Source organism: Ruminococcus sp. (assembly GCF_016287535.1).
Lineage (GTDB): Bacteria > Bacillota > Clostridia > Oscillospirales > Ruminococcaceae > Ruminococcus.
Genome location: NZ_JAEFAJ010000010.1, coordinates 1 through 57,671, shown reverse-complemented (window position 1 = coordinate 57,671; position 57,671 = coordinate 1). Strand labels below are relative to the sequence as shown.

The 57,671-nt window shown below is 45.9% G+C and carries 49 protein-coding genes, 2 tRNA genes and 1 riboswitch (1 of these 52 running past the window's edge); of the genes, 13 read left to right on the top strand and 38 right to left on the bottom strand.

Annotated features, from left to right (window positions below; translation table 11 throughout):
* The 13 genes from QZZ36_RS06000 to QZZ36_RS05940 form a co-directional block, all read right to left on the bottom strand.
* A protein-coding gene (locus QZZ36_RS06000; RefSeq protein WP_295078376.1) for a cobalt-precorrin 5A hydrolase crosses the window boundary here: on the bottom strand, positions 1-816 show its 5' portion. The gene continues 225 nt to the left of window position 1, outside the view; only the first 816 of its 1,041 coding nucleotides appear in the window; the start codon lies at positions 814-816; its stop codon lies beyond the left edge, outside the window.
* Complete coding sequence (gene cobM / locus QZZ36_RS05995; protein WP_295078373.1) at positions 813-1,571, bottom strand: precorrin-4 C(11)-methyltransferase; 759 nt, start codon at positions 1,569-1,571, stop codon at positions 813-815. The genes QZZ36_RS06000 and cobM overlap by 4 nt, the downstream gene beginning before the upstream one ends.
* Positions 1,564-2,706: a cobalt-precorrin-5B (C(1))-methyltransferase CbiD gene (gene cbiD, locus QZZ36_RS05990; protein WP_295078370.1), complete on the bottom strand. Its 1,143-nt coding sequence runs from the start codon at positions 2,704-2,706 to the stop codon at positions 1,564-1,566. Before cbiD ends, cobM begins: the two co-directional genes overlap by 8 nt.
* 1 nt (position 2,707) lies before the next feature.
* Positions 2,708-3,397 carry a precorrin-2 C(20)-methyltransferase gene (gene cobI, locus QZZ36_RS05985; protein WP_295078367.1) on the bottom strand — a complete coding sequence of 230 codons (690 nt, stop codon included), beginning with the start codon at positions 3,395-3,397 and terminating at the stop codon, positions 2,708-2,710.
* Complete coding sequence (gene rsmA / locus QZZ36_RS05980; protein ID WP_295078364.1) at positions 3,397-4,251, bottom strand: 16S rRNA (adenine(1518)-N(6)/adenine(1519)-N(6))-dimethyltransferase RsmA; 855 nt, start codon at positions 4,249-4,251, stop codon at positions 3,397-3,399. Before rsmA ends, cobI begins: the two co-directional genes overlap by 1 nt.
* Before the next feature lie 10 nt (positions 4,252-4,261).
* Positions 4,262-4,525 carry a hypothetical protein gene (locus tag QZZ36_RS05975; RefSeq protein ID WP_295078361.1) on the bottom strand — a complete coding sequence of 88 codons (264 nt, stop codon included), beginning with the start codon at positions 4,523-4,525 and terminating at the stop codon, positions 4,262-4,264.
* A 51-nt stretch (positions 4,526-4,576) separates the two neighbouring features.
* Positions 4,577-5,713, bottom strand: a complete 1,137-nt coding sequence (locus QZZ36_RS05970) for a hypothetical protein (RefSeq protein ID WP_295078358.1) — start codon at positions 5,711-5,713, stop codon at positions 4,577-4,579.
* A gap of 7 nt (positions 5,714-5,720) precedes the next feature.
* Positions 5,721-7,313 (bottom strand): FAD-dependent protein, encoded by a 1,593-nt coding sequence (locus QZZ36_RS05965; protein WP_295078355.1) that lies wholly within the window; start codon positions 7,311-7,313, stop codon positions 5,721-5,723.
* Entirely contained in the window at positions 7,310-8,551 is a 1,242-nt protein-coding gene (locus tag QZZ36_RS05960; protein WP_295078352.1) for an aminoacetone oxidase family FAD-binding enzyme, read from the bottom strand. The genes QZZ36_RS05965 and QZZ36_RS05960 overlap by 4 nt, the downstream gene beginning before the upstream one ends.
* Before the next feature lie 5 nt (positions 8,552-8,556).
* On the bottom strand, positions 8,557-9,429 hold the full coding sequence (locus tag QZZ36_RS05955) for a metallophosphoesterase (protein WP_295078349.1): 873 nt from the start codon (positions 9,427-9,429) through the stop codon (positions 8,557-8,559).
* Entirely contained in the window at positions 9,429-10,352 is a 924-nt protein-coding gene (locus QZZ36_RS05950; RefSeq protein WP_295078346.1) for a mechanosensitive ion channel domain-containing protein, read from the bottom strand. The genes QZZ36_RS05955 and QZZ36_RS05950 overlap by 1 nt, the downstream gene beginning before the upstream one ends.
* Before the next feature lie 161 nt (positions 10,353-10,513).
* Complete coding sequence (locus tag QZZ36_RS05945; protein WP_295078343.1) at positions 10,514-12,040, bottom strand: nucleoside-diphosphate sugar epimerase/dehydratase; 1,527 nt, start codon at positions 12,038-12,040, stop codon at positions 10,514-10,516.
* 37 nt (positions 12,041-12,077) lie between these two features.
* Complete coding sequence (locus QZZ36_RS05940) at positions 12,078-12,674, bottom strand: guanylate kinase (protein ID WP_295078340.1); 597 nt, start codon at positions 12,672-12,674, stop codon at positions 12,078-12,080.
* 287 nt (positions 12,675-12,961) lie between these two features.
* Between QZZ36_RS05940 and QZZ36_RS05935 the strand changes: the two genes are divergently transcribed.
* A complete protein-coding gene (locus QZZ36_RS05935; RefSeq protein WP_295078337.1) occupies positions 12,962-15,655 on the top strand; it encodes a glycoside hydrolase family 9 protein in 2,694 nt (897 codons plus the stop codon).
* Positions 15,656-15,795: 140 nt separating this feature from the next.
* The gene (locus QZZ36_RS05930; protein WP_295078334.1) at positions 15,796-16,533 is read left to right on the top strand and encodes a hypothetical protein; all 738 of its coding nucleotides are present in this window, start codon (positions 15,796-15,798) and stop codon (positions 16,531-16,533) included.
* A 43-nt stretch (positions 16,534-16,576) separates the two neighbouring features.
* Here QZZ36_RS05930 and QZZ36_RS05925 read toward each other — a convergent pair whose 3' ends face one another.
* The 4 genes from QZZ36_RS05925 to feoB form a co-directional block, all read right to left on the bottom strand.
* A complete protein-coding gene (locus QZZ36_RS05925; RefSeq protein ID WP_295078331.1) occupies positions 16,577-17,368 on the bottom strand; it encodes an NUDIX domain-containing protein in 792 nt (263 codons plus the stop codon).
* Positions 17,369-17,581: 213 nt separating this feature from the next.
* Positions 17,582-17,658 (bottom strand) — tRNA-Arg (locus tag QZZ36_RS05920).
* Positions 17,659-17,777: 119 nt separating this feature from the next.
* Positions 17,778-17,927 carry a FeoB-associated Cys-rich membrane protein gene (locus QZZ36_RS05915; RefSeq protein WP_295078328.1) on the bottom strand — a complete coding sequence of 50 codons (150 nt, stop codon included), beginning with the start codon at positions 17,925-17,927 and terminating at the stop codon, positions 17,778-17,780.
* Positions 17,928-20,273 (bottom strand): ferrous iron transport protein B, encoded by a 2,346-nt coding sequence (gene feoB / locus QZZ36_RS05910; protein ID WP_295078325.1) that lies wholly within the window; start codon positions 20,271-20,273, stop codon positions 17,928-17,930. It abuts the gene before it with no gap.
* A 188-nt stretch (positions 20,274-20,461) separates the two neighbouring features.
* Positions 20,462-20,571: riboswitch (adenosylcobalamin-variant (AdoCbl-variant) riboswitch) on the top strand.
* 106 nt (positions 20,572-20,677) lie between these two features.
* On the opposite strand from feoB, the gene QZZ36_RS05905 reads away from it, so the two are divergent.
* The 6 genes from QZZ36_RS05905 (at position 20,678) to pta (ending at position 27,682) form a co-directional block, all read left to right on the top strand.
* A complete protein-coding gene (locus QZZ36_RS05905) occupies positions 20,678-21,577 on the top strand; it encodes a hypothetical protein (protein ID WP_295078321.1) in 900 nt (299 codons plus the stop codon).
* Entirely contained in the window at positions 21,567-23,369 is a 1,803-nt protein-coding gene (locus QZZ36_RS05900) for a DUF4430 domain-containing protein (protein WP_295078318.1), read from the top strand. The genes QZZ36_RS05905 and QZZ36_RS05900 overlap by 11 nt, the downstream gene beginning before the upstream one ends.
* Entirely contained in the window at positions 23,366-24,244 is an 879-nt protein-coding gene (locus QZZ36_RS05895) for an energy-coupling factor transporter transmembrane component T (RefSeq protein ID WP_295078315.1), read from the top strand. The genes QZZ36_RS05900 and QZZ36_RS05895 overlap by 4 nt, the downstream gene beginning before the upstream one ends.
* Positions 24,217-25,845 (top strand): ABC transporter ATP-binding protein, encoded by a 1,629-nt coding sequence (locus QZZ36_RS05890; RefSeq protein WP_295078312.1) that lies wholly within the window; start codon positions 24,217-24,219, stop codon positions 25,843-25,845. Before QZZ36_RS05895 ends, QZZ36_RS05890 begins: the two co-directional genes overlap by 28 nt.
* Positions 25,846-25,848: 3 nt before the next feature.
* Positions 25,849-26,535: an ECF transporter S component gene (locus QZZ36_RS05885; RefSeq protein WP_295078309.1), complete on the top strand. Its 687-nt coding sequence runs from the start codon at positions 25,849-25,851 to the stop codon at positions 26,533-26,535.
* 130 nt (positions 26,536-26,665) lie between these two features.
* Positions 26,666-27,682 (top strand): phosphate acetyltransferase, encoded by a 1,017-nt coding sequence (gene pta, locus QZZ36_RS05880; RefSeq protein WP_295078306.1) that lies wholly within the window; start codon positions 26,666-26,668, stop codon positions 27,680-27,682.
* 64 nt (positions 27,683-27,746) lie between these two features.
* Here the strand turns inward: pta and QZZ36_RS05875 are convergent, their stop codons facing one another.
* Positions 27,747-28,214 (bottom strand): ATP-binding protein, encoded by a 468-nt coding sequence (locus tag QZZ36_RS05875; RefSeq protein WP_295078303.1) that lies wholly within the window; start codon positions 28,212-28,214, stop codon positions 27,747-27,749.
* Between the two features lie 656 nt (positions 28,215-28,870).
* On the opposite strand from QZZ36_RS05875, the gene QZZ36_RS05870 reads away from it, so the two are divergent.
* Both QZZ36_RS05870 and QZZ36_RS05865 read left to right on the top strand, forming a co-directional pair.
* The gene (locus tag QZZ36_RS05870) at positions 28,871-30,793 is read left to right on the top strand and encodes a class I adenylate-forming enzyme family protein (RefSeq protein ID WP_295078300.1); all 1,923 of its coding nucleotides are present in this window, start codon (positions 28,871-28,873) and stop codon (positions 30,791-30,793) included.
* A 1-nt stretch (position 30,794) separates the two neighbouring features.
* On the top strand, positions 30,795-32,570 hold the full coding sequence (locus tag QZZ36_RS05865; RefSeq protein WP_295078297.1) for a dockerin type I domain-containing protein: 1,776 nt from the start codon (positions 30,795-30,797) through the stop codon (positions 32,568-32,570).
* 132 nt (positions 32,571-32,702) lie between these two features.
* On the opposite strand, the gene QZZ36_RS05860 is transcribed toward QZZ36_RS05865, so the two are convergent.
* The gene (locus QZZ36_RS05860; RefSeq protein ID WP_295078294.1) at positions 32,703-33,287 is read right to left on the bottom strand and encodes a hypothetical protein; all 585 of its coding nucleotides are present in this window, start codon (positions 33,285-33,287) and stop codon (positions 32,703-32,705) included.
* A gap of 19 nt (positions 33,288-33,306) precedes the next feature.
* Positions 33,307-39,798 (bottom strand): InlB B-repeat-containing protein, encoded by a 6,492-nt coding sequence (locus QZZ36_RS05855; RefSeq protein WP_295078291.1) that lies wholly within the window; start codon positions 39,796-39,798, stop codon positions 33,307-33,309.
* A gap of 322 nt (positions 39,799-40,120) precedes the next feature.
* Between QZZ36_RS05855 and QZZ36_RS05850 the strand changes: the two genes are divergently transcribed.
* On the top strand, positions 40,121-40,666 hold the full coding sequence (locus QZZ36_RS05850; RefSeq protein WP_295078288.1) for a signal peptidase I: 546 nt from the start codon (positions 40,121-40,123) through the stop codon (positions 40,664-40,666).
* Between the two features lie 92 nt (positions 40,667-40,758).
* Here the strand turns inward: QZZ36_RS05850 and QZZ36_RS05845 are convergent, their stop codons facing one another.
* The 5 genes from QZZ36_RS05845 to QZZ36_RS05825 form a co-directional block, all read right to left on the bottom strand.
* A complete protein-coding gene (locus QZZ36_RS05845; RefSeq protein ID WP_295078285.1) occupies positions 40,759-41,520 on the bottom strand; it encodes a class B sortase in 762 nt (253 codons plus the stop codon).
* Positions 41,517-42,266 carry a hypothetical protein gene (locus QZZ36_RS05840; RefSeq protein ID WP_295078282.1) on the bottom strand — a complete coding sequence of 250 codons (750 nt, stop codon included), beginning with the start codon at positions 42,264-42,266 and terminating at the stop codon, positions 41,517-41,519. Before QZZ36_RS05840 ends, QZZ36_RS05845 begins: the two co-directional genes overlap by 4 nt.
* Positions 42,267-42,324: 58 nt before the next feature.
* Positions 42,325-44,382: a BsaA family SipW-dependent biofilm matrix protein gene (locus QZZ36_RS05835; RefSeq protein WP_295078279.1), complete on the bottom strand. Its 2,058-nt coding sequence runs from the start codon at positions 44,380-44,382 to the stop codon at positions 42,325-42,327.
* Between the two features lie 18 nt (positions 44,383-44,400).
* Positions 44,401-45,027, bottom strand: a complete 627-nt coding sequence (locus QZZ36_RS05830) for a signal peptidase I (RefSeq protein WP_295078276.1) — start codon at positions 45,025-45,027, stop codon at positions 44,401-44,403.
* 883 nt (positions 45,028-45,910) lie between these two features.
* Positions 45,911-45,985: transfer RNA gene (locus tag QZZ36_RS05825), tRNA-Arg, on the bottom strand.
* A 93-nt stretch (positions 45,986-46,078) separates the two neighbouring features.
* Here QZZ36_RS05825 and QZZ36_RS05820 point away from each other — a divergent pair.
* Positions 46,079-46,630 carry a hypothetical protein gene (locus tag QZZ36_RS05820; protein ID WP_295078273.1) on the top strand — a complete coding sequence of 184 codons (552 nt, stop codon included), beginning with the start codon at positions 46,079-46,081 and terminating at the stop codon, positions 46,628-46,630.
* Here QZZ36_RS05820 and QZZ36_RS05815 read toward each other — a convergent pair.
* Positions 46,619-46,918, bottom strand: coding sequence for a hypothetical protein (locus tag QZZ36_RS05815; RefSeq protein ID WP_295078270.1), 300 nt, complete (start codon positions 46,916-46,918; stop codon positions 46,619-46,621). The genes QZZ36_RS05820 and QZZ36_RS05815 overlap by 12 nt on opposite strands.
* 5 nt (positions 46,919-46,923) lie before the next feature.
* On the bottom strand, positions 46,924-48,087 hold the full coding sequence (locus QZZ36_RS05810; RefSeq protein ID WP_295078267.1) for a stage II sporulation protein P: 1,164 nt from the start codon (positions 48,085-48,087) through the stop codon (positions 46,924-46,926).
* Positions 48,088-48,199: 112 nt separating this feature from the next.
* Between QZZ36_RS05810 and QZZ36_RS05805 the strand changes: the two genes are divergently transcribed.
* Positions 48,200-49,090 carry a polysaccharide deacetylase family protein gene (locus QZZ36_RS05805; protein WP_295078264.1) on the top strand — a complete coding sequence of 297 codons (891 nt, stop codon included), beginning with the start codon at positions 48,200-48,202 and terminating at the stop codon, positions 49,088-49,090.
* 39 nt (positions 49,091-49,129) lie between these two features.
* Here the strand turns inward: QZZ36_RS05805 and QZZ36_RS05800 are convergent, their stop codons facing one another.
* From QZZ36_RS05800 to QZZ36_RS05750, 11 genes are all read right to left on the bottom strand, one after another.
* Positions 49,130-49,879: a DUF4190 domain-containing protein gene (locus tag QZZ36_RS05800; protein WP_295078261.1), complete on the bottom strand. Its 750-nt coding sequence runs from the start codon at positions 49,877-49,879 to the stop codon at positions 49,130-49,132.
* Between the two features lie 23 nt (positions 49,880-49,902).
* The gene (gene metA, locus QZZ36_RS05795) at positions 49,903-50,850 is read right to left on the bottom strand and encodes a homoserine O-succinyltransferase (protein ID WP_295078256.1); all 948 of its coding nucleotides are present in this window, start codon (positions 50,848-50,850) and stop codon (positions 49,903-49,905) included.
* Between the two features lie 21 nt (positions 50,851-50,871).
* The gene (locus QZZ36_RS05790) at positions 50,872-51,252 is read right to left on the bottom strand and encodes a hypothetical protein (RefSeq protein WP_295078253.1); all 381 of its coding nucleotides are present in this window, start codon (positions 51,250-51,252) and stop codon (positions 50,872-50,874) included.
* 1 nt (position 51,253) lies between these two features.
* Complete coding sequence (locus tag QZZ36_RS05785) at positions 51,254-51,985, bottom strand: pseudouridine synthase (RefSeq protein ID WP_295078250.1); 732 nt, start codon at positions 51,983-51,985, stop codon at positions 51,254-51,256.
* Between the two features lie 13 nt (positions 51,986-51,998).
* Positions 51,999-53,153: a D-alanyl-D-alanine carboxypeptidase family protein gene (locus QZZ36_RS05780; RefSeq protein WP_295078247.1), complete on the bottom strand. Its 1,155-nt coding sequence runs from the start codon at positions 53,151-53,153 to the stop codon at positions 51,999-52,001.
* 59 nt (positions 53,154-53,212) lie between these two features.
* A complete protein-coding gene (locus QZZ36_RS05775; protein WP_295078244.1) occupies positions 53,213-53,647 on the bottom strand; it encodes a spore germination protein GerW family protein in 435 nt (144 codons plus the stop codon).
* A gap of 11 nt (positions 53,648-53,658) precedes the next feature.
* Positions 53,659-54,582, bottom strand: a complete 924-nt coding sequence (locus QZZ36_RS05770) for a hypothetical protein (protein WP_295078241.1) — start codon at positions 54,580-54,582, stop codon at positions 53,659-53,661.
* A 24-nt stretch (positions 54,583-54,606) separates the two neighbouring features.
* Complete coding sequence (scpB, locus tag QZZ36_RS05765) at positions 54,607-55,185, bottom strand: SMC-Scp complex subunit ScpB (protein ID WP_295078237.1); 579 nt, start codon at positions 55,183-55,185, stop codon at positions 54,607-54,609.
* Positions 55,155-55,910 carry a segregation/condensation protein A gene (locus QZZ36_RS05760; protein ID WP_295078234.1) on the bottom strand — a complete coding sequence of 252 codons (756 nt, stop codon included), beginning with the start codon at positions 55,908-55,910 and terminating at the stop codon, positions 55,155-55,157. The genes scpB and QZZ36_RS05760 overlap by 31 nt, the downstream gene beginning before the upstream one ends.
* A 63-nt stretch (positions 55,911-55,973) precedes the next feature.
* Positions 55,974-56,657 carry a site-2 protease family protein gene (locus tag QZZ36_RS05755; protein WP_295078231.1) on the bottom strand — a complete coding sequence of 228 codons (684 nt, stop codon included), beginning with the start codon at positions 56,655-56,657 and terminating at the stop codon, positions 55,974-55,976.
* Between the two features lie 18 nt (positions 56,658-56,675).
* Complete coding sequence (locus QZZ36_RS05750; protein ID WP_295078228.1) at positions 56,676-57,395, bottom strand: site-2 protease family protein; 720 nt, start codon at positions 57,393-57,395, stop codon at positions 56,676-56,678.
* Positions 57,396-57,671: the final 276 nt, after the last annotated feature.

The window sequence follows — 57,671 nt, the reverse complement described above, 5'->3', positions numbered from 1 at the left end:
GAAACCGAACCTTGTACAGAACTCGCAAAGTCCCTCTTCTTCTTTTTTGATATCAATAGTTGATACTTCACATATTCTCTGAATATCAATATTATTCTTTTCCAGCACTTCATTTACAGCAGCGCTTATCGCATCGGCAGAGGTACCCTTTTTGCAGCCGATACCAAGAACTATATTCCTCGGTACAAGATTGAGCGTTACCGGAAATGGCTTCTCGGAGGTATCAGTGCCCACACAGATACCTGTCCTGCATACACCGAATTCAGTGAGCTCGGAGGGAAGTCCTCCATGCTGATACACACTTGAAAAACCTATTTTTTCATCGTCGAGGACTTCTGCCGCTATCTCCTTAGCAGCTTTCATATCTGTGATTATCAGATCGTTTGCAACTGCAAAGCTGTCAGGAGAAAAGCGCCCGCCGGAATCTGTAGCCGTAGTGATAACAGCCGTTGAACAGAGCCCTTCTGCAATTACCTCGGCTAACCGGTTAGCGCCGCCGATATGTCCCGAAAGCACAGGAATAACGAATCTTCCGCTGTCGTCCATAACTATTACCGCCGGATCGTCCGCCTTTGTACCAAGGAACGGAGCAACGGCACGTACGGCTATGCCGCAGGCACATACGAAAATAAACGCATCGGAGCGCTCGAAAAGTCTTCCGACCATGCTCCCCATATTCCAGAATACCGCAGAATCATCATCTGTATGCTTATGAAAACAATATCGGCTCACCCTGTGCTCGGATTCAAGCAGCCCGCCTACTCTGAGAGAGAGCTGCCTGCCGTTCTCGGTGACCGAAAAAACAGCTATATTCATGTATCTTCTGCCTTTCTGAAACCAGTTTCAAATTTTTTATCATAGAGCTTTGAGAGCTCATAATCATCTCCGAGGAATCCGCCCACAGTAATTAGTGCAGTTTTGGTGATACCGTTTTCCCTTGCGGCTTTCGCAAGGGTGCCGACTGTACAGCGGACTACCTTTTCATCGCTCCATGTAGCCTTGTATACGATAGCCGCAGGAGTATCGCTGCGGTAGCCTCCGCTTAGCAGACGAGCGGACAATTCCTCCGTCATGCCGGCGCTGAGAAATATGACCATAGTCGCATTATGTGCCGCAAGGCTCTCGATTCTCTCCTTTTCCGGAACAGGAGTACGTCCTGCCATACGTGTGAGTATCACTGTCTGTGATACGTCAGGAAGAGTGTATTCAGCCCTGAGAGCTGCCGCAGCTCCGCAGAAGGAACTCACTCCGGGAGTGATACTGTATGGGATATGAAGCTCGTCAAGCCTGTCCATCTGTTCGCGTATCGCACCGTATACCGAAGGGTCACCGGTGTGAAGACGGACCGTATCCTTTCCCTCCGCTTCGGCGTTCTTCATGACATCTATCACCTCGTCAAGATGCATGACAGCGCTGTTGTATATCTCGCAGTCAAGCTTGGCATAATCAAGGAGCTCAGGGTTTACCAGAGAGCCCGCATATATTATAACATCGGCTTTTTCAAGAAGCCGCTTTCCTCTCAGTGTAATAAGGTCGGCAGCTCCGCAGCCTGCTCCGACAAAATCAACCATTTTCTTCCTCCGTTATCGCCTTAATAAGTTCATCAGCAAGTGAAGTCTTTACAAGCAGGTCACGCTTATATGAAAACGCGAGAGCGGCTATCCTGACTTCAGACTTTACACGGTTCTGCAAATAGAAGTCCATACGCTTTTCAAGAACTTCCGCAGTCTTTTCAAGATATCCGGCTTCGTCAAGTATATCCATTGCCGCGTCAACTGTAGCACAGTCGGGCAGCCGTTTCAGGGTTTCTGTATCAGCTCCCGCAAGAACACCGCAGGTAACGAGCACGTCCATACGTCCGTCAGCACATGATGAATGGGTATTCATTATACCTGCTCCGAGCTTCACCAGCTTACCTATATGACCAACGATAAGTATTGTCTCAAATCCAAGCTCTATGCCGATATCTATTGCCTCACCGATGAAGTTGCTGCAGGTAACGCTCCTCTCCAGCGAGAAGGGCATTTTCTCCTGAACGAAGCTCTCACTGTAGTTGCCTATAGTCAGCAGCATATTCCTCTGCCCCTCAGCACGTCTCATATTCGACTCCATGCGGATAGTTTCGATAAGTGCTGAATTACTCATAGGCTCAACGATGCCGCTCGTTCCGATTATAGATATTCCGCCTTCTATACCCATGCGAGGATTATAGGTCTTTTTTGCAATCTCTTCTCCGCCAGGCACGGATATCCTTACATTGAAACCGCCGGAATAGCCGTATTTCTCAGCGATCTCCATGACCGCTCCGCTTATCATTTTACGGGGGACTGAATTTATAGCGGCTTCTCCAACCGGCTGATCAAGTCCCGCCTTTGTCACTCTGCCTATGCCCTCGCCGCCTGCTATCACAACTCCCGAAGTGATAAGCGAGACCTCAGCGCATACCCTTATCCCGTCGGTTATATCAGGGTCATCTCCGCTGTCCTTTATAACTGCGCAGGAAGCTCTTTCTTCACATATCACAGGCTCAGTTATATCAAGGCGCAGCTTTACGCCTTTAGGAGTCATAAGCTCCGCAGACAGGACTTCATGTCCTGTAAGCAGCATTTCCGCTGCTGCCATAGCTGCCGCTGCTGCGCATGAACCTGTGGTATAACCGCAGCGCAGCTTCTGTGAACCCTTGTATATATATTCTTCAAGCTTCATTTCAGCTCTCCCTGTCAGTAATTATAAATAAGGTAAAATATCCGGGAGCTTCAGGTATATCCTCAACTGACGCATATGATCTTTCATCGGGGAATCCGCAGTTCACAACGGCTTTGGTATGTTCTGCAAGTCCTTTTCTGCGTAACAATGAGATAAGCTCCTGTGTATGCCTGCCTGTTTTCATTATCACCTTTGTTCCGCTGAGTTCAAGAGAGTTCTCAATACTGCCGGAGCTGTAAGGGATTATATGAAGCTCCTCGCTGCCAAGACAAAGCGGCTCTGCCAGAGCAGCTGCCGCAGCCGAAAAGCTCGTTACACCAGCACATACCTCTACATTGAAGCCTGCACCTCTTATATGTTCTGCAATATAGCAGAATGTGGAGTAAACCGATATATCCCCAAGCGTAAGAAAAGCAACGTCATTGCTTTCAAGCTCGGTGCAAAGCCGTTCTGAAACTGCGGAATAATTCCTTTCAAGTTCGGTCTTAACTGTGGTCATGGGGAAATCAAAAAATAGCCTTCTCTTCCCTGATATATCCACCGCCTGCTCCGCTATGGACAGAGCGGCAGTATTCTCACCGTTTGTCCGCGGAACAGCAATGACACTGCACTTCTCTATGATCCTGACTGCCTTCAGCGTCATAAGTCCGGGATCTCCCGCTCCTACGCTGACACCGTAAAGCTTCCCCATCAGTCATTCATCAGCTCTGCCGATACGGCTATAAGCTGTTCCATATCAAGCTGCTCAATACGTGCCGCTTCCGGCAGTCCAATGGCTTTAAGTGCTGTATATACCTTTTCTTTAGGTATACCCATTACTGATGACAGCGAATTGGCAAGGGTTTTTCTCCTTTGTGAAAAGCCTGCCTTGACTACACTGAAGAAAAACTTCTCGCTCTTCCCGTCAAGACGACGCTCGCTGTTCAGATCTATCCTCATAACCGCAGAATCCACATTCGGTGCCGGCATGAAACTGCCCCGTGATACGTCAAAGAGCTTTTTCACCGTACCGTAGTAATTCACTCCAACGGTTATAGCACCGGAATCCCGCGAACCTACCCTTGCACAAAGCCGCTGTGCGGCTTCCTTCTGCACCATGACAGTTATTGATTCTATCGGCAGTCTGCTCTCAAGGAGCAGCATAATAACGGGGGACGTAATATAATAGGGCAGATTTGCACAAACAGCCACATGAAGCCCCCTGAATTCTTCGTCGATAAGCCTGTGCAGATCGCACTTCATTACGTCCTCGTTAACTATTTTCACATTGTCAAAGTCAGCAAGCGTTTCTTCAAGTATGGGCAGGAGCCTTGTATCTATCTCCACTGCTGTGACCTTGTCAGCACGCTTTGCCAGCTCCGCTGTAAGGACTCCTATCCCGGTTCCGATCTCAAGTATGCCGAAGCCCTTGCGGGCATTGCCGTTTTCTGCTATTTTCGGACATATGTCAGGATTGATAATAAAGTTCTGTCCCAGCCCCTTTGAAAAGCTGAAGCCGTGACGGGACAGTATCTCCCTGACAGTTCCGATATTGGTTAGATTCATCAGTTACTCCTTAAACACTGTGGCGTTCCTTTTCGGAAAACTCGCTGCGCTTTGCGTCATTGAGCTTTTCCATAGTATTTACCAGATAATCCGCAGAACGGTAGGCTCTCTGAAAATCCATGTCCTTGAAGTAGATCTTCAGATCCACGAATTCGCCGTCAATGATGATATCCATCTGCCCGATCTGTCTGCCGGTATACTTTTCCGCCGCGTACTTCATGTACTCGTCGATCTCACGTCTGTCCATTTCTCCGCCGATAACATTGATCTTCATATTAAGCCTCCTGTTCATAAATAAAGATTTTTCCGAAGCGATCTTTCTGCTTCAGGATACATTTTTTTCGTTTATTACACTGAGCTTTTCAGCAAGCTCAGCCTTTGCTATAACTTTTTCACTGCCGTCTTTGCCGATAAGCAGAAGCTCCTTTCCGTTGGAGCATATCACGCCCTCGCCGCAGAGCGTGTAATCCAGAACCCCTTTGCAGAGTATGGTCTCGGTCTCATCTGGACTTATCCTTACGAGAACACGGCTTCTCGGTAATATTCCCGGATTCTTGTCGCCGGCAGCAGCGTTTTCCTTTTCGTTCTTCTCAGCTTCTCGCAATCTGTCCTCTATATACTGCTCACGGGGCGATTTAGTTTTAGATTTGACATCGCCTTTTCTCTGGCTCTTTCTGAGAGGTTCGCCGCCGAACAGCACGCTGAAAGCGTTTATGAAACCGAAAAGCGCCTTAATGAGCCTCACCGGGAAAAGCAGCACTGACTTCCACACCGGCTCCTTTTCACTTTTTTGCAGCTTATACGGCTGACGTATGAAATAATAATTGCCGTCTGCGTCGTTTTTTGGCTCAAGCAGATCATTTCCCTCTTCCGCAAAAAGTGTGTCTATACTTCCTGCTTCCTCATCGACTGCCAATATGGAGCTTGCAGAAAAAACATTTCCGCCCTCCAGCGCACGTCCTCTCGTAGAACAGAACAATCTGCCGTCGGTGGCAGACCAGAAAGGAGATGCCTCTGCGGAATGTCCGTCCGTAAGTTCATTGTAGTCGCCGCGCTCGTCGAATATCGCAAGATGTCCGTCAAGTATAGCGGCTATCCTGCCGTTTTTATAAGCAATATCACCGATATCCCTGTTCATTCCGGTATATATGTGTCCCTCCGGAGCTTTAGGTGAATCAGCGCTTTTCCTGTAGATAGCACCCATTTCTCCAAGAACGGCAGAGTATATGAAACCATCATCAGCGGCAGAAACGCCGTTTATCCTGACAGATCTCGACGCATCTGCATCATGCTCAAGATCTTCACGGAACATCGCTCCTGCTCCGGAATGCTTCCACTCCTTGTTCTTGTTTATCTCATTTACGGCATCGGTATACTTTTCAGCTCTTTCGCACGGAAGCTCCGATACCTTTCCGGAATTGCAAAGAAACATACTGTTGCCTGATATATAAACGATCTTCATTGGTAAATCAGTTTTCCTCCATTCTTCTGCAAACAGCCTCGGCGCATTTCATGCCGTCGACCGCCGCAGAAACTATACCTCCTGCATAGCCTGCACCCTCGCCGCATGGGAAAAGGCCATTCAGCGAAAGCGACTGCATATCTTCTCCGCGGTTTATACGCACCGGAGAGCTGCTCCTGCTTTCGATACCGGTCAGCACCGTATCACCGTCATCAAAGCCCTTTATCTTCTTCCCCATTTCCTTTATACCAAGCTTCAGGGTACTGCATACAAAACCGGGAAGGTATTCTTCAGGAGCAGCGAATCTGACTCCCGGCCGGTATGACGGTCTCACCTTTCCGCATTTCACGCTGACACGTCCGTCCATAAAATCCCTCAGCATGGCAGCCGGCGCATGATAATCACCCCCCCCTGCAATAAAGGCTTTCTCCTCAAGGTCACGCTGGAAATACATTCCCGCAAGAGGATGGTCGCTGCCGTAATCGGCAGGGTCAGCGTTAACAAGGAGAGCACTGTTTGAATTCTCAGCGTCACGCGCAAAACAGCTCATGCCGTTGACAGCGAGCCTGCCCTTCTCAGAAGAGGCGGCAACAACATATCCCCCCGGACACATACAGAAGGTATACAGAGTGCGTCCGTTGGGAAGATGTACCGCAAGCTTGTAGTCTGCGGCTTTAAGAGCAGGATGTCCTGCAAAGTCACCATACATCGCCCTGTCGATATCAGTGCGGAGGTGCTCCGCTCTGACGCCCACAGAAAAGCTTTTCTGTGAAAGGGCGATATTCTCATTGTAAAGCAGCTCAAATACGTCTCTTGCACTGTGACCGGCTGCAAGGACAAGACTGCCTGTATCTATTGTATGTATCTCTCCGTCCTGCAAATACCGCACTGCGGAGAGACTGCCGTTTTCAGTATCAAAACCGCAGAATTTAGCGTTGAACCTTATTTCACCGCCTAAGGATATCACTTTTTCGCGAAGAGCCTTTACAGCTCCCCTGAGCTTGTCCGTGCCAATATGTGGCTTTGCGAGATATAGTATCTCCTCAGGAGCGCCGAACTCAACAAGCCTTTCAAAGACCCAGCCTATACGGCTGTCCTTTATGCCTGTTGTGAGCTTGCCGTCAGAAAAGGTGCCTGCGCCTCCCTCGCCAAACTGCACATTGCATTCGGGATCAAGCCTGCCGCCGCTCTGAAACTCCTCGACCTTCCTGCAGCGTGTATCAATATCACTGCCGCGTTCAAGGACTATAGGCTCTGCTCCAGCCATTGCGAGCACAAGCGCTGCAAACATACCGGCAGGTCCGAAGCCCACTATAACAGGGCGGTAGTCAGTTCTTTTCACAAGCGGGACTCTATAATCAGTGCGCTCAGGCTTTGAAGCGTTTTTCAGGACTTTCAGCAGCTTGTCCTCTCCCTTTGCTTCAATATCAAGGGAAATCAGAAAGTGAACATCGTTCTTCCTTCTTGCGTCCACTGATTTTTTTCCAAGCTTTACGCTTATCAGCCTGTCACGGCTTATTTTAAGTTTCTTTTCGCAAAATGTCACAAGGTCAGAAAAGTCGGTATCAAGATCTGCTCTTATTCCGCCGACTCTTATCATACAATTTCACCTCTCAGGGATTCGGCGCAGTTCCTGCCTGCGAATATTCCCGACGACCATGCCCACTGCAGATTATAACCGCCGCAGTCGCCATCCACATCAAGTATCTCACCGCACAGGAATATACCTCGCTCGCTCCTGAGCTGAAGCCTGTCATCAACGCAGTCGCCGCTTATACCGCCGCAGGTGACCTGTGCTTCCTTCCACGGAGCACTGCCGAGCACGTCAAAATCAAGATTCTTTATCAGCTGAGCGATCTGTCTCAGTTCCGTATCCCGCAGAGAGGATATTTCATCTGTAAGCGAACGCCCCAGCGATCGCTTTGTAAGGTAAAGTGCAAGATTTCTCGGAAACAACCCGGTGAGGAGTTCCTCTGTGGTATGCTTTCCGCGCTGATACTGTATAACACGGAGATAGCCCACAAGCTGCTCTGTGTCCATATCAGCGGCAAGATCAAGCCTGAGAGTCAGCTTTCCGTCGTACTGAGAAACAAGATGAGCCATATTGAAAACGCAGATGCCAGACAACGCGCTGTCAGTGAACTGTATCTCGCCCGCCTCCTCCTTGAGAAACCTTCCTGCCGAGTAAGCTGTTACCCTGCCTTTTGCACGTATACCTTTAAGTCCCTTCAACAGTTCGGGACGTACTCTGAGAGGAGCAACTGCAGGACATATCTTTGTTGTATGGCAGCCCTTGCTGCGCAGCAGCCTTATCACGCTTCCGTCAGTGCCGAACTGCGGTGCTGCATATCCGCCTGCCGCAACTATAACTCTCTTGCAGGGATATTTCTCTCCGGAAGCAGAAGATATCCTGAAACAGTCAGGGGCGCTTTCAATAAAATTAGCCTCAAATCCGCATCGCTCAACTACTCCTGCTTCGGCGGCACGAAGTCTCAGCGCTGAAAGTATCGTAGACGCGGTATTGCTTTTAGGGTAAACTCTTCCCTTAGGATCGGCAGAGCAAACAACACCGAGGCTGCCGAAAAACTCCTTGGCTGACGGAGTGGAGCTTATTATCCTCATTGCATTTCTTACACTTCCGTGATAATGCTCCGGACTCATATTGATGTTGCTGAGATTGCATCTGCCGTTGCCTGTTGCGAGAAGCTTTTTGCCTACACGGTCAAGCTTTTCAAGAATGACCACCCTTGCCTGCGGCATTATGTTCTTTGCTTCAACAGCCGCGGCAAGTCCGGAAGCGCCTCCGCCTATAACAGCAATATCCGTGATCCTGCTCATTTTTTTCACCTCTTAGGTCTGATATCGATTATGACTGCTTCCGGACGGTTATTGAACCGCACCGGCACAGGATAAACACCTATACCTGATGTTATGAACATCGTTCCGCCGTCGTAGTCAAAAAAACCTTTGTCATATATATCAAGCTCCTTGTGAAGAAGCTTTGGAAGCCATACATCTTTCTCCGAACAGTAAAGCGGTCCCGCCCCGAATGGCAACTGTGCCATTTCTCCGTGTGTATCGGCACAGAGTGTAAGATCAGCTCCGAAATCCGCAAATTTTTCATAGTTTGGTATGTGGGCGAGAAGTATATTGAAGCTGCTGTCATCGAGAACATACTCATTGCCCAGATCAAAGGTCGGGCTGTAGTATACGTTGTCTATGCCTATGATGCGGAAACTGCTACCTTTTATCTCTACAGTGTCCCCTGAATAATCCAGTACCTTTGCTCCTGCTTTCTTCAGCTCCGCCACATAGCGGTCATCGTAATCATGTTCGCCGGTAACGCAGTAAACAGGATAACCCGCTGATACGATATCTCCCGCAAGATCTACCGGTTTGTGCATCAGCTCCCATTCGCTGCCGCTGGTGTACATATCACCCAGTATGAAAACAATATCAGGCTTTGCATTGTCAACAGCGCTGAAAATCGTTTTATTGCTGATACCGTACCGTGTAGCGTGCTGATCGCTTAAAACAGCGATGCGAACAGTTTCATTCACCTTGCCGGATACAATTTCTTCCTTTGTTACTCTGAGAGTATAGTTATTGAACCACCATATCACAAGTATAACAAGTACCCAGAGCCATATGTTCTTCCTTTTCTTTTTATCTTTCGTTTTTTTGCCGTCTGCTTTTTTCTGTTTCTTTTCTGACATTAAACCTTGTCCTTTACATGGATATCGAGCTGATTGAAAGGTATCTCGATACCGTTTTCATCAAATGCCGCCTTAACAGCTTCTGTCAAATTATACTTTTCCGTAATGTAATCGCCGTTGTTCACCCAAACAAGCACATCGACGCCTATTGAGCTGTTATTATGGGAACTCATCCTCACCACCGGCTCAGGGATCTGAAGAATAAGCTTATCCGAGCTTATAATGCCGAGGAGTATTTCCCTTGCCCTGTAAAAATCCGAACCGTAGCTTATGTTAAAGTTAAGATCAATACGTCTTGTGGGAGTTTCAGTATAATTGACTATCTTTGCGTCTGTGACCTTTCCGTTTGGCAGGAATACGGTCTTGCCGTCAAATGTGCTGATCTTGGTATAAAATATCCCTATGTCCCTTACTGTTCCGACCGAGCCGTCCAGCTCTATTATATCGCCGGTAGTAAACGGCTTTGTGAAAAGTATTATGAATCCGCCGCAGAGGTTTGAAAGACAGTTCTGCAGTGCAAGGCTAATTGCAAGCCCCGCAGCTCCGAGGATAGTTATTATGGACGACATAGGCACTTTAAGCACAGACAGCGCCATTATCACAACCGCAATGTAAAGAATTATTTTTATGAGTGATACAAGAAAGCTCTTTGCTGCTCCGTTTACATTTGACTTGGATACAGCTTTTCCGACTACCTTCGCTATGAGCTTTGATATCAGTATACCGATGACCAGTATAGTCAAAGCCATAATTATAAGCGGAAGAGCCTTTTTTATATATTCAAGTCCTTCTGCAAGCACACCAGAGGTCTTTTCCACTGATTCGTGTATTGTACCTATAAGCTCGCCTGTGGTTGTCTCAGAAGTTTCAACCGCAGCCTGCGACGCAGTATTTGTTCCTGTAATGATCTGTGTTCCGGTCAAAAAATCATCTCCGTAAGAAATGGTAATATACATTCCAGGCATTATAATATGTATACTTATAATTATTATAACAGATTTCGCAAAAAACGTCAATATTATCTTCCATTATTGTAAAAAAATCTGCACTTCAGCCAAATGCCGCAGTGCAGTTTTGTATGTTATTATTTTTCCGAAGTTTCATGCGCCACCTCTCTGCGGTTGAATTCCTCAGGTGTGATGAATGTCGGTACCATCTCGTGCAGAGCGTGGATAGCGACTTCCTCATTGTTGAGCTGAGCTGCGTCACGAAGCTTTTTGAGCCTTGACGCAAAATGATCCTCGTCTATATCTATCTGCTTTCCGATAAAGATAAGCTTGTTTGAGGTCTTTTTAAGTCCCTCCTCCATCATAAGGAGCTCTTCCTTTATCTTCTCGCCGGGACGAAGCCCTGTAAATACGATAGGAACGTCTTTATAAGGCACCTTGCCGTACATTCTTATAAGATTCTCAGCAAGAGTTACGATCTTGACCGGCTGTCCCATATCAAGAACGAATATCTCACCGCCGTGAGCGATCGCAGCGGCTTCCATAACAAGGCTTACAGCCTCCGGGATAGTCATAAAGTATCGGATTATATCCTCATGAGTTACCGTGACAGGCTTGCCCTGCTCGATCTGCTTCTTGAAGAGCGGTATAACAGAACCGTTTGAACCGAGAACATTGCCGAAACGTGTAGTTACGAACTCTGTCGTTCCCTCATGCTGCTGTGAAAGGTACTGGACTATCATCTCGCAGCAGCGCTTTGAAGCGCCCATAGCATTTGTGGGATTTACAGCCTTATCGGTGGATATCATAACGAACTTCTGTACATCATGGAACTGAGCAAGTGTAGCTACATTGAATGTACCTATTACGTTATTCTTTATAGCCTCCATAGGAGAACATTCCATGAGAGGAACGTGCTTATGAGCAGCCGCATGGAATACTATCTGTGGCTTGTATCTCTCGAAGATCTGGTTGATGCGGAAATAGTCACGGACAGAAGCGATAAGCGTAACAAGATCAAGCTCGTCGCCGTATTCCATAACAAGCTCCTGCTGTATCTCATAAGCGTTATTCTCATAGATATCGACTATTATGATCTGCTTGGGGTTATATCTTGCTATCTGACGGACAAGCTCCGAACCGATGCTTCCGCCGCCTCCGGTCACCATACATATCTTGCCGCCGATGAATTCCTTGATATCCTTATTGTCGAACTTTATCGGATTGCGTCCGAGGAGCTCCTCTACCTTTATATCACGGACCTGTCCGAGAAGAGTAGACGAATCGTCAAGGATGAGGTTTCCGATAAAGGGAACTATTTTAAGGGGCAGCTTTGTCTCGTTGCATATATCTATTATTGCCTTTCTCTCGTCTGATGTCAGCGAGGGTATGGCAAGTATGAGCTGTTCTATCTTGTATTCCTCGGCGTATTTAACGATCTCTTCAGACCGTCCTACCACCTTTACTCCGAGTATCTCCTTGCCAAGCTTGGCAGGATCATTATCGATGATACAAACTGGATTGAACTGTGCCGAAAACTTGTCATCGGTATAAGGCGACTTCTGAGCATTGAATATCTCGTTCAGAAGCATAGTTGCCGCTACACCGCCGCCTATTATCATCGTTCTTTTCGCGCAGCAGTCGTAATTCTTCTCTGATTCCACAATAAACCTCCCGATTTCCGCTTCTAAATGCAGAAAATTACTTTGTGCAATCCTTACGGATCTCCGAAATATATTTTTTTATCTCTGAAAAGCACTCGTCAGCAGTACCGTTGTTGTCAAATCTTTTGTCTATCCCGGCTTCTTTCAGCTTTTCATCGGAAAAGTCCTCGTTGTCAGCAAGGAACCTCCTGCAAAGCTCAGCATACTTTGGCTGCGCCTGTCTCTTCTCACGCTCGACAGCGCGGAGGAAACGTACATCATCACTGACCTCCACATATATCGGAACAACTGCTCCCTCACCGCAGTATTCTTTCAGGCGTACAAACGATTCAACTGTACCGATGCCGGCAAGATCTCCCTTATCTGTCGCAATGCTGTCAGCAGCGGTAAAATATGTCCATTCACCATGACAGGTAGAGTATGTACGCGACTCAATGACATTCCCGCTCCCTGCCATCTCACGGAAGCATTCATCATCAACAAAGTGGTACTCCACACCCTCCTGTTCATTGCTTCTTGCAGGGCGGGTAGTATAGAGCACTACTGGCGAAAGCTCAAGTTCCGAAACGATACGGCTGTACAGGGTATCCTTTCCGGAAGCGCTTTTTCCGATGATATAAAAAATATGATTCATATCAAAGCTCCACAAATAAAATCATTTTTTGCAGATTACTCCACATTAAGACATTATATCACACCATGTAGGATAAATCAAGAGCTTAACTTGCCATTTTTTGCGATTTTTTGCAGGATTCATCACAAATGGTCTAATTCAACTAAATATTGCAGGTTTGGAAGAAATTAATGAGCAAAATGCTGTTTTAAAAGTCCAATTTGTAAATTTTCTGCTCCCCTGCTTTACTTTATTCTAAAAAAGTATTAAAGTATATATGGAAAAATACAGAAAACAGGAGGATATATATGAGAAGGAAAACATCTATCTTTGTCAGGGCAGTATCCGCGGCAGCCGCTGTGATAATTGCCGCAGCTGCTGTTATGCCGGCAGGCATAAGCTTCACTGCAAATGCAGGTCAGCAGCTGGGACAGACAGATTTTGAAAACGGAGTAGGCCTGCCGTGGCATATCGTGGAATCCGCACCGGGCGAAATGGATTTCGACATAAGCAAGGGAGTTTACACAGTTACTATCGTGAATCCCGGAGGAGCTTCACGGGGCGGAGAGGACAGATGGGACTGCCAGTTCAGACACAGAGGTCTGAAGATAGTCTCAGGTCACAAATATAAAGTATCCTATGAGATAACTCCCTCCGAAAGCGGAAAATACTATACCAAAATAGGCAACCTCGACGGCGATGTCGAGATATGGCATAATATGATGGCGGACAACGGTCCCGACTTCAACAGCACATGGGAATGTATACAGATAGGCAAGAACGAAACTAAAAAGGTCGATGTAACTTTTACCGCTGACAAGTCCCTTGATGTTGCGGAATGGGCTTTCCACCTCGGCGGCAGCGGTCAGTATACCAACGGTGACTGCTTCCCTGCCGGCACCGAGATAAAGTTCGACAATATGTCGCTTATTGACCTTACAAGCGACGAGAACGACTATCCCGATGTCTCTCCCTACGAAAGAGCCGGAATACTCACCAATCAGGTATGCTACTTCCCTGAAAGAGCCAAAAGAGCTACACTTCTGAGTGACTCCTCAAAGGCTGTTGATTTTGAAGTCAAGGACAGTTCGGGAAAAACTGTATACGAAGGAAAAAGCACTCCTTTCGGTCACGACAAGGACTCTGACGACGAGGTACACATTCTCGATTTCAGCAGTCTCAAAAAGGAAGGCACCTATCACATTGAAGCCGCTGACGGCTCAGAGAGCAGAGACTTCGAGATATGCGGTTCATCTGTATATTCGAGCCTTCTCTATGATTCCCTCAACTATTTCTACCAGAACAGAAGCGGTATAGAGATCGAAAGCGAATATATATCCTCAGGCGATACCTCTGCACTGGCCCGTGCGGCAGGTCACCCGAAAGATATGGCTGAGATCGAACATACCTGGGGCTACAGCGGCAGCAGCGGATCAGTTGACGTTACAGGCGGCTGGTACGACGCAGGCGATCACGGCAAATATGTCGTGAACGGAGGATTCTCACTGTGGCTCATGCAGAATCAGTACGAAACAGCGCTGAAATACGGCTTTGAAGAAGCTTATGCAGACGGCACCATGCTGCTTCCCGAAAACAGTAACGGTATCCCGGATCTCCTTGATGAAAGCCGCTGGGAAATGGAATGGATGCTGAAAATGATCGTTGACAGCGGCGAGTATAAAGGCATGGCATACCACAAAGCCCACGACGAAAAGTGGACTGCACTGGGAATAGCTCCTGCCGATGACAATATGAAGCGTATCGTAAAGCCCCCCACCACTGCCGCTACCCTGAACCTCGCAGCCTGTGCCGCTCAGGCAAGCAGACTGTGGAAGGATATCGACAGCAGTTTTGCGGATGAATGTCTTGAAGCCGCGGAAAACGCTTTCAAGGCTGCAAAGAAGCACCCTGCCATGTACGCTCCCCTTGACGAATCTGTAGGCGGCGGAGCTTACGGCGACGATGACGTTGAGGATGAATTCTGCTGGGCTGCCCTTGAGCTTTTCATAACCACAGGCAACGAGGACTACTACGACGAAGCAACTGAAAACAAGTTCTTCCTTGACGTTTCTTCAACTCTCGGCGGCGGAGAAAGCGTGGATACCATAGGAAGCTTCGACTGGGGCAATACCGGCGCACTCGCAACTCTCAGCGCAGCTCTCAATCCTGAGAAATTCGACAAGGGCGATGTTGAGATAATCCATGAAGCCATAATTGCCGCTGCCGACCGCTATATGGCTATCGAAGAAAATCAGGGTTACGGTCTCCCCTACGGTCAGAGCACACTTTCCTACAATGACAGCGATCAGGGCTACATCTGGGGTTCCAACTCATTTGTCACAGATAATTCCATAGTCATGGCTTATGCTTATCTCCTCACCAGTGAGGAACAGTATCTCGACGGTGCTATAGGCGGTATGGATTACATACTCGGCAGAAACGCCATGGACTACTCCTACGTAACAGGCTACGGCACACACGCTATAGAGTATCCCCATCACAGGTACTGGGCTAAGCAGATCGACGAAGCATTCCCAAAAGCTCCAAACGGCGTAATGTGCGGCGGCCCGAATTCCGGTATGCAGGATCCGTGGGTGCAGGGCTCAGGCTGGAAGAAGGGAGAGATAGCTCCGCAGAAATGCTACCTTGACAATATCGAAGCATGGTCCGTAAACGAATGTACAATAAACTGGAACGCTTCTCTTGCATGGCTCGCAGGTTTCACAGCACAGGAAGCAACTGATGAAGGAATACATACCGAACATCATTCAAACGGCAAAAAAACTGATGCCACAGAAAAAAACACAACAACAAAACAAGCAAAGGACAAAACCGAAAAAGCTACAACAAAGACTGCAAAACAGAGCAGCGACAATGACAGCAGAACAGATGACTCAAACGGTGTCAAAAAAACAGCCCTCATTGCCGGAGCCGCAGTTATAGCTCTTATCTCCCTTGAACTTTTCATCTACAAGCTCGTAAAGCTTAAAAAGAAACAGTAAAAATTTCCCCGTATAAAGCATTTCCCTTTATACGGGGAATTTTCATTTTTCTGTCACAAACGCGGACATACTCAGACTTGACTTTTTCCGACATTAGTTGTATAATGAAAATATCTATGATACAGGAGAGTGTAAAATTAATGAGTAAAGGAAACGGCTTTTTCAGCAATCTGAAAAATTCCACAAAAATAACCCTTGTTTCGTGCGGCTGTTTCATTGCCCTTGCAGCAGCTATCCTTTCGTTCTTTGTACTGTTCCCCCTTACACCTACAGAAAAGGTAATCTCAAGGTTCGGACGTGAGAAGATCAATAACGGCACAAACGCTGTAACAAATATAACCACATCTGTCATTACAACAACTATGAATGATATTTCCGTTGTCAAAACCACACGCACCACAACGGTTTCTAAAACTACAAGAACAAACTATACTATAAAGGTCACAACTGGTTCGGGATACTTCGTGGAACAAAGGATACCTACCGGAGTTTATCCCAATGAATACTATGTTCAGACAACTACTACCGTAAGCTCCGTGACAGGCGGAACCGGTTCGGGCAGCAGTTCAGGTTCAGGCAATGGTTCAGGCTCAGGTAACGGCAGCGGTACCGGTTCAGGAACAGAAAACGGCTCCGGTTCAGGCAGCGGTACAGGTTCAGGAAATGGCTCAGGCAATTCAGCAGGCGGCAACGAAACGCCGGTAACACCTACAGACAGCGGCAGCGGTTCAGGTGATACAGGTTCAGGCGGCGGCAACGCTACTCCACCGGCTCCGTCAGATAATGGCGGCGGTGCAGCGGCAGGCGGCAGCGAAGCTCCGGCTCCTGCAGAGAGCAGCGGCGGTGCGGCAGGCGGTGCAGCAGCATCTGCGGAATAATATAAAAAATTAAAGGCTTCCGGAATGGAAGCCTTTTTATTGTTCAGAAAACAGCTTTTTTTATCATGTCAAGCTCTTCAAGCGAGATACAGTTGGGTATATCCTCATACTTCATAACGGAAAGCAGCTCGTCTATCTCTGCCCAGCATACCTCCGAAACCTCTGAGGACTGAAGCACAAGGTCTTCTATGTCTATGTTCTCACGGCAAATATATACCGCCACAAGCTCATTGTCATGAATATCGCCCTTTGAATACTCGGCTTTCTTCAGACCTATGAATTCAAGCTTGCTTCTGCCGATATCAAGTCCGAGTTCCTCATGTACTTCTTTAAGTGCAGTATAGCGGAACTCGTCCCCCTGAGATACATGACCTGCCGCAGAAACATCGTAGCAGTCAGGATTTATTTCCTTTTCGTGGGCACGCTTCTGGAGAAGTACGAATACTCCCATATCACGGCGTTTTATCATCCATATATGCACTGTAGGATGCAGATCACCGTCACGGTGGACAAGTGTACGCGGCTTGCTTGCCGCAGTTATCCTTGCTCTGTCGTCAATGAGATTGAGGAATTCATCGGAAATAAATTCAACATTTATACCCTTGTCCTCCTCCGCTGCCTCCGTAAAAACCGATTTGATCTCGTCAATGGCTGAATTAGGCAGCTCCTCATCGGAAATATATATCTTATACGAAGCAGGTGAGCCTTTTTCCGCAACAGCACCTGCAAGCCTGAACTTGTCTGTTATATCAGTTGTTCCGAGCTTTTTGGCTAATTCGTCATAGAGCTTATCCTCTGCCGCGAGCCTGCTCAGAAAAATTTCTATATCTTCCATATTTCTCTCCATCTGCGGATATTTCCCATAAACGCCTTTATTCCGCGGCTTTCATTATATACCTACCGAGCTGAAATGTCAATACCTTTTGGATAATTCCGCAAAAAATGCTTTCATTTATACGCTTTTAACAGTTGCCAAGGACAAGTAAGCCTGCTAAAAAAGTAATTGAGCCTGCAAGCGCCGGCGTAGCCGGGCTTACAGGCTCTGTGCTGGCGTCCCAAAGAGGAGTCGAACCTCCGGCCTACTGCTTAGGAGGCAGTCGCTCTATCCTACTGAGCTATTGGGACAAATCCAATGATTATTTTACCACATATTTCTCCTCATTTCAAGTACCGGATAATAATTTTATATTTTTAACATAATATCCTTCAAAAAAGCCGTCCGGAGCATTTCCGAACGGCTCATTTTATTTTATACCCGTACAGTCTTTCCCATGAGGACAACCGGTGCAGCTGCCGCAGCAGCCGCCTTTTCTGTGCTGCTTCACCGTACTTCTTACCGCAAATATTACCGCTGCTGTTATAAGCAGAACAAGTATGATATCAAATATATTCATTCAAATCACTCCCAAAGCCATACATATTAGCTTTACGACAAAAGCTGCCGCCCAGGCTACAGTACACTGAAATACTGCCATTGTAAACGCCCATTTTTTTCCGAGCTCACGCTTTACCGCGGCTATCGCAGCCACACACGGAGTATAGAGCAGACTGAATATCAGAAGCGCAGCAGCTCCGCTGACTGTCAGTGCTGTTCCTACATTTCCGCCGAAGAGGACTTCAAGTGTTGATACAACGCTTTCCTTTGCCATAAATCCTGTTATCAGTGAGGTGATTATCCTCCAGTCGCCAAGTCCGACAGGACTGAATACAGGTTCAAGAAGACCTGCTATTGCAGCAAGTATGCTCTCCTCGGAGTCCTTTACCATATTGAAGCTGAAGCTGAAATTCTGCAGGAACCATACAACGATGGTCGCTATAAGTATGACCGAGAAGGCTCTCTGCAAAAAATCCTTAGCCTTCTCCCAAAGAAGCTGAACAACATTTTTCATGCTCGGCATCCTGTAATTAGGCAGCTCCATTACAAACGGAACCGCTTCTCCGCGGAAAATGGTCTTTCTGTAAAGCAGAGCAGTCACGATACCCATAACTATACCGAGAATATATAGCCCAGCCATTATAAGTCCGCCCCGCTTAGGAAAGAAAGCGCTCACAAAGAAGGCATAGATAGGAAGCTTGGCAGTACAGCTCACAAAGGGAGTGAGGAGTATGGTCATCTTTCTGTCTCTCTCACTGGGCAGAGTTCTCGTTGACATTACCGCAGGAACGGTACAGCCGAAGCCTATAAGGAGCGGCACTATGCTTCTGCCCGAAAGACCTATCTTTCGCAGCAGCTTGTCCATAACAAAGGCAACTCTTGCGATATATCCACTGTCCTCCAGCAGAGAAAGAAAGAAGAACAGCGTTACAATAACAGGCAGGAAGCTCAGAACGCTTCCGACGCCTGCAAATATACCGTCTATGACAAGGCTGTGTATGGTCTCGTTGATGTCCATTTTCACAAGGAAGCTGTCAGCTGCCTGTGTAAGCTTATCGACACCTGTTTCAAGCAGTCCCTGCAGCCACGCACCTATAACATTGAAGGTCAGCAGAAATACAAGCACCATAATAACAATGAATGCGGGGATAGCCGTGAACTTTCCTGTCAGTATCCTGTCTATCCTTCTGCTCCTGATAGTCTCCTTGCTCTCATGGGGCTTTATAACTGTCTCACTGCATATACGGTGTATGAAAGCGAACCTCATATCCGCAACAGCTGCGCTCCTGTCAAGTCCGCGCTCCTTTTCCATCTGGCTGATGATATGCTCCAGCATTTCCTTTTCGTTATCGTCAAGTCCGAGCTGCTCAAGTATGAGCCCATCACCTTCCACCAGCTTGCTCGCAGCAAATCTGACAGGGATACCCGCACTTGAAGCATGGTCATCGATCAGAGCGATTATTCCGTGGAGACAGCGGTGTACAGCGCCGTTCTTGTGCCGTCCGTCGCAGAGGTCCTGCTGGAGCGGTCTCTCCTGAAAGTGGGCTATATGTATCGCATGATCAATAAGCTCGTCAACGCCCTTGTTCTTTGAAGCGGAGATAGGCACAACAGGTACGCCGAGGAGCTGCTCCATAGCGTTTATATCGACCGAACCGCCGTTTCCGCTGACCTCGTCCATCATATTCAGCGCTACGACCATAGGGATATTCATTTCGAGGAGCTGCATGGTGAGATAGAGATTTCGTTCGATATTTGTAGCGTCAACTATGTTTATGATAGCTTTCGGCTTGTCGTTGAGTACGAAATTACGTGAAACTATCTCCTCACTGCTGTAAGGAGACATTGAATATATACCGGGAAGGTCGGTAACAAGAGTATTTGGATAGCCCTTTATCGGACCGTCCTTTCTGTCTACCGTAACGCCGGGGAAGTTTCCTACGTGCTGGTTTGAACCTGTAAGGCGATTGAAAAGAGTGGTCTTTCCGCAATTCTGATTGCCCACGAGAGCAAATGTGAGCTGCTCGTCATCGGGAAGCGGATCACCGTCGCCCTTTGCGTGAAAGATACCGCCCTCGCCAAGACCTGGGTGGTGGCTCTTCTGCTTTTTCTTTCTACCAGCTGCTTCAGCTTCCTTAGCACTTACCGGAGTCACTTCTATCCTGTCCGCGTCGGCAAGACGGAGTGTGAGTGAATATCCGTGGATCTGAAGCTCCATCGGGTCACCCATGGGAGCAAGCTTCAGCATAGTCACCTCAGCACCGGGGATAACTCCCATATCAAGGAAATGCTGACGCAGAGCGCCTTCTCCGCCTACGACCTCGATAACAGCGCTCTCGCCTGCTTTCAGTTCCTTTAATGTCATATTATTCCTTCTTTCAGAACACTAACCTGTTTTAACTTTCATTATATAACTTTTATGCAGGCAAGTCAATATCAGTTGAAGAAAACCAACTCACAAAAAATTTTTTAACACTTTTGAAGCTGTTTCTTAACATTTAAAACTTGACAGTCAAAAAGCCCTGTGTTATAATATTAGCGTAATTGAATTGCAGTCTGAAACTGAGGGAAGCACGGTGAAAATCCGTCGCAGCAGTCACTGCCGTACAGTCGGATCGCTCGTCAGACATTGCAGGCAATTTACGTTTTTGGACAATGAAAAACGTATGCCGCTGACTTCACATATATGTGGAGCTGTTTTGCTGCGCTTTTCTGCATCGCGGAAAGGCTTTTTTGTTGCCCGTACTATATTTTAAAGGAGTCGGTTTTATGAAAAGATCTATCGCAATGGCAGCTGCAATGCTTATTTCCTTCTCGGCTGTGGGTATGAACGTATCCGCTGAGGAAAATGAAACGAAGGTTTTCGTTACTGTTTCCGACAAAAACAGAGAACTCGTCATTGTACAGGAGCCGGTCACCGTTACTGACATCGACAGCGACGGCAAGCTCACTATCAATGACGCTCTCAGTATCGCTCACGACATCAAGTTCGAGGGCGGTGCGGCAGCAGGCTACAAGTCTTCTGTAGGACAGTACGGTCTTCAGCTTGAAAAGCTCTGGGGCACAGAAAACAATCTCAGCTTCGGCTTCTACGTAAATGATACTTTTTCCATGGGACTTGCTGACGAAATAAAGAACGGCGACTATATCGAAGCTTTTACCTATCCGGATCCAAATGACTACAACTATTTTTACTCGTACTTTGACAAAAAGAACGGCGAGGAAGCAGATCCTGATTCAGAGGTCACACTCACTCTTTCCTATGTATCCTTCGACGAGAACTACGCTCCGGTAAGCAACAAGCTCAAAGGCGCAAAGGTCACTGTCAACGGCAGGGATACAGGAGCTGTAACAGACGATGACGGAAACGCAACTGTAAAGCTGACAGAGGCAGGCAGAAATGTTATAAGCGCTGATTCGGACAGCATAAATATAGCTCCGCCTTCATATCTCATAAATGTAAAGGGCGAAGCCGTTACAACAACGACCACTGCAGCTGAAACGACTACCACAACTACTACATCAAAGGTCACAGCAAAAACTACCACTACCACATCCAAGAATTCCAGCTCGCCACAGACAGGAGTTAAGAACTCTGGAACGGCAATAGCAGGTCTTTTTGCAGCGGCATTCACAGCCTTCCTGATGAGAAGAAGAGATGAGGAATAAGGTACTCCCCGGTATCCTGTGCTCACTGCTCGTGATAATACTCTCGCTGTACAATCCGGCATTTACTGCGGAATGCAGCGATCATACCGTCGGTGAGGTCGATGACCTTATCGGCGGTATAATTGATTATAAGCTCGGTCAGGCAGGTGCAGGAAGCATTGAAGAATGGCTCAGGAGCGGTATTGCCGAAGGTGCAGGAACGGTCTCGGACTGGTACGCCCTGACTCTCAGTCAGTACGGATATACAGACCTTTCAGCATACGAGAGCGCTCTACTCGGATATCTTGACAGCAATAACGTCACTTCTGCCACTTCACGGGAAAAGTATGCCCTTGCCCTCTGTGCGGCAGGCAGTGATAACAGCTATATCACCGATATACTTGACAGCTCCATAGGCGGTCAGGGCATGATGAGCTGGATATACGGTCTCCATGTGCTCAACAACGGCTACACCTGCTCGGATTTCACCGCAGATTCTGTTACGGATACTATACTGTCCATGCAGTACGCCGATGGAGGCTGGGCTTTGTTCGGTGACTACGGCGACATAGACGTTACCGCAATGACAGTTCAGGCTCTTGCGCCTTACTATCATAGCAACAGTGCAGTCACAGATTCGGTGGAACGTGCACTTGACTTTCTTTCACGGAAGCAGAAAGACAACGGCGGCTATGAGAGCTTCGGCAATGCCAATCCCGAAAGTGCGTCACAGGTACTGACCGCTCTCTCCGCACTTGGTATAGACTGCCGCAGTGATGAGCGTTTCATCAAAAACGGTAACGATATTATCGACGGAATTGTACGTTTCTGCCTTCCTGACGGCAGCTTCTCCCACACTGAAGGAGGCGCTTCCAATGAGACGGCAACTGTGCAGGCGTTCTATTCTTTTGTTGCTTTCAGACGTATGACTGACGGTAAAACACCGCTGCTCATTCTTGATAACCGAAAGCTCCCCGAAACTCAGCAGCCTCAGACTGAAGCTGAAAAAAACAACTCAGAGGAAAACACTGTTTCTTCAGTTTCAGCATCTGCCGAACCCAGAACAACTGCTTCTGCCGTTATGACAACTACAGTCTCAGTATTGAAAACTACAGTTACAACCTCTATTTCCGCTCTGACAATCACCACATCAGTATCATCGGGAGCTGTCAGTACAGCTGCTGTGATACAGGAGCAGCCGGTAAAAAAAGGCAGCTATAAGCCTAAGGCTGTTATCATAATAATATGTTCCGCTGCCGTGCTCGGACTTATATTGCTCATAATCGGCAAGAGGAATATAAAGAACTTTATCTTTCTCGGAATTGCTGCGGGAGTATGCATAATTATTGTACTGGTAACAGATATAAAATCAGTTGATGACTACTACAGCGGCAGAAAAAAAGAAAAGAAAAACGCAATAGGTACTGTGACAATGGAGATACGCTGCGATACCATAGCAGACAAGTCAGACTCCGGGCATATTCCTGCAGACGGAGTAATTCTTCCGCCTACAGCCTTCGATATCGAAGCGGGAGAAACGGTTTTCAGCATACTTACAGAAGCTGCTCAGACCTACGGCATTCAGGTTGAAAATAAAGGCAGCGCTGGAAGCGCTCACGGAATGGTCTACATTTCCGGAATAAACTATATATATGAATACGATTTCGGCGACCTTTCAGGCTGGGTATACCATGTCAACGGCATAACTCCGTCAAAAAGCTGCGGTGAATATGTTCTTTACGACGGTGACAGGGTGGAATGGCTCTACACCTGCGAAATAGGTCACGACCTTGATGAGGTGTACGAAAAATGAGAAGCTTTTCCGAATACAATCCCATAGTTATAACAGTATGGTTTTTCAGTGTGACCGGAATTGCCATGTTCAGCACTTATCCCCTGCTTATGGCTATGTCTCTGATCGGCGGAGTTATTTTTTTCACAGTAAGGAACGGCCTTTCACACGGAAGGGAGCATATCTTCTTCTGGCTGCTTTTTGCAGTGCTTGCAATTGCAAATCCGCTGATATCCCACAATGGCAGGACGGTCCTCTTTGTTATGAACCACAATCCCGTGACACTTGAAGCCGCTCTTTACGGTCTGAATTCCGCTGCAATGATAACGGGAGTGCTGTACTGGTTCCGTTCTTTGACCCAGATAATGACCAGCGAAAAACTGCTTTACATAACAGGGGCTCTTTCGCCGAAGCTCTCCCTCGTAATATCAATGGCTCTGCGCTTCGTACCGCTTTTCAGCAGGCAGTCCGTTAAGATAAACAATGCTCAGAAGGCTATGGGACTTTACAAGGATGACAATATCATCGACGATATAAAAGGACGCTCACGTGTATTTTCAATACTCGTCACATGGGCTCTCGAAAACGGTATCATCACCGCTGACAGTATGGAAGCCCGCGGTTTCGGCGTTCACAGGCGAACTCAGCTCAAACAGTTCGGCTTCAGAACAGCTGATATAATACTGCTGACCGCTTCCCTGCTGCTGACAGGTATAACTGCCGCTGCTGTGGGAACAGGCGCTCTCAGCTTTGAATTCTATCCGTCGTTAAAAGCGGAACTCCCCGGTATTCTTGGCGCGGCAGGGGTTGTTTCCTACGGTGTGCTCATACTTCTTCCAATAATTATAGAAACGGAGGCGTGCCTCAGATGGAAATACTTGCGGTCAGTGATCTGACATTTACATATCCGGAATGTGATAAACCTGCTGCAAAGGAGATATCTTTCAGCCTTGAACGCGGAGAATTCGCTGTATTATGCGGAGCTACCGGCAGCGGCAAATCCGCTCTCCTCCGTATGCTGAAACGTGAACTAACTCCGGTAGGAGACATGAGCGGAAGTATCAGCTTCTGCGGTTCTCCTCTTTCAGAACTTGACGATATCACCTCGGCTTCTGCCATCGGCTTTGTTATGCAGAATCCGGAACAGCAGACCGTTACCGACAAGGTATGGCACGAACTTGCATTCGGACTTGAAAATCTCGGTATCCCGCCTGAAGAGATTTCAAGGCGTGTTGCCGAAATGGCAAGCTATTTCGGTATAAGCGAATGGTACGACAAGGACACTGCTGATATCTCCGGCGGTCAGAAACAGCTAATCAACCTTGCTTCTGTACTGGTAATGCAGCCGAAACTGCTCATACTTGATGAACCGACAGCTCAGCTCGATCCCATTGCCGCTTCGGATTTCATTATTACTCTTAAAAGGCTGTGCAATGACTTTTCTATTACTGTTATTGTCGCGGAACACCGCCTTGAAGACGTCGTTCCGATTTGTGACAGGCTCCTTGTAATGGAAAACGGTTCCCTTATCGCAGACGCTCCTCCTGCTGAGGTGATAAGCCAACTCCGAGGACGGGACGATATACTCTGCGGGATGCCTGCGGCTTCGCGTTTATACGCGAAGCTCAGCGGCAGCGGACGCTGTCCGCTGACAGTCCGCGAGGGCAGGTCATTTATAGAAAACAGCTACTGTAATACCACCCGCGGACTTCCGCAGGCATCATATGAACAATCAGAAGCTGCCGCTCTTGAATTCAAGGATATATACTTCCGCTACGAAAGGAACGGAAAAGACATACTGAAAGGACTCAGCTTCAAAGTATATAAGAGCGAGCTTTTCTGTATTCTCGGAGGCAACGGCTCAGGCAAGACAACTGCCCTTTCCGCAGCGGCAGGTATTCTCAAAGTCCACAGCGGCTGTATAAAGGTATTCGGGAAAAAGCTCAAAGACTACAGGAACCGCTCCCTTTACCGCGAATGTCTGGCAATGCTGCCGCAGGACGTGCAGACTGTATTCCTGAAAAGCACAGTACGTGATGAACTTGACGAATGCGGAGCAGACCTGTCAGAGCTCCCATACGATATCTCACATCTGCTCAGCAAGCACCCTTACGACCTTTCAGGCGGCGAACAGCAGCTCGTCGCTCTTGCAAAAGTTCTGGCCGCAAAGCCTGAACTGCTGCTCCTCGATGAACCGACAAAAGGACTTGATGCTGCGGCAAAGCTCAATATCATAAGAATCCTCCGCAGCCTGAGTGAAAAAGGTGTTACTGTTGTAACTGTGACTCATGACGTGGAATTTGCCGCAGCCTGTTCCGACAGGTGCGCTATGTTTTTCGGCGGTAAAATCGTTTCTTCCGGAACTCCTCAGAAGTTCTTCACACAGAACAGCTTCTACACTACAGCTGTAAGCCGGATGACAAGAGGCTATTACGACAATGCCGTCACTCTTGACGACGCAGTCATACTATGCCTTATCAACGGCAGAAAGGAGTGACCCATGCTCCTTATCAGAAATAAAAAAATCCGGGACGCCATAAAGGTAACTGTTCCTTTTATATTTGTCCCGCTGATAACAATTCTCGGCACTCTTATCTTTGACGAAAAGAAACACATAATCATCTCTCTGGCTGTGGCAGTTTCCGCACTTCTGCTCTTTGCGGCAGGCTTCGAGAAAAAGTCCACAGGAACAAGGCGTATGGTAATTGCGGCAGTAATGACAGCTCTTTGCTTTGCAGGCAGATTTATCCCGATCCTGAAGCCGGTTGCCGCTCTTACGATAATCACCGCCTTGTATCTCGGCGGAGAAGCCGGATTCCTTGTTGGTGCCCTTTCAGCCGTTCTCTCAAACCTCTATTTCGGACAGGGTCCCTGGACAGCCTTTCAGATGCTTGCATGGGGACTTATCGGACTTTTCGCAGGTATACTCTCAAAACCGCTGCTGAAGAGCCATATCCTGCTGCTCGTATACGGTGCAGTTACCGGTATAGCCTACTCGTTCATTATGGATATATGGACAGTGCTCTGGTACAATCAAAGCTTTGATATCAAGCTTTATCTTGCTGCACTTGTATCTGCTGTACCTTATACGGTATCCTATGTGGTTTCAAATGTGCTGTTTCTCTTTCTGCTTGCAGAACCCTTCGGCGAAAAGCTCCAAAGAATAAAAGTAAAATACGGCGTTTAAAATATGAGCAATATAATAATGCGGTACCACCGCAACCGCCATTAACTAATCACTAATAACTATTTGACTTTGGAAAGCAACTGTGATATAATGGTAAAGTAAAATTTAAATCCAATGGAGGTCTCTCAAAATGGGAATGTTTGACAAGCTTATAGCAAACCTTAAATCCAGCAAAAAAACCATCGTCTTCACTGAGGGCAGCGATCCCCGTATCCTCTCCGCAGCTGACAGACTTATCAAGGAAAATCTTATGGGCGTTATCCTCTGCGGAAATGTTGACGAGGTAAAGGCTGCTGCAAAGAACGGCGGCTTCAGTATCGACGGCGCTGAGATCGTTGATCCCGCAACCTATCCGGAAATGGATGCTCTCGTAGCTCAGATGTTTGAGCTCAGAAAAGGCAAGATGACAGAGGAAGAGTGCCGCGCAGCTCTGGCTAAGTCCAATTACTTCGGTACTATGCTCGTTAAGGCAGGAAAGGCTGACGCTCTTCTCGGAGGAGCTACATACTCAACTGCTGATACAGTAAGACCCGCTCTCCAGATAATAAAGACAAAGAAGGGTTCAAACCTTGTAAGCTCTTCATTCATTCTCTTCAGAGAGAAGGACGGCAAGGAAGAAAAGATAGCTATGGGCGACTGTGCTATCAACCTCGGCTACACAGACAGGCTCGACAAGGACGGAAATGTCGTTCTCACAGCCGCAAGACAGCTTGCTGAGGTTGCTGTTGAAACCGCAAAGACTGCTGATTTCTTCGGTATTGATCCTAAGGTAGCTGTTCTCAGCTTCTCAACATACGGTTCAGGCAAGGGCGGCACAGTTCAGCTCAGCCACGACGCTGTTATCGAAGCAAGAAATATCGATCCCAACCTTGTTATCGACGGTGAGTTCCAGTTTGACGCTGCTGTTTCTGCAGAAGTTGCCAAGACAAAGTGCCCGGATTCTAAGGTCGCAGGACAGGCAAACACATTTATCTTCCCTCTTATCGAGGCTGGAAATATCGGCTACAAGATCGCTCAGCGTCTTGGCGGATATGAGGCTTACGGTCCTATTCTTCAGGGTCTTAACGCTCCTATCAACGACCTTTCAAGAGGCTGCAACGCTGATGAAGTCTACAAGATGGCTATCATCACCGCAGGTATGGCTTGATCATACATATTTATACATATAATAAAGGGACTGCTTTCACGGCAGTCCCTTCTTTTTTATATTATCAGCCCTGACGAGCTGAAGATGCGGCAATTATCATCGCCTGCACCTCATGTATCGTACAGCGGTAGTCTCCGTCACCGTTTCTCCTGTATGTCCCGGTAAACGGACTGCCATTTATATAAACAGGTTTTACACTGTCATCAGCACGAGGTACAGTAATAGAAATTATATGCTTTCCGTTTATTTCCCTGATCCTCACATCTTCCTCTGAAAGAATATTAACACTCACCTTCCGGGTATCATTTATTATGTCCCAGAAGTCACTGACGAGCCACTCGGGATCAGGCAGATCCACCGCATGAAGAGTTCGGTCACTGTGCTCTTCAACACCGAGCAGGATTATCCCTCCGAGAGTATTCGCAAAAGCCGAGTAAGTCTCCCACAGGCTCTGAGGCAGACCGCCGATAGCCTTTTTTGCTTCTATTCTGTTATTTTCCTTGTACTTTTCAAGGTGAGTAAGGTCTATCATAGTCAGCCCACTTTCATTGCTTATTTTCTTTATTATATCCAATAAAGGCATGAAAGTCAAGTGAGGCGGAAACGACAGGACGCCTCAGCAAATGACCGGCAGTCAATGTGACAAAATTGTAATGTTAACAAAAGGTTAAATCCGCGCAATTTAGTTGATTTTTATATAGACTTGTGTTATAATAATTTCAGGATATTTTTAATTTGCTTATTTAATGGTTCTATCAGAATAATAATCACCATAGCAATAATAGTTGTATGCAATTTGAAAAAAGGCATTGCAGGGAGTTTAAATGCAGCGCCTTTTAAACAAAGTTTTTTTTAACCACATGATGTTAAATAATTGTCAAACAACCTTATTGTACAGTATCGGGAGGTGAACGGGGTAAAACTGAACGGTATCATAAAACAGTAAGCGATGATATCATATGATGATTTTTCTTTTAGATGATCCGGGCCGATTATTAAATTACAGTGCTGCAACGGCATATTTAATGACTTATAATAATTACTTTGTAATGCAGGGTGAGCCTGAGTGCTTCGGGGCTGCGGTACATAGTATTGTAGGGAATTAACGGGGTAAATGTTGTGGCCATACATAAGCAGCGGCATAATATCCGAACTCAGGGGGCGGAAGACGTCTGCCCAGAAACTACCATGAAAGGATCAGCATCTATGAGAACAACGACACAAATCAATACCTGCACCATTGAAAGAAAATTTCCTGAATGGGTGAAGGTAGATCGCATTATCAACGGGGTCAAGATTTACAACATGAATATTTTTGATAATATCATGTCTTTCAATCAGGATAATCTTGAAGGAGAAGCGATCGATTATTTTGGCACAAAAATCACTTACGGCGAACTGCCGGCACTTCGTGAAGCATACGCAAGAGGACTCAAACTGGCAGGGGTAAAGGAGGGCGACGTAGTTACTCTCTGTATGCCGGTAAGCGTAGAGAACCTTATGCTCCTTTTTGCCTGCAACCTCATCAAAGCTGTCAGCAACAATGTTAACTTTTTGTTCCTGAAGGAAGATTTCCCGCTCTATACACAGGACAAGGGGTCGGAGATAATAGTTACCCTTGATGCGTTTCTTCCTTATTTTACAAAGCACCTTGAGAACAGCAGCATCAAAAAGGTAATACTTATGAGTCTTGATGACTTCCTTCCTCCCGAAAAGAAGGGAATGTTCATGGATACATCTGAAATGCCGGAAAAAATGCAGGAAGTATTCAATGTAGATCAGATCATTGAATGCCTGAGCAATCTTGATAAGATCAAGGGAGTAGAGTTCATACGCCTTGAGGATCTTCGCATTGCCGGAGAAAACAGTGATATCCCTCTTGATCTCGGTCCTACAGATCTCGACCGTGATATAAGCTATTTCTACACCAGCGGTACTACAAACAAGCCTAAATGCGTCGTATATAAGGAGTATTCACTGAATGCCTATGTTGAGATGCACGCAGGACTTGATACACAGAACTATGTCGGCGAGCGTAATTTCCAGTGCATCCCCCTCACCCACATGACCGGAGAAAGAGTATGCGCCATCATGCCCCTTGCAAGAGGCGGTACGCTCGTACCGAGACCAATATACAACAAATACACATTTGCAAGAGATCTTTCGGAGACTGGCTGCAACTGCGTAGTCGCAACTGCAAGCTTTTATCTTACAAGCGTAAGACAGGGAGTTATTTCACCTACAGCCCTTGAAATGCTCAAGCGTCCCGCATCGGGCGGAGAGGCTGTAAACATCAATTCTATCCGCAAGATAGACAAATGGCTCCGTGACAACGGCTGCAGCGTAAGGTATTCTCTCGGCGGAGGCGCCAGCGAGGAAGGCGGCGCTACGCTGGTAACATATTTTATGGACGAAGAGACAAAGACCAATGAGACCGGAAAGCCTCTTGAGCCTTATGTACACGTAAAGCTCGTTGACGACAACGGAAACCTTGTTGAAGAAAATGAGGTGCTTGCCAACCTCCATGCTACAAGCCCTGCAGCGGCTGACCGTTATCTCAATAACCCAAAGGCGACGGAAGAACGCTGGTACTATGACGAAAACGGCACAAAATGGGGCGTTACAGGCGATATCGCCGTAAGACACGCTGACGGTTCATATACCATAATGGGCAGAGCCTCCGATTCTTATGTTGACGAAAACGGCAAGCGCGTATACCTTTTCATGATCGAGAGCACTCTTGATGAGAACGACCCTATAAACGAATGGGAGATAAGCGCTTTCAGAAATGAAAAAGGCGGATATGATGTTGTCGGTCAGATCATTCTCGATCCCGATGAAGCAGAACCGAGTGCCGAACTTGTAAAGTATATATGTGATAAATATCATCTCGACGCTGTAAAGTTCTACAAGGAATTCGAGATCGGCGAGATCACAGCAAAGAGAGACTACATACTTCTTACCCACGACTATAAGGGATATATCACCCCCGGTGAAGACGGTCGTCTTATGCTTGTGGATTATTCTGAGAACGGCAACACTGTCAGGATCAGAACAGGAAAGAATTTTATTATACCAATAACTGAAAAATACGGCAGGGAGGAAAAGTAATATGAAAATCACAAAGATCTTATCAGTACTTGTTTCAGCAGCTATGCTGAACAGTGCAGCAGGCGCAACAGCTTTTGCAGCCAAATATGAAAATACATCAGCAAGAACCTATAACTATGTAGCACTGGGAGACAGTATCGCCGCAGGCTTCGGACTGGCAGGCGAAAATATCGCAGATGATCCTGCACTCGTAATAACCGACGAGCTGCTCGCAGATCCTGTAAGCGGAGCTTATCCTGCGATATTCACAGAATATCTTAAAGAACTCGGCGAGGAAAGAGAATTTGACGTAAAAGGAACAAATCTCGCCTCCACAGCATACCGTGCAGAGGATATTGAAAAAACAATAAAGACTCCGGGCTATAAGGGTGAATTCGCTACAACGATCCTCGATACATATGTAGCTCCCGGCGCAAGCGGTGTTCTGACGCCTTACCATGATATATATAACAAGTATCTGTCCGAGGCAGACCTTGTTAGCATACAGCTTGGCGGAAATGATATTATCATGAGTATAATCCCACAGATGGTGTTCAACGAAAATCCCATACTTCAGGCGTCCGGTATCTCTCTTATGCTGACACTCTTCGGCACCGATTCAAAGACAGCTATCGGCGGAGGTTTACAGGTGATCGAAGCCAACAAGGACAATATAACCTCTGACGATTTTATCGAAGCTGCAAGCTTTATGTATAATGTAAGCAATAAGGCTGACGAGCTTGTAGATGAATCCGCTGAACACGTAAAGGGAGTTGTTGAGGCAGTAAAGGAACTCAACGGTGACGCTGACATCGCTCTTGTCGGTATGTTCAATCCTTACCGTACAGAGGAAAGCTCCGATGATATGGAGGAAGACGTTTTTGCTGTACTCGGCAGGATATATGCCGCTGCTGCAAATGCTGCCGCTGAAAGTGAGGATGAACCCGTATCATACGGCAATCCGGTAGAGAACCTTATAAATTGTGTTGAAGATAAGATTTATATGTTATATATGCTCACTGCAGAGATGTTAACATACAAAGATGCTGATGAGCTTGCAGAGATAATCAATATGGTCAAGGAGTATGACGACATAAACGAGCTCAGAGAGCTTGCAGCGGTTTTATCCGCTTCAGAAGGTGATCCCGCAGAGGAAAAGCTTCTTGAGATCATGCTGAAATACGATGATATCAGTGAACTCAAGACAGCTCTCGAAATAGCAAAAAACTACGATGACATCGCACAGCTTGAACAGTTCATAAAGATCACATCAATGAACCGCACAGCAAGTGATGCTGCCGTTGAAAGTGCTATCGTAGCTGAGCTCATAACTCCTATCGCAATGCAAATGGCAGGCAAAAATGTTGATCCGCAGATACGCCGCCTCAATGAACAGCTGAAGGTCGTTGCGGAAGAAACAGGCGCAATATATGTTGACGTATACGATATATCCACTGAAGATGATTTTGACCCTCATCCGAATGCAAACGGACACAAAGAAATCGCAGGTATTCTGTTTGATGATCTTTATCAGCTCATCTGCGACAGTATGCCGCTCCCTGTTGAGATAACCGAAGAAGATACAGTTCCTTCTTCAGAGCCCGTTGCAGACATCAGACCTGCCGGTGATGTAAATAACGACGGTCTGATAGATACTACCGACGCTGTATATGTCCTTGCACATATTCTCGGCGTAAGACCGCTTACAGCAGATGAAAAGAAGTATGCCGATATGGACGGAAACAATTTCATTAATCTGGTCGATCTTTTGCTCATCTTTAATCAGTCAGCTATGTGAGCCTGATCACAGTCACAGAGGAACCTGATCTGATTACTTATAAGTAAACGAATCTCCCCCGGCAGAGCCGGGGGAGATTACAAATACAGGCTGCGTGACCATGTTGTCACGCAGCCTTTTGCTATACACTTGTTATATTCCCCATGCTTCCTGATATCCGACCTCTTCCCCGTCTTCACCACTCGCCTGCACGGCTTCCGCGTAGACATATATATCAAATTCATCAGATAAATCAACAGGAGCAGATGAAAAATCCACATTTACCCAGCTTAACAGGCTTGTGCCTGTCATCGCACCACTGGCAACAGAAGAGGTATAATAGTAAAAACCGTCATTGTATATCCAGCCTTCCGGCAGGAAATTTCCGCTGTATGATACAGCATCCGTATAGACAGTTCCGTCATGGGAAAAATCAGTGATATCACGGTATTCTGAGTCAGAAAACTCAAGCCGTACTCTTACATAGCAGTCTTCTGTTCCGGTATTGCCGATCTTTATATCTTTCCGGAAGGGCTCATTGCTTTTACTTGAAGGTGGGGCAAAATCTTCACAAACTTCAATTCTGACATAGGTTTCAGGTTTTGGAGGAATTACTTTCGCACTCAGGCGATTTGTGATATAATCCTCACTTCTGAAATATGCTATTGTCTGGTCAATTATCAAAAACAGCGCTGTCGCAGCTGTAATACATAAAATTGTTCGTTTGCGTTTTGTCATTTTGCCCTCACCTCCTTTTTTACTGACCGGTGTAGTCTATATGGTTATCTGTAAACGTCTGATATGTCTTTTTATCGTTGCTGTTGATGGAATTGGTGAATGATACAATTACTTCACTTCTTGCACCTATCGTTACGGTCGCTGTTGCTCCTTCTGTCTCTCCGGCTTCGCCCGGCGAAACTGATATATCGCTGAGAGTATAATTGATATTGCTTAGCTCGGTGATCTCATATGTTCCGACCGGCAGCTTAACAAATTCAGAGTTCATTGTTCCTGATGACGTAAATGACATCGCAATTACTGATTCCTCTGAATTTTCAGCAGATAATGGCACACCGTTACCGTCGGCGACACGTCTTATTCGATACTGGAATGTCGGGTAGCCAACCTTTGTCCTTACTCTGTTGATAGTCTTGGATATCGTCAGTTTGTTTCCGCCTTTATATATCGCATAAACTACAAGATCATCCGCAGAATCGAGAGGTTCAGCCGTATCTGCGGCATTGAAACGGTATTTCACAATACCGTCCTCCACAGACATTCTCAGCTCCTTGCCTTCTGAATACTGCAGATCAGATATCCTTGATGCTGATGACGGTCCGACACCGAGAAATGCGTATTCCACAGGAACATCTCCGCCTGCATAGTCAAGAACCGGCGGTATCTTATAGCCGTTTCTTATCGCCTGAGATATCAGGAACTCACCATTGGAATAATATGAAGCCGTGTCCAGCGGCAGCTGACTGTTCTGCACTACGGTACCGCCGTTCAGCGTTACTTCGCTTCCGTTTATCGTAAGCGGAGGATCAAAGGGTACTAATGTTCCGCTTGAACCCTCAATACAATAAATGATGGTCGGTACTTTATAGTATACATAATAGATCTCATAATCGCCCAGAAGGTTGTCGGTATTGCCGTCCAGATACAGATCGTAAATATTATCAGAGTCTGTCAGACCGAAAGTGATACTCTCGGTATCGCTGCCCGCCACATCAATTCTTTGGTTATCATAGCTCTGTTTCTCACCGTATACTATACCTGCAAATACGTAGGAAGAATTATCCTCTGTATCAAGCAGATCTTCAGGTGAAAATCTGTCAAGCAGGGTCAATGTGCTGCCGCGTGCGATATCCGCCTTGTAATCGTTCTCTGTGTCAGTTCTGTATTCGTCATGCTCGTAATAACCATTTCCCTTTGCTATCGCAACGTGTACTTCAACAGGTGCGGACTCACGGGAATTGGTATATGTAATATTCTGTGTTGTTGGAGTTGTCGGAGCAGTATAGGTATATGTCAGCGCATCCTGGTAGATTGTACCGCCGTTTGCTGGAGACTGAGTCATCGTTGTTGTGAAATCTTCTTCAGCTTCTTGTACTATCTCTATAATCTGCTGAGTTATGATGTAAGTGGTTTTTCTGTGTTGAATTTGATGATACGTACCAATTACAAAACCCGTTCTACAATACAGCGCCTCATGATCTCCATAAGTAGCATTTTCTTGAATCATTGACTCATTTGTATTGTATAATAAGGCAAATGATTCGACTTGTTCGTTAGAGAGTTCAACTGTATTGGAAGATAATTCAACAGGAGGAGCAAAAGAAGCCTGACTACTCTGATTTGCGTAATTCTGAGAAGAAAAATGCAAATTACTGATTGCACCGCCCAAAACAGTTCCAAAACTATTGCCTCCGTATATAGATTCGCTACCATCTAAATGATGCTCTGAACCATTATCATCATAATAATATTCATCTACAGTAAATTGCTTTTCTTGTTGCTTTATCGTTACATGATAAGTAAACTTCTTATCCATATCCTCAGGGAAGCCGACGGTTTTCTCATTCAGATTCACGATAGTAGGTTGGCTTGGGTAGTATACCACATAAAGCTGAGGATCGTAACCTGCGCTTACCCATGTATTGCCATTTGTTGAATACTCGAAGCCACGCCATGTATCACGCACCCAAAGGGTCGGACGCGGTGCATTGTTAGTGTTCGACGATCCTGTGATCATATGCAGGACAGAACTGTCAGCCTGTGCAGAAAACTCATCACCTACCGCATAAGAGTAGTAGTTATTAGTGCCGAGAGTCGGATAACTGAGAGGAGTTGTCAGATTGTCAGCAATTTTATAAATACCGTTTACAGCTGCGGTAACCGGTGCAGAATTAGAAACGGCTACCTCTGTAATACTGCCGTCTGTACCCATTGCAACATATCCGATTGGCAGAACTGTGTCATAATATATCAGATAAATCTCTTCGCCGTTAGCCAGAGGTTCTTCTGTACCGTTTGCATACGTCACATACACACTGCGTTCTGCAACATTATAATAAATATCATTGATACGCTTTTCGTCCGAAACATTTCCGAGTGAATCACTGACACAGGCAAATGCGTATTTATACCCTGTTAAGCCTTCTTTTGCAGGATCAGCATATCCCTGCACATCATTGAAGGTTATCAGTTCGGTACTGTCGCTGCTGACAGTCAGATGTTCTGCATAAAGCCACGCTTCGTCCTTTAACACAAGCGTTTCATTTGACGAATCAACTGCGTGAAGCGTTATCTCCGGAAGTGTATCCCAGATCGCATACAGTGTAAGATACTGCCCGGAGCTCTCTGCTGATATTCTCTCCTGTGTAACAGGCTCCGAAAAATCAAACGGTTCATTATCCTCAACTGCCGCATACTGTGTCGTGCTCCAGTTACAGAATATACTGTCTGCTGCAACGGGAGTATAAGACGGCTCGTCGAGCATAGAGTTGATGCTGATCTCGGTATAATACTGATTTCTGGCGCTGTCCCATACATAAACATGGTCTGCTGATCCAGTCCAGTCACCACCCCAGCCTGCATCGTCGTTGTTCTTGTCGAAATACACCCTGATCTTCCACTCAGCATAAAGTATTACGGGATTATCACCTTCGGTATCAATATGATATAAATTGCTGCCTGCATCATAGTGTATGCCGCTGCCGTCAGGCTCTGTGTTCCAGCCGCCGAAAATATAATCAGTGTTACTATACGTGTAACTGAAACCTGTACCGTCACTAAGTGTGATCGGTTTATTGTTTTCAAGATTCCTTACAGTCAGTCTGCCGGCATCTACATTATACTGATACTTTTCAGAATCTGTAAGTTCTGTTTCCGTAGTCACGCCGTTATTATGGCTGACATTTTTCAGGAATGTGCCGCTGCCGTGGTCAGCTGTGGAAGTCATCGTACCGCCGTTGGCATCATATATGACTGAAGGTACGTCTATTTCCTGATACACAGCATCAAGGGTCATATATTTTCGCTCATTGCCATTTTCGTCGATCCTGGTTTCTGCGTATGCGGCATTGAACTCAAATGTTCCGCCCGGATAATAGATCGTTCCGGAAGGATCGTTCCTTAGTCTCCAGCCGATGAAATTCTTTCCTTCAGGCGCTTCAACAACAGTTCTCATTATGATGACCTGTGCTTTGTCGGCATAATCAGCAGTATCAAGGGTCTTGAACTGAGCCTCGTTCTTGTCATTTTCATCAAGAACGCCACCTGCGGGATTGTACTGGATATAGTATGTTCCTACAGCTTTCCAGTGCAGGCGCAGGAATGTGTTGCTTTCCACCGGATTATCAAAGTTATACAGCGTTTCCGCACCGCTCTGCTTATCGACCTTATACCAGCCTGCATAGCGGTAAGCACCTTCCGATAGTTCATATGTATGCTCAAAATCAGTGGCTTCCATTATATTCTGTGTATAGCCTGCGCTTCTTTCTGTTATGCTGTCCTCACGGGACTCATATTCATCTCCAAGCTGGTAGTATTCTCGGTCATAGTATTTGTAGAAATATGTACCTTCTGAAGAAGTTTCGTAGTCTCTTGTGACCTCCTTGTATTCACTGATAATGTCGCCATAGTTCACCCAGAACCACGTAGAGTAGCCGCTGTTGTCATTTCCTGTGCTCTGGAGCTCAAACTCTCCTCCGTTGGGATCAATCTCAACAAGATACCAGAGCTTCTCCCAGCCTGCGTACACCACAAGATTATGGGAAGGCATTTTTTCATATACCTGATAATGAGGGACTCCATTATTATCCTTTGTAGAATCTATCTCTGCCTGTGACGGGGTATGGAAAAACACTCTTGTCGTACAGCCGGGATCAGCAAACCAGCCCGCAAACTGTTTTCCTGTCGGAGCTTCCGGTGCATCAGGAATGAAGGATTCGGTTCTCTGCGTGTATTTGATACTCTCAGTAGCAATTATATTATTGTTTTCTGAATTATAGAACTTCAAATTATATGTATTTCTGTTATAATACATATAATTGACATTACTTTCCGTTGTCCTTCTGGTATAGCCGCCAATCGGCGCCCTATCATCTTGCGAGTAATAATTACTATTAGTATTGTTTGTTCCGACATTCCTTCCTTCTTCTCCAAAATACGGTTCAGCTAAAGTACTGTCACGATAATAACCGTCAATAGGGTGATATTCCTCATTGTAAGTTAAATATGTAAACGGATGTTGTGCGGTCTTGTACAGACCGTAGAGAAGCTGTTCGCCATTATAATTAAAATGTTTAGTAACACTATATTCACTTGCATCACTTTCATCTATTTCAACATAATAATATATCGTACCAAATGCATTTGCAGAAGTCTTATCGAAAATTACATCACTATCAGGCATGGTTTCAAGTGTTACCAATATATATTTATATATATCTGTTCTATCTGCCTTCCAATGACAATTGGCATCTCCGTCGATTGGAAAATAATCATTAATGTATGCTCCGTATAATCCTGTTATCGTTTGTATAGTAGTATTACCACTTTTGAAAGTCAAGGTATGAACATTTCTGTCATAATACACGTTCAAAACGGTCGAACCGTCTGCTGCGACTGTCTTTGCGGAATCACACGTTCTGTAATGGAATCCGGTATAATTACCGCTGCCGCCGTACCCCTGATATGTACTCGAAACCGATACGGTCGAGCCTGTCGTTGCCGACAGTCTGAAGCTCTCCGCATAGTCATATGTCTTGTCGTAATCTGCGGCATTTGCAGCGTCATTTACGTTCTGTCTCCAGATGACTACGGAATAATTCGTTGCAGCCTCTGTCCATTTTGCGTACAGCTTTGTATCTCCTGTCAGATACAGATCACCATTGTCCCATTCCATTGTATCGGGAACAGTTGCACCGCTGATAAGATTACCGTTTGCGTATGAGATCTGCATCGATGTCGCAGCACTGTCAGCATACCAGCCGCCGAATGAATAACCTGTACGTTCCGGGACAGGAAGCTGTCCGAGAGGAGTATCGACGCTTATTATCTGCATTGGTACGGAATCGGCGCCTTCAGCAATACCGCCTGTTGAAAAAGTAAGCCACGCACTCCTTTCAAATACAGGATATACATCTTTATTCACAGAGATATCATAAAAAAGCTTATTGTTTTCCGTATATCCGATCAAGGGCGCAGATTCGCCGGGCTCAACTATCTGTTCTGACCAGCCCTTAAATACCATATGTGTGTTCTCTTCTTCATCGTCATAGGTAACTTCAATGCCGTCAAGATCTATTTTAGCCGTTCCGTTTTCCAGTGTGCCACGGCGGGTTCCGACGATCGGATAGGATTCGATCTGACTGTTATACTGGTCGTGGAAGATAAGATAAACACAATCCGCATAAACTGCGCCTATCCGTACTGTTCCGCCGTCCGTAAAGTCCTGCGGATCATCAAATAACAATTCTTCATCTGTCGCGGAAAGTGCATTCTCATCACCTTCAAGTATGTACCAGCCTATAAAGGTATAGTTTGCGTCATTCGCAGGAAGCTGCGGCGGCATAAGGCTGTCAGAGTCCTTGATGATCTGCTGACATATCTGCTTTCCTGTAGTAGTCATGTAGTAATATTTTCTATAGACACCATTTGAGTCAGGAGTATAGAAAACATATGTACAAAGCTGCGGGTCGCCCTGTGATATCTCGTACAGAGAGAAGCCTGTCGCCTCAAATCTTATGGAATCTCCGTCAACTGTGAACTCAGTAACTTCCTCACGTATGCCTGCTTCATCAATATGCCACAGGTGCAGCGTGGACTCATCATATCCGCTGATAGCATTATTGGTTATCTCAACTGTTATCGGGCTTTCTTCTTTCGGCTGAAAGCTGTTGCCTACGGTATCAGTTATAGTGATATCGTATGAGCAAAGAGTGTCATCCGGTGAAGTGTCTCCGCTTTCAACGGTGACATCAGCAGAAACCGGCATCATGCCGTCAAGTGTTATCAGTTCGTCATCACTGTCACCGGGAGAGACGCTGATCTGCTGATACTTCAGGCCGTCTTCAGTTTCATCGTCTTCAGGCTCTTCACTTGTATCTGCCAGCGCTTTACTGCTGTAATTATGATATATATATTCAATGACATTGCTGAGTGCAAACGAAACAAACAGCACTGCAACAAACCAGATCATTGTATTGAATTTTTTTGTTGCCGAATGATTGATCTTTTTCATCATATCTCTCCTTCCCGTGGTGATATTGATCTGAAAACCGTAATGTACCGCAGTTCGGATACATAACATCTATCATACATATCCTGTCAGACAGGATATTGTTTTCTCTTATCATTGTTTAACAAACGCTTAATATGCTCTTTTCACTTGATTTTTCAGCCGCTTCATGGTATAATCATTAATAATACCACATCATTATCATGAAGAATCGAGGCGCTGTTATGGAAAAATCAAATAATCTTTCTTTCTCTTTACTTGCGGCTCCTTTTACAGCAGCCGGAAGTTTAACAGTAAATCCTTATGAAACGAAGGAGCATATCATATGACATCTTCTATAAAAGGAGCTGCCGCGGTCATGCTCCGCTTAATAAGCAGGATCATGCGGAAAATCCCGCTTTTTCTGTCAACACTGATTTTCCTCATTGCATTGATCGTATTCGTACTTTTCATCGCCGGGATCAGACCTTACGTTGTAAAGACAGGTTCAATGGAGCCTGCTTTCCCAGTCAACTGTCTATGCTTTGTGAACAGGAATATCCCCCTTGAAGAGATATCTGTCGGCGACGTCATTTCATTCAGCATGGGAAATGATACAGTCGTTACACACAGAGTAACATCTATTTCGGGAAAAGAGTACACTACCAAGGGAGACGCCAATCTGTCCGAAGACTCTGCACCAGTCACAGAGGGAAACTATATCGGCAAGATCATATTTATGATACCCAAAACAGGTCATATTCTCAGTTTCCTGCATACAAAGGCCGGTCTGCTTACAGCAGCTGCTGTGATCGTGCTCCTGCTGATACCAAATTTTCTTCCTGAAAAGGAAAAAAAGACAGCTTCACCCGAAAACAGTCAGGATAATTAAATCAGATATTGGGCAGCAGTGCGATATGCAGTGCTGCTCTTTTTTATTCTTTTACTTGCAAAACCATGTCTGATCGCAGATTTTACCTGTTATCATCTCACGATCACTCCGAAAAGGATCCCTCTTGCTTCCTCAAACTCAAAAGTACAGGTCGTGAGAAGAAGCAGATTCAGATCGGTCTTATCTCTGATCTCATCAGTATCATCAAGTACTGTATAATTAGCTGCCGAAAGAATATACTCAAGATACTCTTTTTTCTCGGCTTCGCTCACAAATACGGCATGATAGGCAGGTGCGGTACTCTTTGCCGTCATATAAGCAAAGAACCTTACATCGTGGTCTCCGTCCTTCAGTGTCAGAGTTCCCATGGAGTGAGACTGCAAAAATGCTTTGTCTTTATACAGATCAATGTCTGAAAACATCAGATGCCCCTCCATGTTATGAGCATACACAATGGAATTGAAGCCGTTGAAACCCGCATCACACCGATAATCAAGAAACGGACAGCCAAGCTCATAGTTGTACTGCCCGTCTACTCCATTATGCAGGTAGAAGTCATTATCTTCTCCCTGAACTATTGGAAGATCAATATTTGTATCCGGAATGTTGATCCACCCAACTATGTTATCATTTACATTTTCACATAATATAAGCGGTTCAGAGAGAGTTTCACCGGTGCTTACAGGTTTCACCTCAGTGCCGGGTCTTATCCTTTCGATTATCTCCGCTTGTTTTTTTATTGCTTCCTCACGTTGTTTTACGGGTAAACGTATATCCTCATAATACCTGTAACCGCAAAACGCGCCAAAAGCTGCAAGAAGCAATAACGCAGCCGTCAGAATTTTCGCCTTCATGCTTCTCTCTTCTTCCTTTTCTGTCTGAGCAGCAGTGGCAACATCAGCAGTATCATAAATGACACAGCCGCAATACAATACAGCCATGTGCGTCCGTTTATCGCAAGAAGACCAGTATTCGGCGGAACAAAGTCCTCATCGACCGCTGCATAGAATATCCACTTGAACTCTATATCACCGTATAAGCTGACCGGTTCGCCCTCTTCAAGCACCTGTGTTCCGTTCAGACTGACTATCCTGTGTCCGCTCTGAACATAGTCTCCGATAGCTTTATCGTTCCACACAATGCTGCATTTCAGTATATGTGAATCGCCGGGCTTGAAGTTGCCGAGATCAAGCGCGTTCTGAGTAAGGTCAATGTTTCCTTTTCCGTTGACATCTCCGTTGTAAACTTCCCTGCCGTCAAGGTAAAACTTGCATACACAGCCTTTTTCAAGGTCTATATCGCCGCTTTTCGATACAGGTTCGGTATGCAGGTAAATATTATACGCCTGATCGTCACGGAGGTTCATCAACTGAACGTCCTTAGAGTATGTCTCGCCGTAAACCATATTATCGACGTAGAAGAAATACTCACCGCTCTCGCTGTTCACCGCTCTGCCCTCGGAGTCCATTGCAGTCAGTTTTTCGGGAAGTCCCTTGACCGCGCCCTCCGGCAGGGTGACATCTGCAAAAGCATTTAAGGGATTGCATGAAAATATAAGGAGGCTTGCACTGAGTGCAGCAAATATACGCTTTAAACTCATTATACAAGCCTCCTTTATTAATTAATCAGTAATTGCTATGTTATAGAATTATTCAGAATCAGTTCCATGTAAGAGCAGTATTGATATCCTTAGGATCAGTCAGAGTAGGTGTCTTGTTAAGTTCTGATGTTGCAGCAGTTCCAAGGATCGTCTCGTTATCTTCTGCATATGTAATCTGAGCAGACTTGAGAGCAACATTGACATCAAAGTCAAACGACTTGTACATATCCTGTGTAGCACTGCCGTCGAGCTCAACTCTGTCAACCAGTTTGCTTGATGTCTCGCCGCCATCGAGGATACTTGTATAGTAGAACTTAGCTACATCGTCGCTGATCGGATTCGGGCTAAGCTGCCACTTATCAGCCTCGCCGCCGGCTGTAACAACATCATCACTAAGATAGATGTTAACCTTCAGTATTCCGTCAGATGGAGTTTCATTCAGAGCTGCTTCATATGCAGCCTGAGCAGCATTCTTAGCTGCTGAAGCTGCTGCAAGATTAGCTATTGCTGTATTAAGATTGGTGGTATCGGTGCCGCTATTAGTAGCTGCTGTGTTATAATTCCCTAAAGCAGTGTTATAAGCAGTTTGAGCATCACTTACAGCCTGATCAGCATTAGCTTTATCTGCTGTTGCATCATTCATGGCTTTGGTTGCACCGCTGCTTGCGTCACCAAGAGTATCATTCGCTGCATTAAGCTTGCCCTGCAACGAATCTGCTGTAGGTGCAGCAGATGGATCAGTACCGCCGATGAGTTTTGTTAACTCAGCTTCATAAGCTTCTTTAGCGCGTTTTTCTGCAGCTACTCTTTGATAGTAAACCTGATTTTGATCATTAGGTGTAAAATGCATAAACTCATCATATGTATAATCTGCAAGTGTAGAAGTTCCCTTGGCATTTTGATTAGATGGAGCCCATGCATTAAAGTCATTTTCAAATTGATCTCTGCCGTTTGTGGCTACTAAAGCAGCTGTTGCGTCAGTATAATTCTTTTTCAGACTGCCCGCAGTAGCAGATGATTCTGTTCCATTAGCAGCACCATACAATCTGGTCTTAGAAGCATCAACCGCTGACTGTGCCGCAGATTGTGCTGCTACAGCGTTGTTATAAGCAGCTGTTGCATTAGCCAGAGTTGCTGCAGCAGCACTCTGTGCAGCAAGAGCCGCCTGGAGATCAGCTGTCGCAGTATCCAATGCTGCCTGCTGCGTTGCTAAAGTAGCATTTGCTGCGGTACTATCAGCAGTTGCTCTTGTTACAGCTTCACTTGCTCTCTCATAAGCTGCGATAGCGTCATCATAAGCCTGAGCCTTTGCTATCAGATTATCCGCAGATGTATTTCCTGTATTGTAAGAAGCGATCAGTCTGTTATTATCAGCATCATATTCTAAATCTACAGGATTTACAACTTCTTTTACTTCTTTATAATAAGAAGCTGTAGCAGCGGAAAGAATACCGTCTGTAACCAATCCGTCATTTGCGAAATCCGGAGTTGCATCAGGAGTTACAGAGTCAAGGCTTACCTTATAATATTTACCGGCAGTGTAATAATAACCCGCATACTCAAATGTTTCAGCACGAGAAGGATTATCAACTACGATCTGTCTTCTGAATACATACAAGCCTTCTGCAGCAGGTGTGAAATCAGTAGTTGGCGGTGTGCCCTGATCGCCTGGTCTGATAACAACCTGATTTCCTAATTGATTTGTAGTATCCCCTGCAGGCTTCAATGCAAGGAATGAACCTGCTTCCATAGAATAACGCTCTTCATCTGTAAGAACAACACAATCAGCAGACCATGTGGCTTCTGACTTCTCAGTTGTGATAGTAAGAACACCTGAGATGTCTTCCTCAACAAACGCACCGATATTGCCGGTGTTTGTTGCATAAACGTCCTTGTTTACAGCCTGTCCGGGAAGCCAGTTGGCAGGCGGTGCGAATGACTCGACGATGCTTACGCCGTAATCAGCGTTAGCAGTCAAGCGGTTAGTTACTTCATCGGTTGAACTGAACCACGCGAAGGTGCTTCCCGCAATTACAGCGGCAGCTATACACAATGAAGCAATGAGAATTCGCTTTTCTTTTGAATTTTTTTTCTTCTTGGAAACGTCATTTTTCATACTCGATCCTCCTATTTTTTAGTTTTGGTTTTCTGCTTCTGTCACAACATCATTGTTCCCCTGATTGTTGTCATTTTTATTTTTCAGCTCGAAGTAATACTTCATCATTCTGAAAAATACAAACAACAGCACTATCAACGGCAGGATAAAATACCACCTGAGCTGAACAAACCTGACTATTACCCCTAATTTCGGCACGTGGAACTGAACCTTTCCGATGACCCTGTCCTCATCAATGAGGAAGGAATCCTCGTCCATGTTCGCGTCACCCTTTGTTCTGAAACAGGTTACTCCTGTGCCTTGATAGTCAGCAATCCTTTCAGTTACACGGTGGGTAAGATATGCATCACTTCCGCTTGACGGGTTGAAAGTGATGATGTCACCAGTTTGTATGTTCTTTGCATCCGAAACCTTAACAAAAACCATATCTCCACTTGAGAATTCAGGTTTCATGGAGTCAGTAAGTACAATGTAATACCTGAAACCAAACATTGACTTATTCGGACTTTTACTTGCTGCAAAGAAAATAGCGACTATAACAATAAAAATTGACAGGCAGTAAATAAATACCATTCTTACTATTGAAAATATGCGAAATCCTTTGCTGAGACTATTACCTGTCATATCTTTTGCGATTGTACTCACTTTTAGGCAAACCTCCTTCTTACAAATGTTATATCAGTACAGACTGATATTAAAATATATCTTACGCCTACATTATAACATTATGTAAATAACTTGTAAAGTGAGCAAATTAAATTAACGCACTATATTATAAAATTTTGTATAATTATACAATCAGAATACAAAAAAATTGGAATTCAAAAGAAAAAAGTTTTCTTTTTGTTTTAATTTTATTCATATTGTTTATACTGGCTGTAATGGTACAAAACAATTTTACTTCATGTTACCTTTTATATAACGGTAAACTATCAGCCGGCGTACCAACGGCAGGCTGCTGCCGTCTTCACGCTTGGTATATGGCATTTTAACCTGGAAATTACTGCCCTTCTGCTGCCCCATTTTCATATCAAGGTCAGCACACATCTTGTATCAACGCAACTCAGATTTATCATTTGCCATTAACTTAAAAACATTTTTAGCTTATGTATTCTTTAGTTATATAATACTATATCAACTAATGATAATGGTGTACTTTTTGTTAATATTTCACTATACCAATACATATTTGTAACCTTGAACAATGAACGTTATTTCAATTTGTAAATATTTACAAGAAAACACTAAGCACATATTATACCATCAGGAATGCATTATTGCACTTAAAATAAATGTATATTTTTCTTTAATAAAAAAAGGAAAGCATGATGTTTATTGCAATGTAAGGTAAAAAAGAAGGAAGGCACTATCTGTGCCTTCATTAAAATTCATTATTTGCTTATTCAGTGCTATTTCTTTGTATATGTTACGATTAGATACACTTCCGTAAGCGAAAGCAGAGTAAGACTTTTGTAAAAAGAAAGCGAGCCTGCGAGCGCCAACGTGGTTGGGCGCACAGGCTCTGTGCTGGTACGCCTGACTGGGATCGAACCAGCGCACACGGCGTCGGAGGCCGATGCTCTATCCACTGAGCTACAGGCGCATAAAAAAAAGACCTTTATAATTATAGCAAAAAGTCTTGAAATTTGCAAGTGTTTATGATATAATTATAAAAAATAAATTAGGAGGGAACGTTTTGGGGAACTATATTTATTTGATAGTTGCACAAACAGGTACAAGACCTGCACGGTTCTTCAAATTCTTAACTAAAAAGCCTTATAATCACGTTTCTCTTTCAGGCGACATGGAGCTTTCTGAAATGTACAGCTTCTGCCGTACATACAGACCATTTCCGCTGCCTGCAACATTCAATAAGGAAGTTGTGGGACAGGGTACTCTTGGTCAGTACCAGGATATTCCCTGTGAGATCTACCGTATAAGCGTATCTCCGGAACAAAAGGAAGCTTATAACAAGATAATACTGCATTTCGCACAGCACCGCAAGGTTTATTCCTATAACCTTCTCGGACTGCTTGCCGTTTATTTCAATATCGAGTGGAAACGTGAGAGGAGCTTCGTCTGTTCGCAGTTCGTAGCCTATACTATGGATAAGATAGGTATTCCTCTCGAAAAAGCCTTTTCGCTCTATACTCCCGATGATTTCAGGAGTTTTCCGGGAGCTGACCTCATTTATTCAGGCGAGCTCAACACATTCTATTATACAAGAAAAGCCAAGTTATATACATAATGATATAATGTATGCCGCTGCTCTTAGCTCGTCAGGCGACATCAGGTATGCTCCGCAATAAGCCCTGCTTTCCGGGTATATCCATGATAAGCTGAAATTACCGCTGTGACCGAGCAGCTCCACACAGGCGTTTTCTTCCTTCAGAACAAGTCCGGCAGGAACTATCCTCCTTTCACTGATCTGATTGAAGGAATTTGCGTATGAATTAATAAACATCCATGAGCCGCCGCTCAGAAGCAGGTAAAAAAATACTGCTTTCAGGGCGGCCTTTTTCTTTTTTCTGCGCATTTTTATCACCTTTTCATTGAGTTCAGCAGCTCACCGAGAGAACGTCCGAAGAGCTGCCCGGCAAACTGTGCCTGCTCCAGAGTATTTCCGTGTGAACCTACTTCAACAAGCAGACTTCCGTTGGTGAGGTCCTGATTATAGTGACGGTAATCGAACAGCACCGGACGTGTGAATCCCTCATGGTCTGATTCAAGCTTGCTCTGCAGCATACAGGCAAAATGGAAATTCTGCATATAATTCGGCATACCGAGAGTACCGTCATCGCAGCCGGAAATTATCATTATCTGTGCCGCTTCCCTGCCGTCGACCTCTATAAAAGGCTGATATGCACAATTGTCCACAGCTATGGCGTCCCTGTGAATATCGAGAACCACCTTTATGCTCGGATATTTTTCGAGTATCGGCAGGATAGTTTCGCGGCTCCGAGAGTAGGAACCGTTGTACGATGGATAGTCATGTATGTCCGTGGCATGGATAACTCCTATACCCTGCGCTTCAAGCTCCGCCTGTATAGCATTTCCCACCATTACCACATTTTTAGTCTCGTCGGTAGTCCTGTAATTGAATCCGGGATCAAAACTCTCACGCACAAAGGGCTCAAAGCTCTCGGTAGTATGAGTATGATACAGCAGTACAAGGGGCTCGTCTGTCTTTTCCACAGTGAAATTAGGATAGTACCCGCTTTCACGGATAAGCTCCTCATTCGGGATATCCGTCTTGTTATTGACCTGTCCGCCGTTTTCAAGATCAAAGAAACAGTTCCCGCTGTATTTCCCGTAGGTCATACGAACTATATCTCCCCCTGTTCCCCATACTTCCGGATATGGCTTCGTTCCCGGATCGTCAGCTCTCATGTCAAGAGGATCAGGCAGTCTGAGATATTCCCTGTCAGTGTCATTTTCATAAGCATACCCATAGCCCTCAGACAGTATATCCGCCCCCGAAAGCAGTTCGTCCTCCCGCTTTATACGGCTTATCACCTCAGGATCGGCAACTGCGCGATACGCCGCTGCTTTCCCTGTGCTTCCAGTAGTATAGGCATATTCTTCCGTAAATGCCCTCCTCATTACAGACACTTCCCTGACACCGGCAGCCGCAGTAACCGGCACAAGCACTGCCGCGATACATCTGACCGCCCCTTTTATTCTTCTGCGTTTATGGCGCGTCATATACTCACCTCTTTCTTCAGGATAAGTATATTCAGATATTAATCGCTGTATGTCCGCAAGATCTTGTCATTTTCGTGCATTTTCCGGCATATTATCCTACGAGGTGATAACGATGTACAAATGCTTTTCTCTTGACACTATCATTCGCAGGTGTATTCAGGCAGCTGCAGCGGTCCTTATATGCGCCGCTATAGTTTTTGCGGTCGGCTCTTTGTTTTCATCAGCTGCCGGCAAAAGCACTGAACCGCCTGTCCCGCTGCCTGTGATAATGTACCACAGCGTATGCCAAAAAACTTCCTCAGATTACACTGTCACTCCGGCTCAGCTTGAAAGCGACCTTGCATGGCTCAGCTCCAACGGTTTCAAAGCAGTTTCCGCCCGGCAGCTCATCTGCTATACCCAGGGAACAGGCGAACTTCCTGATAAGCCGGTTCTCATAACATTTGACGACGGCTTTTACAACAATCTCTCCCTTGCACTCCCTTTGCTCGAAAAATATGATATGTGCGGCGTTGTTTCTATTGTTGGCAGGTATACTGACGATTATGCAGCAACGGACCCCCATGCTGATGACTATTCATACCTTACTTGGGAGGACATATCCGAGCTTGCTGCCTCTGGAAGAATAGAGATCGGCAGTCATACTTATGATCTGCATTCCAGCAACGGCAGAAGACAGGGCTGCTCAAAGCTTCCGGATGAGACCGCCGACGAATACACTTCAATGCTCAGAGCGGATACAGGTCTGCTGGCAACAGAACTCAACCGGCACTGTGGGATCTTTCCTGTAGTATTCGCCTATCCCTTCGGCGCACTCAGCAGGGAAAGCCTGCCTGTACTGCGTGACAGCGGCATACTTCTGACCCTCACCTGCCGTGAGGGCATGAACCATATCACCCGTGACCCCGACTGCCTTTACGGTATATTCAGGTATAACCGAAGCGGGCTCCTTACAACAGAGGAATATATGTCTGCTCTGATGAAGGATATGCCAAAGCAATGAAAAAGCACCTCTGACTTCTATATCAGAGGTGCCATATATCTATTCTATTAATGCAGGTGCGAAACCGGATGAAATGCTTGCGCTTGTACCTGTATCAGAAGAGCTGTATTCTTTTACCTGAGCTCTGTTTTTTTCGATGAATTCCTTTGCAAAGAACTCGTCAAAGCTGTTATAGCCAAATCTTTCCCAGTACTTGTCGTATTTGGGATCTCTGTACTTCTCATACTGCTCCGGTATAGAACCGTCCCTGTCATATTCTTCGATGATCTGCGGTGCGTTGTTTAAAAAATAAATAAAATCAGGAGTTATCTTATAGAAAATATATCCCGCAAAAGCGAAAAATACAGCTGATACAAGCGAAATGATTATACCTATTACTGCAAAGACAGCTCCCTTTCTCCTGCCGGCAAGGCTGACCACAGAAAAGATAAGGCAGAGCGGAACCGTTATTATCGAAAGAAGAGTTCCGCAGATAACAAGATTGATAAGCGAGATAACAAATGAAGCTATCGCGAAACCGCTGCCCTTCTGCGGTTCAGGAAAATCATTATCCTCATCATACATTCCCCTGAATGGTCCGTCAGGGAAATATCCCCCGCCGTTATTGCCATAGCCGTAATTATTGTAACCGCCGTTGTTGTATCCGTTATTGTCGTAACCACCGTTGTTATAACCGTTATTGTTATATCCGCTGTTGTCGTAACCGCCGTTGTTATAACCGTTATTGTCATATCCGTTGTTGTCGTAACCGCCGTCATTGTGTCCGTTGTTGGGTGTAAGATCGTCCATTTTTTACCTCCGCGTAAAGCCTTTCAAAGGCTTGTTTCCCAGTTCCAGTTGCGGACCTCAAGCTCCTCAAGATTGTATGGAGTCTTTTGGTAAACGCAGTAATTGAGCCAGTTTGAAAACATAAGATTAGCTGTGCATCTCCATGAGAACACCGGCATATTATCCGGATTGTCCCCTGGGAAATAGTTATACGGTATCTGTATATCTATGCCCTTTTCAACATCACGTCTGTACTCGTTGGCTATAGTGTCCCTGTCGTACTCCGAATGACCTGTAATGAAATACTGTCTGCCGTTCTTATTGGCTACTATGTGTACTCCTGCAATATCTGACGAGGTAAGAACTTCAAGCTGTGGTATCCGCTCGATATCAGCCCTGCGCACCTCAGTATTGCGCGAATGCGGCACATAGAATATATCATCAAATCCCCTTAGCAGCTGACAGTTGCTTACCTCAGCCCTGTGGGGGAATATACCGAACATTTTATGGTCAAGAGTGTATTTGGGTATGCCGTAATGGTAGTACAGACCTGCCTGTGCAGCCCAGCATATATATATAGTGGAAAATACATGGGTCTTGGACCACTCCATTATCCTGCATATCTCATTCCAGTAGTCAACCTGCTCATAATCAAGAAGCTCTACCGGAGCGCCTGTGATTATCATACCGTCGTATCTGTCCTCGTATATCTCGTCAAAGGTCTTGTAAAAGGCTTCAAGATGATGATGCGAGGTGTTTTTTGAATTATGTGAAGCCATCTGAAGCAGATCCACATCTACCTGAAGAGGAGTATTACTGAGAAGCCTTAAAAGCTGACACTCAGTTTCTATCTTCTTTGGCATGATGTTCAGGATAACTACCTTCAGCGGACGGATATCCTGATGCTCCGCCCTCTCCTTTGACATAACGAAGATGTTCTCGTTTCCGAGAGTTTTGAAAGCAGGAAGCTCTGAAGAAATCCTTATTGGCAATCCTGATCGTTCCTTTCGTATTTATTCTTTCCTGTTGTTTTTGCAGCTCTGACAGCCATTCATGAAGCTGTCAAGATCACCGCACTGTCTGCTGTCTCCCTTTACGAAGCGCAGCTTTTTCAGTTTATCAAAGCAGCTGTCATCAAGCTCAAACAGCATACGCTTTATGCCTTTCATTACGCTTTTCAGCATCACTGACCTGACAAGCCCGTCGCAGAGCATAATATCTCCGCCGTCGTCAAGACCGTATACCACAGTTCTGTCTGTACCATAGGAATAGGCGATATAGCCTATGACCTCTCCTTTGTCGAGAGCCTCTGTTATGTGGAGCTCAGCACCGCCTGCGGCTTTTCTCAGTTCCTCATAGCCGTCGGAGCTTAATCTTTCCTGTATCTCCAGCATTTCACTTCTCCTTGCCTATAGCGTTTCGTATGGCACGGAGCTCCTCTGCAGTCAGTTCGCGGTAGCTGCCGGGCTTCAGCATACCCAGCTTCAGCGGACCGATGCTTGTACGGCGGAGCCTTGCGACTTCAAGTCCCACAGCCTCACACATCTTTCGTATCTGACGGTTCCTGCCCTCCTTTATGGTCATGAGGAGAACTACTCTGCCCTCTTCCTTGTCCTTTACGACAACAGTCGCAGGGAGAGTTTTTTTACCGTCTATCTCAACGCCCTCTGACAGCCTTACCAGCTGGTCATCATTGACAGAAGGGCGTACCGTTACGCGATAGGTCTTTGATATATGGCGGCTGGGGTGCATGATACTGTTGGCAAACTCGCCGTCATTCGTAAAGAGAAGAAGTCCCTCGGAGTTCCGGTCGAGACGACCGACTGGATATACCCTCTCTTCAACGTCAGTGAGCAGATCCATGACACACTTTCTGTCAAGTTCGTCCGAGACCGTAGTGACATAGCCTCTCGGCTTGTTCATCATAAGGTAAAGGAAGCTCCTTTTCTTCGGCATTTCAATACGTTCACCGTCAATGGTGATGAGATCCTTAATGCCGCACTTGTCACCCAGCTTTACCGGGTGACCGTTTAGCTTTACCCTGCCCTGTGCTATAAGCTCCTCTGCTTTTCTGCGGGAGCAAACGCCGCTGTCGGCGATCATTTTCTGAATCCTTATTTTTTCCACTTTTATCCTGTCCTTAACGGGAGAAATATCCCCCGAGAAATTCTTTCAGCCTTGAAAACATACCCTTTTTGCTTTTCGACTTATCCGCAGCCTTTATCTCAGCAGTTTCAGCTGCGTACAGCGGCAGCGTACATACCTCACGTCCGAGAAAGCTTATCCTCAGCTCAGCCGCTTCATCGCCCTCCCTGACGGGAGCATAGAGAAATGGCGGCCTGAGAACGGTATATGTAAAATCATCGGCATTTCCTGTCACAGTCGTGACATTACAGCTGCTTTTCCCCGGAACGAGCCGCAGCTTATCCGAAGCGGCGCCGGCAATATCTGCGCTGATATCGTCCGGAAGCTCAAGCTCAAGCTGCCTGACCGCACCGAAGCCATATTCGTATATTGCGATGTGGTCGTCCCAGTCATTGCGGCCATTGAGAGTAACACATATCAGATCCCTGCCGTCACGCCTGCAGGCAGACACAAGGCAGCGTCCCGCCTCATCGGTGAATCCGGTCTTAACACCGTAAACGCCCTCGTAAATGGAGAGCAGCTTGTTTGTATTCTTCAGCCACCTGTCATAAGGCGGACTTCCGAACCTCACTTTGATCGACTCCCGTGAACATATATCACGAAAAAGTTCATTTTTCAGAGCTTCACGGGCAAGCATAGCCATATCCGCAGCCGACGAGCCGTGTCCCTCACCCTCAAGTCCAGAGGGTGTAACGAAATAGGTCTTTGAAAGCCCAATTTTACGGGCACGTTCATTCATAAGTCCTGCAAAGGCTTCGATACTTCCTGCTATCCTTACGGCAGCGGCATTTGCCGCGTCATTGCCAGATGGCAGCAGCATACCGCAGCACAGCGCATACTTTGTGACTGTATCGCCCTCGCAGAGCCCCATTGAGGAGCCCTCCACCCTTATTGCCTGACTGTCCACAGTGAACTCGTCATAGAGCCCTCCGCTTTCAAGGCAAAGCAGAGCCGTCATTATCTTGGTAGTGCTTGCCATGGGAAGCTTTTCCGAAGCATTGCGGCTGTAGACCACCTCTCCCGTATCAGCGGAGATAAGCACTGCCGCCTTTGCGGAAATATCAGGTCCTTCAGCACCGTAAGCAGCAGTACCGCATACACATAAGACCGTCAGTAAAACTGCCGCAGATACAGATATAATTCTTTTCACAGGCACACCTCCGCATAAAAGCTATGCTAAAGGATATGCCTCATTTCAGCAGTTTATGCTCAGTTTATCGGTACAGAGCCGTCTGTGACACCGGAAGCCTTATCATCAGTGCTTCCGCTCTTCTTCTTGTTTATGAAGCCGCTTACCTTATCGATTATAGCAGGCATTTTTTCGATAGCGTTGCTGATAGGATCATTAGCGCCTTCCATATTCACCATCTTGGCTGAACCGTCAGGAGCTATAACAAGGAAGCCCTCAGGCTTTATGGAAACTCCTGCGCCTGCGCCGCCTCCGAAAAGATCCTTGTCGTACTTTGAAGGCAGATCTGAGCCGCCCGAAGCAAAACCGTAGCTCACCTTGGATACGGGGATAACGGTAGTACCGTCCGGAAGCTTTATGGGCTCGCCGATAATAGAATTTACATCAGCCATTTCCTTGATCTTTTCGATTGATATGCCCAGGAGATCACTTACAGGTGTATTGTTTGCACTCATATTTTAATACCTCACTTCTGCCTTGCGGCGGATTTTTTCATTTTACGCTTTCTGAGTTTATTTGGTAGGAATGTTTTGAAGAAATATGTTATCAGGAACCATGCTCCTGCGATAACCACTGTTCCGAGACGGAAATAAAGCTTTCCGGCTGCGTCCCACCGTCCCTTTGAAACGCCGAACTGCGGACGCACATCTATTGTTTTCAGCCTTACGGTAAAAAGCTGACTGAAAAAGGCAATGCCGTTAAATACCAGAGCGGAATACTTACCGTACTTCAGGGCGCAGTCATATGCATCGTCGTCAGCTATAACAAAGTCGATATACAGATCTTTCAGTCTGAACCCCTTGAATATTTTCAGCATCGGACGCTGAGCGCTTTCCCATATATCCACAAGAAATTCGACCTTATCGCTGAGAGCCTTTTTCTCATCACTGTCTCCGGAATTCTCCTCCTCTTCGTCCCTGAAGCTATCCTCATCGTCCTTTTTCTTCTTTTTGTCCTTCTTCTCAGCAGCTTCTTCCTCGCTGCTGTCACCTGGAACACCGTCAAAAGGAGTTCCCACAGCCGAAGACATATCGGAAACTGTTTCTGCCGGCAGCATATCCGCCTCCGGATCGTTTACAGGGATGTCGTCAAGTTCCTTTTCCCACTCGTACTTCTCCCGCTTCTTTTTCCTTTTTGCCTTTTTCTCCTTTACAGGCTTGGGTTTTTCAGGCTTCTCAGGCTTGTCCTTTTTAGCTGCTTTACGTTTTTTCCACCAGTTGTAAAGACCGCCGCCTCCGGAATCCATAATGTTTATCACCCACAGCTTCACCTTATAAGTGAATTTGCCGTCGATGTAACTGAACTCGCCGCCTGCAGGGATCATAAGTATAATAAGTATTATGCCGAGAACGGCAAGAAGTATATACAGCAGAATCTTCAGTACGATCATTCCTGCCGCTCCTTTCGTTTGTTTTTACTCCTGTGCGGAGTCTGCCATCTCCCTTTCCACGAACTCGTCCTCGGTTTCGAGAACAAGGTCGCTCTGACCGGGCAGAGGCGGAAGGTCTGCCGTTGAGCTAAGTCCGAAGCTTCTGAGGAAAACTGAAGTAGTTCTGTATACTATCGGTTTTCCGGGAACATCAAGACGTCCCGCTTCTTCAACGAGTCCTTTCTCCACAAGATTATTTATTACAGATGAGCTGTCGATACCTCTGACATTCTCCACAAAGCCCTTTGAAACGGGCTGGTTGTACGCGATTATTGTGAGAGCCTCCATTGCAGCATTTGACAGGGGCGTCGTTCTTTTTGTCTCAAGTGCCGAACGTACCTGCTCCGCATACTCCTCACGGGTACACATCTGAAAGCTGCTGTCCAGCTTCTTTATGCATATACCGCTGCCGTAATCCTCATAGCGCTCATTGAGCAGCCTTATCATGGAAGGCAGCGTTCCCGCGTCAACTCCGCTCGCCTCTGAAAGACGGTATATTTCAATAGGCTCTCCGCTTGCAAAGAGTATAGCCTCTATTGCTCCGAGCTTGTCCTTGATCTCCAAGATTTCTTCACTCCGTTCTTTCTTCCCTTGAAGAAGATCATCAGATTGTCGTCGCTTATTGTTATCCTGCCGGATCTTGTAAGCTCCAGCACTGCAAGGAAAGTAGCGACTCTTTCCGAGCGGTCGGTAACTCCGTCGTAAAGCTTGTCCATGCATACCTCTCCGGTGGTGTACAGCTCCCTGAGCACATGGACCACCTTTGACATTACCGAAACGATACGCCGCTTAACCACTGAATTGATCTTGCTCTCAACGTGCAGCTTTGCGTGCTCAGACTTTATGGTCTTCAGCGATATGGCGCTGTAGGCGATGGCAAGTCTTTCAGGCTCATGCACAAGAGTATAGGTCATGTCAGCCTTTATCTTCATAGGACTGCGAACGAATATATCTCCGCCCACATAAGCGTCCGCGAGCTGCTTTGCGGCTATCTTGCAGAGCGAATACTCAATGAGAGCGCCCTCAAGTTCCTTCTTCATCTGCTCAGCCTCTTCCGGCTGCGGCAGGAGCGAAGCTGTTTTTATATATATGAGCCTTGCAGCCATCTCCAGGAATTCTCCTGCGAGCTCAAGGTTCTGCTCGTGAGCCTGATCTATATAGAGCAGATACTGCTCCAGCAGCTTCGATATCTCGATATCGCAGATATTCAGCTTGTGCTTTGCGATAAGGCTCAGCAGCAGGTCAAGAGGTCCTTCAAAGACCTCAAGCTTGAATGATATACTTTCCATATTTCACCATGAATCCACTTACCGCCGCAGATGCCGTTACCGCAGCGATGCCGTTGATGATCGTCAAAAAATCTGTATAGGTCCCGCGCCGAAGAAAACCAGGCGGTCAAGAAGAAGTCTCCACATACTCTCAAAAAGACCAAGTAAAGAGAAGGCTCCGTCTGTTATGCTTCCCATAAAGAATATAAATATAAGGATATATCTTGACCAGACCGTTATCTTCTGATAGTTTGAAAAATACCAGCGCCTGAACTTCGGCCATGAGAACTGATAGAATATGTGGAAGCCGTCAAGGGGCGGTATTGGCAGAAGCGCTACTATACCAAAGAACAGACAGGCAAACGCCGCCCTGTATAATACTGCGCACACACACTGAAGTATGAACATATCAGGAGATATGCTCAGTAAAGCTCCTCCGATATTCCTGAGAACGATGTAAAGGAGAAAGTACGTCAAAGGCGATGCAAGAGATATGAGCGTAACATCACGCTTCATATTCTTCAGCCTTGATACATCGATATTTATCTCCTTTGACCAGCCGAAGCCGAATGCAAGTATAACCATCATACCGAAGAAATCGGTGTGCTTTCTGAAATCAAGTGAAAGCCTGCCCTCTCTTTCGGCAGTTCTGTCACCCAGCTTCTTTGCCGTCCATACCTTTGCATAGCAGGCAAGAGGCATTAAAGCGGTCAGTATGAGTCCTCTGCTCAGAAGAGCAAGAAATACTATCAATATTCTGTAAAGCATACTTTAGTAAGATCCTTTTTATAATATGCCACTAAAGGGTCCGAATTTATTCGGTATCCAGGCGACAGCCTTCCAGAGCAGGTCGCCGACCTTCTGTGTAGCGATATTGAGGGGCGAACGATCACCGGGGATAACGCTTATAAGAATAAGAAGTGCAAAGAATGCATAGTTGATCTCTCTCTGATGCTGGAATATCCAGCGGTCAAACTTCTCCGGAGTAAAGGCGCGAAGTATATTGAAGCCATCAAGAGGCGGTATTGGTATGAGGTTGAATATCGCAAGTCCGATATTGATGTAGAACAGGTAATAAAGAAGCAAAGTCACACAGCCAAGTGTAGTGAACTTGTTTCCGAAGGTATAGACCCATGCCAAAACTCCCTTTTCCGTGCAGAGTATTATAGCCAGAGCCAGTCCTGACAGAAAAGCGGCTATAAGGTTTGAGAGAGGTCCTGCAAGAGCCGTCAGAGCAAAACCTGCACGGTATTTCTTGAACCTGAGAGGATTCACCTGAACGGGCTTTGCCCATCCGAAGCCGCCGGATATCATAAGGATAGCGCCTAACGGATCAATATGCACGAATGGATTAAGGGATATCCTTCCCTGCCTCATCGCCGTATCGTCACCAAGCCATTTTGCCGTGAGAGCGTGAGCTGATTCGTGTATTGGTATTACAAGAAGAAGTGTAACTATTCTCGAAAAATATTTTAAAAATGTTTCAATATCCAAACTGCCGAACATATGAAAATCCTTTCCTGAAAGCAGAAACCTGCTTTTATTGCTGTATAGATATATACAACATATATTATACTATAAATCGCTATATATTTCAAGTAAAAAAGAATTTTTATACGTCAAAAAAAATTTTTTTAGTTTTTTTTCAAAAAACACTTGCTTTTTTTCTGATTATGTGATAAAATAATCATGTTGTATTTTTACAGGTTAGTTAAGGAGGTGCAACCTAATGGCAAAATGTGATATCTGCGGAAAGGGCGTAACCTTTGGTATCTAGGTTTC

Coding starts and splice junctions, on each gene's coding strand:
- cobM (WP_295078373.1), bottom strand. CDS start 1,571: ATGGTTGATTTTGTCGGAGCAGGCTGCGGAGCTGCCGACCTTATTACA.
- cbiD (WP_295078370.1), bottom strand. CDS start 2,706: ATGAAGCTTGAAGAATATATATACAAGGGTTCACAGAAGCTGCGCTGC.
- cobI (WP_295078367.1), bottom strand. CDS start 3,397: ATGGGGAAGCTTTACGGTGTCAGCGTAGGAGCGGGAGATCCCGGACTT.
- rsmA (WP_295078364.1), bottom strand. CDS start 4,251: ATGAATCTAACCAATATCGGAACTGTCAGGGAGATACTGTCCCGTCAC.
- QZZ36_RS05975 (WP_295078361.1), bottom strand. CDS start 4,525: ATGAAGATCAATGTTATCGGCGGAGAAATGGACAGACGTGAGATCGAC.
- QZZ36_RS05970 (WP_295078358.1), bottom strand. CDS start 5,713: ATGAAGATCGTTTATATATCAGGCAACAGTATGTTTCTTTGCAATTCC.
- QZZ36_RS05965 (WP_295078355.1), bottom strand. CDS start 7,313: ATGATAAGAGTCGGCGGAATAAGAGCAGATCTTGATACCGACTTTTCT.
- QZZ36_RS05960 (WP_295078352.1), bottom strand. CDS start 8,551: ATGAGCAGGATCACGGATATTGCTGTTATAGGCGGAGGCGCTTCCGGA.
- QZZ36_RS05955 (WP_295078349.1), bottom strand. CDS start 9,429: ATGTCAGAAAAGAAACAGAAAAAAGCAGACGGCAAAAAAACGAAAGAT.
- QZZ36_RS05940 (WP_295078340.1), bottom strand. CDS start 12,674: ATGAATCATATTTTTTATATCATCGGAAAAAGCGCTTCCGGAAAGGAT.
- QZZ36_RS05935 (WP_295078337.1), top strand. CDS start 12,962: ATGAGAAGGAAAACATCTATCTTTGTCAGGGCAGTATCCGCGGCAGCC.
- QZZ36_RS05930 (WP_295078334.1), top strand. CDS start 15,796: ATGAGTAAAGGAAACGGCTTTTTCAGCAATCTGAAAAATTCCACAAAA.
- QZZ36_RS05925 (WP_295078331.1), bottom strand. CDS start 17,368: ATGGAAGATATAGAAATTTTTCTGAGCAGGCTCGCGGCAGAGGATAAG.
- QZZ36_RS05915 (WP_295078328.1), bottom strand. CDS start 17,927: ATGAATATATTTGATATCATACTTGTTCTGCTTATAACAGCAGCGGTA.
- feoB (WP_295078325.1), bottom strand. CDS start 20,273: ATGACATTAAAGGAACTGAAAGCAGGCGAGAGCGCTGTTATCGAGGTC.
- QZZ36_RS05905 (WP_295078321.1), top strand. CDS start 20,678: ATGAAAAGATCTATCGCAATGGCAGCTGCAATGCTTATTTCCTTCTCG.
- QZZ36_RS05900 (WP_295078318.1), top strand. CDS start 21,567: ATGAGGAATAAGGTACTCCCCGGTATCCTGTGCTCACTGCTCGTGATA.
- QZZ36_RS05895 (WP_295078315.1), top strand. CDS start 23,366: ATGAGAAGCTTTTCCGAATACAATCCCATAGTTATAACAGTATGGTTT.
- QZZ36_RS05890 (WP_295078312.1), top strand. CDS start 24,217: ATGGAAATACTTGCGGTCAGTGATCTGACATTTACATATCCGGAATGT.
- QZZ36_RS05885 (WP_295078309.1), top strand. CDS start 25,849: ATGCTCCTTATCAGAAATAAAAAAATCCGGGACGCCATAAAGGTAACT.
- pta (WP_295078306.1), top strand. CDS start 26,666: ATGGGAATGTTTGACAAGCTTATAGCAAACCTTAAATCCAGCAAAAAA.
- QZZ36_RS05875 (WP_295078303.1), bottom strand. CDS start 28,214: ATGATAGACCTTACTCACCTTGAAAAGTACAAGGAAAATAACAGAATA.
- QZZ36_RS05870 (WP_295078300.1), top strand. CDS start 28,871: ATGAAAGGATCAGCATCTATGAGAACAACGACACAAATCAATACCTGC.
- QZZ36_RS05865 (WP_295078297.1), top strand. CDS start 30,795: ATGAAAATCACAAAGATCTTATCAGTACTTGTTTCAGCAGCTATGCTG.
- QZZ36_RS05860 (WP_295078294.1), bottom strand. CDS start 33,287: ATGACAAAACGCAAACGAACAATTTTATGTATTACAGCTGCGACAGCG.
- QZZ36_RS05855 (WP_295078291.1), bottom strand. CDS start 39,798: ATGAAAAAGATCAATCATTCGGCAACAAAAAAATTCAATACAATGATC.
- QZZ36_RS05850 (WP_295078288.1), top strand. CDS start 40,121: ATGACATCTTCTATAAAAGGAGCTGCCGCGGTCATGCTCCGCTTAATA.
- QZZ36_RS05845 (WP_295078285.1), bottom strand. CDS start 41,520: ATGAAGGCGAAAATTCTGACGGCTGCGTTATTGCTTCTTGCAGCTTTT.
- QZZ36_RS05840 (WP_295078282.1), bottom strand. CDS start 42,266: ATGAGTTTAAAGCGTATATTTGCTGCACTCAGTGCAAGCCTCCTTATA.
- QZZ36_RS05835 (WP_295078279.1), bottom strand. CDS start 44,382: ATGAAAAATGACGTTTCCAAGAAGAAAAAAAATTCAAAAGAAAAGCGA.
- QZZ36_RS05815 (WP_295078270.1), bottom strand. CDS start 46,918: ATGCGCAGAAAAAAGAAAAAGGCCGCCCTGAAAGCAGTATTTTTTTAC.
- QZZ36_RS05810 (WP_295078267.1), bottom strand. CDS start 48,087: ATGACGCGCCATAAACGCAGAAGAATAAAAGGGGCGGTCAGATGTATC.
- QZZ36_RS05805 (WP_295078264.1), top strand. CDS start 48,200: ATGTACAAATGCTTTTCTCTTGACACTATCATTCGCAGGTGTATTCAG.
- QZZ36_RS05800 (WP_295078261.1), bottom strand. CDS start 49,879: ATGGACGATCTTACACCCAACAACGGACACAATGACGGCGGTTACGAC.
- QZZ36_RS05790 (WP_295078253.1), bottom strand. CDS start 51,252: ATGCTGGAGATACAGGAAAGATTAAGCTCCGACGGCTATGAGGAACTG.
- QZZ36_RS05775 (WP_295078244.1), bottom strand. CDS start 53,647: ATGAGTGCAAACAATACACCTGTAAGTGATCTCCTGGGCATATCAATC.
- QZZ36_RS05770 (WP_295078241.1), bottom strand. CDS start 54,582: ATGATCGTACTGAAGATTCTGCTGTATATACTTCTTGCCGTTCTCGGC.
- QZZ36_RS05760 (WP_295078234.1), bottom strand. CDS start 55,910: ATGGAAAGTATATCATTCAAGCTTGAGGTCTTTGAAGGACCTCTTGAC.
- QZZ36_RS05755 (WP_295078231.1), bottom strand. CDS start 56,657: ATGCTTTACAGAATATTGATAGTATTTCTTGCTCTTCTGAGCAGAGGA.
- QZZ36_RS05750 (WP_295078228.1), bottom strand. CDS start 57,395: ATGTTCGGCAGTTTGGATATTGAAACATTTTTAAAATATTTTTCGAGA.